Origin of the sequence: Xanthocytophaga agilis, assembly GCF_030068605.1 — a bacterium.
Lineage (GTDB): Bacteria > Bacteroidota > Bacteroidia > Cytophagales > 172606-1 > Xanthocytophaga > Xanthocytophaga agilis.
Genome location: NZ_JASJOU010000012.1, coordinates 57,672 through 115,342 on the forward strand (window position 1 = coordinate 57,672; position 57,671 = coordinate 115,342).

The 57,671-nt window shown below is 37.8% G+C and carries 42 protein-coding genes and 1 pseudogene (2 of these 43 cut by a window edge); 23 read left to right on the forward strand and 20 right to left on the reverse strand.

Annotated features, from left to right (window positions below; all coding sequences use genetic code 11):
• Together QNI22_RS27770 and QNI22_RS27775 are read right to left on the reverse strand one after the other, a co-directional pair.
• Positions 1–1,587, reverse strand: the 5' portion of a protein-coding gene (locus QNI22_RS27770; RefSeq protein WP_314515875.1) for a hypothetical protein. The gene continues 609 nt to the left of window position 1, outside the view; the window shows 1,587 of its 2,196 coding nt (coding positions 1–1,587); the start codon lies at positions 1,585–1,587; its stop codon lies off the left edge, out of view.
• A gap of 149 nt (positions 1,588–1,736) precedes the next feature.
• Positions 1,737–2,618 carry a YicC/YloC family endoribonuclease gene (locus tag QNI22_RS27775; protein WP_314515878.1) on the reverse strand — a complete coding sequence of 294 codons (882 nt, stop codon included), beginning with the start codon at positions 2,616–2,618 and terminating at the stop codon, positions 1,737–1,739.
• 610 nt (positions 2,619–3,228) lie between these two features.
• On the opposite strand from QNI22_RS27775, the gene QNI22_RS27780 reads away from it, so the two are divergent.
• Both QNI22_RS27780 and QNI22_RS27785 read left to right on the forward strand, forming a co-directional pair.
• The gene (locus QNI22_RS27780; protein WP_314515880.1) at positions 3,229–4,671 is read left to right on the forward strand and encodes a Gfo/Idh/MocA family protein; all 1,443 of its coding nucleotides are present in this window, start codon (positions 3,229–3,231) and stop codon (positions 4,669–4,671) included.
• A gap of 3 nt (positions 4,672–4,674) precedes the next feature.
• Positions 4,675–5,376, forward strand: coding sequence for a hypothetical protein (locus tag QNI22_RS27785; protein WP_314515882.1), 702 nt, complete (start codon positions 4,675–4,677; stop codon positions 5,374–5,376).
• Positions 5,377–5,432: 56 nt separating this feature from the next.
• On the opposite strand, the gene QNI22_RS27790 is transcribed toward QNI22_RS27785, so the two are convergent.
• Entirely contained in the window at positions 5,433–7,343 is a 1,911-nt protein-coding gene (locus QNI22_RS27790; RefSeq protein ID WP_314515883.1) for a M1 family metallopeptidase, read from the reverse strand.
• 163 nt (positions 7,344–7,506) lie between these two features.
• On the opposite strand from QNI22_RS27790, the gene QNI22_RS27795 reads away from it, so the two are divergent.
• The gene (locus QNI22_RS27795) at positions 7,507–8,556 is read left to right on the forward strand and encodes a hypothetical protein (RefSeq protein ID WP_314515886.1); all 1,050 of its coding nucleotides are present in this window, start codon (positions 7,507–7,509) and stop codon (positions 8,554–8,556) included.
• A 337-nt stretch (positions 8,557–8,893) separates the two neighbouring features.
• On the opposite strand, the gene QNI22_RS27800 is transcribed toward QNI22_RS27795, so the two are convergent.
• Both QNI22_RS27800 and QNI22_RS27805 read right to left on the reverse strand, forming a co-directional pair.
• Positions 8,894–10,168 (reverse strand): PorP/SprF family type IX secretion system membrane protein, encoded by a 1,275-nt coding sequence (locus tag QNI22_RS27800; RefSeq protein WP_314515888.1) that lies wholly within the window; start codon positions 10,166–10,168, stop codon positions 8,894–8,896.
• A gap of 30 nt (positions 10,169–10,198) precedes the next feature.
• Positions 10,199–10,852, reverse strand: coding sequence for a T9SS type B sorting domain-containing protein (locus QNI22_RS27805; protein WP_314515891.1), 654 nt, complete (start codon positions 10,850–10,852; stop codon positions 10,199–10,201).
• Positions 10,853–11,166: 314 nt separating this feature from the next.
• Between QNI22_RS27805 and QNI22_RS27810 the strand changes: the two genes are divergently transcribed.
• The 5 genes from QNI22_RS27810 (at position 11,167) to QNI22_RS27830 (ending at position 17,256) form a co-directional block, all read left to right on the forward strand.
• Complete coding sequence (locus tag QNI22_RS27810; protein WP_314515893.1) at positions 11,167–11,607, forward strand: GNAT family N-acetyltransferase; 441 nt, start codon at positions 11,167–11,169, stop codon at positions 11,605–11,607.
• Positions 11,608–12,026: 419 nt separating this feature from the next.
• Positions 12,027–12,968: an SPFH domain-containing protein gene (locus QNI22_RS27815; RefSeq protein ID WP_314515896.1), complete on the forward strand. Its 942-nt coding sequence runs from the start codon at positions 12,027–12,029 to the stop codon at positions 12,966–12,968.
• A gap of 154 nt (positions 12,969–13,122) precedes the next feature.
• Positions 13,123–14,511 carry an alkaline phosphatase PhoX gene (locus tag QNI22_RS27820; RefSeq protein ID WP_314515899.1) on the forward strand — a complete coding sequence of 463 codons (1,389 nt, stop codon included), beginning with the start codon at positions 13,123–13,125 and terminating at the stop codon, positions 14,509–14,511.
• Between the two features lie 331 nt (positions 14,512–14,842).
• Positions 14,843–16,180, forward strand: a complete 1,338-nt coding sequence (locus tag QNI22_RS27825; RefSeq protein WP_314515900.1) for a PhoH family protein — start codon at positions 14,843–14,845, stop codon at positions 16,178–16,180.
• Positions 16,181–16,272: 92 nt separating this feature from the next.
• Positions 16,273–17,256, forward strand: a complete 984-nt coding sequence (locus QNI22_RS27830) for a radical SAM protein (RefSeq protein ID WP_314515901.1) — start codon at positions 16,273–16,275, stop codon at positions 17,254–17,256.
• Positions 17,257–17,310: 54 nt separating this feature from the next.
• On the opposite strand, the gene QNI22_RS27835 is transcribed toward QNI22_RS27830, so the two are convergent.
• On the reverse strand, positions 17,311–20,541 hold the full coding sequence (locus QNI22_RS27835; RefSeq protein WP_314515903.1) for a hypothetical protein: 3,231 nt from the start codon (positions 20,539–20,541) through the stop codon (positions 17,311–17,313).
• Positions 20,542–20,724: 183 nt separating this feature from the next.
• Entirely contained in the window at positions 20,725–21,795 is a 1,071-nt protein-coding gene (locus QNI22_RS27840) for an NAD(P)/FAD-dependent oxidoreductase (RefSeq protein WP_313977317.1), read from the reverse strand.
• 195 nt (positions 21,796–21,990) lie between these two features.
• Between QNI22_RS27840 and QNI22_RS27845 the strand changes: the two genes are divergently transcribed.
• A complete protein-coding gene (locus QNI22_RS27845; RefSeq protein ID WP_314515905.1) occupies positions 21,991–23,211 on the forward strand; it encodes a glycosyltransferase family 61 protein in 1,221 nt (406 codons plus the stop codon).
• A gap of 46 nt (positions 23,212–23,257) precedes the next feature.
• On the opposite strand, the gene QNI22_RS27850 is transcribed toward QNI22_RS27845, so the two are convergent.
• The 4 genes from QNI22_RS27850 to QNI22_RS27865 all read right to left on the reverse strand — a co-directional run bounded on the left by QNI22_RS27850 (position 23,258) and on the right by QNI22_RS27865 (position 28,057).
• Positions 23,258–24,541 carry a DUF2851 family protein gene (locus tag QNI22_RS27850; RefSeq protein ID WP_314515907.1) on the reverse strand — a complete coding sequence of 428 codons (1,284 nt, stop codon included), beginning with the start codon at positions 24,539–24,541 and terminating at the stop codon, positions 23,258–23,260.
• Between the two features lie 127 nt (positions 24,542–24,668).
• A complete protein-coding gene (locus QNI22_RS27855) occupies positions 24,669–25,547 on the reverse strand; it encodes a glycerophosphodiester phosphodiesterase (RefSeq protein ID WP_314515909.1) in 879 nt (292 codons plus the stop codon).
• A gap of 441 nt (positions 25,548–25,988) precedes the next feature.
• Positions 25,989–26,999, reverse strand: coding sequence for an alpha/beta hydrolase (locus QNI22_RS27860; protein ID WP_314515910.1), 1,011 nt, complete (start codon positions 26,997–26,999; stop codon positions 25,989–25,991).
• Positions 27,000–27,130: 131 nt separating this feature from the next.
• Positions 27,131–28,057 (reverse strand): S1C family serine protease, encoded by a 927-nt coding sequence (locus QNI22_RS27865; protein WP_314515912.1) that lies wholly within the window; start codon positions 28,055–28,057, stop codon positions 27,131–27,133.
• A 445-nt stretch (positions 28,058–28,502) separates the two neighbouring features.
• Here QNI22_RS27865 and QNI22_RS27870 point away from each other — a divergent pair, with 445 nt between their 5' ends.
• The 4 genes from QNI22_RS27870 to QNI22_RS27885 all read left to right on the forward strand — a co-directional run bounded on the left by QNI22_RS27870 (position 28,503) and on the right by QNI22_RS27885 (position 37,001).
• The gene (locus QNI22_RS27870) at positions 28,503–30,740 is read left to right on the forward strand and encodes an autotransporter outer membrane beta-barrel domain-containing protein (protein ID WP_314515915.1); all 2,238 of its coding nucleotides are present in this window, start codon (positions 28,503–28,505) and stop codon (positions 30,738–30,740) included.
• Between the two features lie 20 nt (positions 30,741–30,760).
• Positions 30,761–31,936 (forward strand): T9SS type B sorting domain-containing protein, encoded by a 1,176-nt coding sequence (locus tag QNI22_RS27875; RefSeq protein WP_314515917.1) that lies wholly within the window; start codon positions 30,761–30,763, stop codon positions 31,934–31,936.
• Between the two features lie 69 nt (positions 31,937–32,005).
• The gene (locus QNI22_RS27880; RefSeq protein WP_314515919.1) at positions 32,006–33,058 is read left to right on the forward strand and encodes a PorP/SprF family type IX secretion system membrane protein; all 1,053 of its coding nucleotides are present in this window, start codon (positions 32,006–32,008) and stop codon (positions 33,056–33,058) included.
• A gap of 130 nt (positions 33,059–33,188) precedes the next feature.
• Positions 33,189–37,001 (forward strand): OmpA family protein, encoded by a 3,813-nt coding sequence (locus QNI22_RS27885; protein WP_314515922.1) that lies wholly within the window; start codon positions 33,189–33,191, stop codon positions 36,999–37,001.
• Positions 37,002–37,051: 50 nt separating this feature from the next.
• On the opposite strand, the gene QNI22_RS27890 is transcribed toward QNI22_RS27885, so the two are convergent.
• The gene (locus QNI22_RS27890; RefSeq protein ID WP_314515924.1) at positions 37,052–38,128 is read right to left on the reverse strand and encodes a bifunctional transcriptional activator/DNA repair enzyme AdaA; all 1,077 of its coding nucleotides are present in this window, start codon (positions 38,126–38,128) and stop codon (positions 37,052–37,054) included.
• A 167-nt stretch (positions 38,129–38,295) separates the two neighbouring features.
• Complete coding sequence (locus tag QNI22_RS27895; protein WP_313977299.1) at positions 38,296–40,473, reverse strand: glutamine synthetase III family protein; 2,178 nt, start codon at positions 40,471–40,473, stop codon at positions 38,296–38,298.
• A 306-nt stretch (positions 40,474–40,779) separates the two neighbouring features.
• Here QNI22_RS27895 and QNI22_RS27900 point away from each other — a divergent pair, with 306 nt between their 5' ends.
• Both QNI22_RS27900 and mtaB read left to right on the forward strand, forming a co-directional pair.
• Entirely contained in the window at positions 40,780–41,298 is a 519-nt protein-coding gene (locus QNI22_RS27900) for a GNAT family N-acetyltransferase (RefSeq protein WP_314515927.1), read from the forward strand.
• Positions 41,299–41,362: 64 nt separating this feature from the next.
• Entirely contained in the window at positions 41,363–42,685 is a 1,323-nt protein-coding gene (mtaB, locus tag QNI22_RS27905; protein ID WP_314515929.1) for a tRNA (N(6)-L-threonylcarbamoyladenosine(37)-C(2))-methylthiotransferase MtaB, read from the forward strand.
• 60 nt (positions 42,686–42,745) lie between these two features.
• Here the strand turns inward: mtaB and QNI22_RS27910 are convergent.
• A pseudogene (locus tag QNI22_RS27910) lies at positions 42,746–44,677 on the reverse strand (mucoidy inhibitor MuiA family protein).
• A gap of 84 nt (positions 44,678–44,761) precedes the next feature.
• On the opposite strand from QNI22_RS27910, the gene QNI22_RS27915 reads away from it, so the two are divergent.
• Complete coding sequence (locus QNI22_RS27915; RefSeq protein WP_314515931.1) at positions 44,762–46,321, forward strand: glycosyltransferase family 39 protein; 1,560 nt, start codon at positions 44,762–44,764, stop codon at positions 46,319–46,321.
• 32 nt (positions 46,322–46,353) lie between these two features.
• Here the strand turns inward: QNI22_RS27915 and QNI22_RS27920 are convergent, their stop codons facing one another.
• Positions 46,354–47,412, reverse strand: coding sequence for an N-acetyltransferase DgcN family protein (locus QNI22_RS27920; RefSeq protein WP_314515933.1), 1,059 nt, complete (start codon positions 47,410–47,412; stop codon positions 46,354–46,356).
• Between the two features lie 222 nt (positions 47,413–47,634).
• On the opposite strand from QNI22_RS27920, the gene QNI22_RS27925 reads away from it, so the two are divergent.
• The gene (locus QNI22_RS27925) at positions 47,635–48,387 is read left to right on the forward strand and encodes an SDR family NAD(P)-dependent oxidoreductase (protein WP_314515934.1); all 753 of its coding nucleotides are present in this window, start codon (positions 47,635–47,637) and stop codon (positions 48,385–48,387) included.
• 61 nt (positions 48,388–48,448) lie between these two features.
• Here QNI22_RS27925 and QNI22_RS27930 read toward each other — a convergent pair whose 3' ends face one another.
• Entirely contained in the window at positions 48,449–48,958 is a 510-nt protein-coding gene (locus tag QNI22_RS27930; protein WP_314515936.1) for a MarR family winged helix-turn-helix transcriptional regulator, read from the reverse strand.
• A 271-nt stretch (positions 48,959–49,229) separates the two neighbouring features.
• Here QNI22_RS27930 and QNI22_RS27935 point away from each other — a divergent pair, with 271 nt between their 5' ends.
• The 4 genes from QNI22_RS27935 to QNI22_RS27950 all read left to right on the forward strand — a co-directional run bounded on the left by QNI22_RS27935 (position 49,230) and on the right by QNI22_RS27950 (position 53,773).
• Positions 49,230–50,282: an HlyD family secretion protein gene (locus QNI22_RS27935; protein WP_314515938.1), complete on the forward strand. Its 1,053-nt coding sequence runs from the start codon at positions 49,230–49,232 to the stop codon at positions 50,280–50,282.
• 90 nt (positions 50,283–50,372) lie between these two features.
• Entirely contained in the window at positions 50,373–51,953 is a 1,581-nt protein-coding gene (locus tag QNI22_RS27940; RefSeq protein ID WP_314515940.1) for a DHA2 family efflux MFS transporter permease subunit, read from the forward strand.
• Between the two features lie 45 nt (positions 51,954–51,998).
• Positions 51,999–53,288, forward strand: coding sequence for a TolC family protein (locus tag QNI22_RS27945; RefSeq protein WP_314515942.1), 1,290 nt, complete (start codon positions 51,999–52,001; stop codon positions 53,286–53,288).
• Positions 53,289–53,536: 248 nt separating this feature from the next.
• Complete coding sequence (locus QNI22_RS27950; RefSeq protein ID WP_314515943.1) at positions 53,537–53,773, forward strand: acyl carrier protein; 237 nt, start codon at positions 53,537–53,539, stop codon at positions 53,771–53,773.
• A gap of 58 nt (positions 53,774–53,831) precedes the next feature.
• Here QNI22_RS27950 and QNI22_RS27955 read toward each other — a convergent pair whose 3' ends face one another.
• A complete protein-coding gene (locus tag QNI22_RS27955) occupies positions 53,832–54,356 on the reverse strand; it encodes a GNAT family N-acetyltransferase (RefSeq protein ID WP_314515947.1) in 525 nt (174 codons plus the stop codon).
• Positions 54,357–54,557: 201 nt separating this feature from the next.
• Here QNI22_RS27955 and QNI22_RS27960 point away from each other — a divergent pair, with 201 nt between their 5' ends.
• Complete coding sequence (locus QNI22_RS27960) at positions 54,558–55,526, forward strand: polyprenyl synthetase family protein (protein ID WP_314515949.1); 969 nt, start codon at positions 54,558–54,560, stop codon at positions 55,524–55,526.
• Between the two features lie 105 nt (positions 55,527–55,631).
• Here QNI22_RS27960 and QNI22_RS27965 read toward each other — a convergent pair whose 3' ends face one another.
• The 3 genes from QNI22_RS27965 to QNI22_RS27975 all read right to left on the reverse strand — a co-directional run bounded on the left by QNI22_RS27965 (position 55,632) and on the right by QNI22_RS27975 (position 57,361).
• On the reverse strand, positions 55,632–56,246 hold the full coding sequence (locus QNI22_RS27965) for a YceI family protein (protein ID WP_313977271.1): 615 nt from the start codon (positions 56,244–56,246) through the stop codon (positions 55,632–55,634).
• A gap of 254 nt (positions 56,247–56,500) precedes the next feature.
• The gene (locus QNI22_RS27970) at positions 56,501–56,896 is read right to left on the reverse strand and encodes a hypothetical protein (RefSeq protein ID WP_314515951.1); all 396 of its coding nucleotides are present in this window, start codon (positions 56,894–56,896) and stop codon (positions 56,501–56,503) included.
• Between the two features lie 87 nt (positions 56,897–56,983).
• The gene (locus QNI22_RS27975) at positions 56,984–57,361 is read right to left on the reverse strand and encodes a DUF1801 domain-containing protein (protein WP_314515954.1); all 378 of its coding nucleotides are present in this window, start codon (positions 57,359–57,361) and stop codon (positions 56,984–56,986) included.
• Between the two features lie 179 nt (positions 57,362–57,540).
• Here QNI22_RS27975 and QNI22_RS27980 point away from each other — a divergent pair, with 179 nt between their 5' ends.
• Positions 57,541–57,671 carry the start of a sodium/sugar symporter gene (locus tag QNI22_RS27980; RefSeq protein WP_314515955.1) on the forward strand. The gene runs 1,543 nt beyond the window's last position, so only the first 131 of its 1,674 coding nucleotides appear in the window; its start codon is at positions 57,541–57,543; the stop codon falls past the right edge of the window.

Here is a 57,671-nt window from a genome sequence, read left to right on the forward strand (position 1 = left end):
CAGGCTATCTTTTTCTACCAAAGTAGTTTGTAAATCATTCCAGTGATTGATCCACTGTGCCTCTGACCAGTGTTGACGATTAAATTCATAATCCATGATCATTTGGTTCTGACGGAGAGAATTGTATTCTTCTGTCTTGGGATAGTGAACAGAGAATAAAGTATTTGGGGCTAATTTCCCGGCTTTACATTGACGATAGTAGAAACTTTGTAATGCGGCAGCTTGGGCTGCTGTTTTTGCTTTGTAGTATTTTTGTACATATGTCAGGGTATCTCGTACATTCAAGTGGGTCTCGAGGCGTACAGATGCACTGCGTTGTTCATCCAGGTATTTTTCCCAGACCTTTAATACTCCAGGCTTCTGTAATTCCTGTTTGATTCGTGTCTTGGACCAGCTTTTCCATTCCGGATTAGGTGACTGTGCCAATTGCTGATAAAATAACTCCCAGTTTTCACCTGTTTGTACTGTAATTGTGGTTTTATGATCTATATATTTTCTCAGGTATCCCACAATACTATCTGCTCTTGATTGATACAACTGCTTATTCATTTTGCCAATTCCTTCAATAGACGCAAAGGCGTCAATGAGTATTCGGTCTATCTGGTAGTTTTTTAATGTATCCCGAACTACTTCCATAGATGCATGGTCTGGGCTTATGCTATTTCGAGCAAACGGTATCTGAAATGAAAAGGATTTATCCTCTGAAGAAAAATCCAACGGTGTGGTAACCAGTTGAGGTGTCAGGGGTAAAGAATCTCTTAGGCTCAAATCTCCACATATATCTGTATAGTGTACTACTCCTACAATTCGTTTCTTATGTATCAGCAGGAAATTGGCCGTGACAAATTTTGAGGAATCATTCTGAGGAATTGCTCCTGCCAACACAGAAACAGCTTCTGGTTGCCATGTCGTTGTATCAATTGCTTTCTTATTTTTTGCAGAACCTGATAAACGTGCTTTACTTGCCTGTAACTGTTTAAATTCCTGTTTCTGTTTATTTAGATCACGCAATAACTCTTTTTTATAGATAGGCTTTAATATAGTCCCGTTAATAGATGATCCTGCACGTCTTCCCAGAGTTGTATAATACTCTTTACTTCCACATGTATACGATTTCTGATTGACAAGTTCTATGGCTATTCCATCTTTGCGATTTTTGAGAACATCTAGCAACTGCAGAGGTGTACTACTCCTGACAATGATTCCCTGAGATGTATAATCTAGTTGGAGTTGTAACTGATCATTCTGAAAAACTTTCCAGAATTCACTATTTGCAGTAGTTTTTGCATTCAGAGGTCTTAATTTCCAGGGTAATTTTTGTTTTTTCCCTTTTGGTAATTCAGCCTTGTTTTTGATCTTTATTGTATCTAAGGGACTTGTTTCTTTATCCTGTTGTTTCTGATAAGCAGTAAGTGTCGTTTGTTGGCTCAAATTGTTTGTTTGAGCCTTGACCAGATACTCTGGATAGGATAAATGAATGGATGTCTGTGAAATGGGAGTGGCTGGCAATTGCCCATAGCTGCAAATGACAAGGGCAGAAAGCACCAATAGCCAAGCAAATGACTTGGCGTTTTTACAGAAATTCATAGCTGGGAGTTAGAAACTCTTTAGTAAAACTGATTGAATCGTAACTTTTCGATTTTGGTCAGTGGTATACTGTAACCTGTACCACAGGTTATCTTAAAAAATGTATAGTTTTCTATCAATAGAAAACTCAGTATTTTGGAATAAACCTTTTATAAAATATTTAATGACTGTTCTTTAATCTTTTCCAGTTCATCTTTCATCTCTACGACAAAGCGCTGAATGACTGCATCATTGGCTTTAGACCCGATTGTATTGATTTCACGACCAATTTCCTGACTGATGAAATTTAATTTTTTACCTGGTGTTTCATCTTTGGCTAATACTTCCATAAAATGATCCAAATGAAGCTTTAACCGTACCTTTTCTTCACTGATATCCAGTTTCTCAATGTAATAGATCAACTCTTGCTCAAATCGATTTGGGTCAAAATGTTCATCGCTTACTACTTCTGCAATACGTTCACGAATGCGGGTTCGGATGTTTTGTAACCGTTCCGGATCATGAGTAGCTATTGCATTCAGATTCGTACTAATTTTATGGATATACTCTGTTAATTTACCTGAGAGTTCATTCCCTTCTTTAATCCGGAATTCATCACATGCCAGTGCTGCCTGTTTAAATGTTTCCTGAATCAGTGCCCAATCCTTTGCTGCATTTTCATCTGGTGCTGTATCATATATGTATGCGTCTGGAAGCTGCATAGCCAATCTGAAGATGTCATCTTCTGGAACTGCTGCCGCTATTGCTGCCTCTCTTAGTTGCTGGCAATAGGCTCTTACCAGGGGAGTATTTACAGTTACCCGGGGTTTCACTTCACCTATCACCTGAATATCAATGGATACATTCAATTTGCCTCGCTCCAGTATCTGATTCAGCAGATTTCGGATCTCAAGTTCTTTATCTGAAAAGTTTTTAGGTAATCGTAAATTTACATCTAGTGTTTTAGAATTCAGTGAGCGGATTTCTACGCTTACACTGATGTTTGTATTGGCCGCTCTGGCCAGGCCAAAGCCGGTCATTGATTTTAGCATACTCAAATAAGGTTATAAGTTTCTTCTACTCAAATGAATGAGAAGCACACAAAGTACTATTTTTTTAGACAAATATCGAACACACTTTTTTTATCTAGGAGGAGTTCTTTACAGATTCAAGGAATTTGAACGGAAAAAGATCCTTTTTATACAGATTTACAAACATATTTGGCAAGATGTAGAGTAATCAAGTGACCTTATAAGTTTGTTCTGATACACATACTATAAAACACAATAAAAGGTGATTATGGCACTTCAAGAAGCATGTTTGTGTGGTAACTTTGTGATTGTCAGATGATTTTAGGTAAATTATATGCAACAATTTTGTACTAAATATTACCTGAGTTATTGGATCGTAAACTTGAAACAATAATTCCGGATATATAAGTGCACGAAATTATACAGAATAAATACCAGAAGTTGTGTCTGGATATTGGATCTTCAGCAATGTTATGTAAGTCCCAAAGCAAAAACTTCTGAAAATTTTTGGTGGGGTTTTTTTGTTTTCTTACCTGTCATGTTGATATTTGGTATGCGACCAGTACTATTTTATAGTTAATCAATCATAAAGTTTTTCCTCAAACCACAGAAAATATACCCTCCTTCTATTATGAAAAAGGATACCCCTGCTTCACGCCGTAAATTTATCAAACAAAGTTCGCTGGCTCTGGCTGGCTTTTCTATTGTGCCTCGTCATGTCCTGGGCAAAGGATTTGTTGCCCCTTCTGATAAATTAAATATTGCAGCTGTAGGTTGTGGAGGTAAGGCGGACTTTAATATTCAGCAGGCATTTAATAATGGAACAGATAATATTGTTGCGTTATGTGATGTAGATGACCGCCAGGCTAAAAAGTATCGGGAGAAATTTCCTAAAGCTCCTTATTACAAGGATTTTCGCCAGATGTTGGTAAAAGAAAAGAAGAATATTGATGCGGTGATTGTCTCAACACCGGATCACATGCATTATCCGGTTGCTATGGCTGCTATGCAGTTGGGTAAACATGTATATGTAGAGAAGCCTTTGACACATGATATCTGGGAGGCTCGCCAGTTAACTGAGGCTGCTCAGAAATACAAAGTAGTTACCCAGATGGGTAATCAGGGAAGTAGTGGTAAAGGTACTCGCCTTACAGAGGCTATCATTCAATCGGGTGCTATCGGAGATGTGCATACAGTTGAAGTCTGGACTAACCGTCCTGTTTGGCCACAGGGAGTAAAATCTCCAAAAGACAAAGGAGAAACGCAGTCTGTACCATCAGAGGTTGACTGGAATTTATGGCTGGGAACTGCGCCATTTCGTGAATACCATGAAGCCTATATGCCATTTCGCTGGAGAGGATACTGGGATTTTGGTACGGGGTCATTAGGTGATATGGGATGTCATTTTATGGATGTGCCTTTCCGGGCACTTAAATTGGGTTATCCAACATCCGTAGAATGTTCTGTAGGACAAATCTATAGTGATTTCTTTAAGGAAGCTTTCTTTGATGATGTATGTCCACCTTCTGCCGCTATTCACTTAAAGTTTCCAAACACAGGAAAAGGATCACATAAGGAAATAAGTGTATCCTGGTATGATGGAGGAATCAGACCACGTCTTCCTGAAGGATGTGATTATGAAAAAGTGTTTGCACGTGTAGATGGAGGTATTCTTTTTATTGGGAGTCAAGGTATTCTGGCTGCTGAGTTGTTTGGTGAAAATCCAAAGTTGTTTCCATCTGAAAAATTTGCAAATTATGTCCTTCCTGACCCTAAAAGGCCATTAGTAGAAGGTGATACCAATGGACATCAACAACAATGGGTAAAAGCATGTAAAAAGGGATATGGCACTTATACCAGTTCTGCCTTTAATGAATCTGGCCCGTTGACGGAAATGGTACTCATGGGCAATCTGGCTGTTAGATCTTTCTTATACAGAACACCAAGAGAACAAGGTGGCTTTGATTTTCCTGGGCGCAAAAAGTTGCTTTGGGATGGTGCTAATATGAAGATCACCAACTTTGATGTAGCAAACCAGTTTGTTAAGCGCCAATATCGGGAGGGTTGGTCTTAGAAGATGTCAAACAGCAAATGGTCCCCAATTATAAAGAGTGCAGGATATCTGCTTCTGTATCTTTTTATCTTATGCTGGATTGCTTTTTATTCTCCCTGGCGTTTAAGCAAACATTGGTTACAGAATACACCTGAAAAATACAAGAAGGAACTAGCTGCTATTCGAAGAGAGAGAAAAAAACTAACTCAACAAGCAAATAGCAGTAATAGTAGAACTGCTTTTGTAGAGGCCATAGACAATCACATATTTCCACATTGGTATGGAACATTTTGGTCTTTTAATGGGACTACACAGGTTCCGGGACGAGGATCTATTGCCTGTGGATATTTCGTTACTACTGTTTTGCGTGATGCAGGATTAGAAATCAATCGTAGTGCACTAGCACAGATGCCTTCTGAACAAATGATTAAGGCCCTGATAAGTGAAGAACATATCAAACGATTTAGTAACAAATCGCTGGAGGAATTTATCGCACAGATTGAGAAAACCGGAAAGGGTTTATATATAGTAGGTTTGGACAACCATACAGGTTTTCTTGTCAATGAAGGTAACGGTGTCTATTTTGTCCATGCCAGTGGAGCCTATCCATTTTGCGTGATTCGTGAAAAGGCCAGCAGTGCATCTATCTTAAGAAAATCTAAGTATAGAATTATCGGTAGAATCAGTGAAGATAAATCGGTACTTAGAAGTTGGTTGAAAGTATGATTATAGTAGAGTACAAAAAGAAAAACCCCGCGCATCATTTAGCAGGGTTTTTCTTTTTATTGTTGATTCACAGAATAAGTATTATTCTGAATGTTTATGTCTGGTATTTCCGGACTACCAAGATCAATCTTCTGGATAGACTTTGTATATTTTTTTGTAATGGCAAACTCTCTTACTCCACTTTGCCATACACGAGCTGTCTCATGATGTGTATCAGTTGTTCCATCTGTGAACGTAACAGTTAAGGTGATCGAAACAGGTAGTATACCATTGCGTCCAATGATGATTTTAGTGGTTTTTCCTGTTTCTACTTTCTTTATGCTTAGATCGCTATATCCTCTCTCAAAGAACCAAGGCTTCCAGAACCAGGTTAGATCTTCTTTGGTTGCATTATTGAATGTATAGAAAAAGTCATATGGAGAAGGGTGCTTACCATTCCAGCGATTCATATACTCATTCAATACTTGTTTAAATTTATCCTTACCTAAAAGATCCTGCAATGTTGCATATGCTACAGCTGGGCGGAAATAGGAGGCAAAGCCGTAAGAGAGTTGGTTTTCCAGAATAGTGCTAGGCATCATCATTGGCATTTCCATCTCACGTCCATTAACGCTGGAAAGATACAATGCATTGTACTGTTGTGGATAAAATGTATTGGCACCAATCTGGAAAGGAATTCCATTAGGTAAGAATTGTGCCCAACCTTCATCCATCCAGGCATATTTACGTTCATTAATACCCATATAAAATGGGAAGTAAGTATGTGCAATCTCATGTGCCACTACTTCTGCCGCTTCTTCCATTGGATAAGAGGCATCATTAACAAACATCGGGAACTCCATACCTCCTGAACCATTAAAGATTGTCAGGTTTGGATACGGATAGGGTACACCTGGCATCTGTGTAGACAAATACTCAACAGATTGTTTGGAGAACTTAGCTATTTCATAAAAATCCTTGGAGGCAGGATCATATACAGCACTAATGGCAGTCCGTCTGTTGGGTTCCGCTATTGCACTAGTAGCATCCCATAGATAGCGGTTGCTGGCTGCAAAAACAAAATCAGGTACATTTTCTGCCTTGAAGTGGTAATGAAGCTGAGCCTTATTTTGGGTAATGGATTTTTTCTGTAAATCTTCAGATGTGATAATATGCGTAATCTCATCCGATTTCTTAGAGTTAATATATCGGGTTAAGTAGGTTTGAGTCAACGATTCGTCTGGATTCTGCCATACACCAGTACCCCATACTATAAAGTTCTGAGGAACCTTTACTGTCACATCAAACGTAGAGAAATCATTGTAGAACTCTGTTTGCCCTTTATATTCAAGGCGGTCCCATCCATCTACATCGTCATATACAGCAACCTGAGGATACCAGTATGCGACCATAAATGTATTATCTCCATAAGTGCCTTCCCGGATATGAGTTTTGGCCGGAATCGTATATGTCCAGTTGATAGCTAATTTCAGGCTGGTTTTAGGATATAGAGGTTGACTGAGTTTTACAAACAAATTGGTTGTGCTATATCGTACCTGAGCACCTCTGCCTTGACCAGGCTTAGTTTCTACTGAACGATTATTTACCTGCAATGAACTGATAGTAACTCCATCTGTGACATCGCCTGGATCTACATCTTCACCTCTGGCCGCCCCTTTCTTGAATAAATTAGGATATAACCGAATCACTACCTGACTTAGGGTATCATTGCTATTATTAAAATAGGTAATGGTTTCACTACCTTTGATTTCGCGCGTTGCAGGCACAAGTTCTACCTGAATGGCGTATTCTGATTTGTTTTGCCAGTAGTTGGGCCCTGGCTTTCCATCTGTACTGCGTGTCCCCTTAGCGTAGGCGTTCTGAAATTCCAGTGGAACATACAGATCTTCTACATGCTGGGCAATACCCTGTCCTGTAAAAATAACAGACTGAAGAACTGTAAGCAGTGTAAAAAAGGATTTCTTCATGAATGGTTAAATGAAAATTAGAAGGTTTCTAGTAATAGATTTTGCTTTAATGCTTTTCTGCATCCAGAAATGTACTATAAAAACGAACAAAAGTCATGCTGGTTTGTGCAATCTCCAAATTTTTATCAAATTGATTACATAGAATCATTTTAACAGAAAGAAATTGGCCTTCATTAGCAGAAAGAAAAATATTTATCCGATCAATCAGGATTTACGAAAGTACCTTATCAAGTATGGGCGTGAAATCAAGCTACCAATTCACTATGATGACATAGCTCAGTTTGACAATGCGATAACTTTATATGATAAAGAAGGGAAAGATACCCTCTGGGAAACAGTTTTTTATCCACCTCATCGCATTGATGAAATCTATCGTGGTCTTAAAGTAATGTATGTTGAGTTGAAGATAGGAGGGGACTTATCTGTAGCCCGGCATCTCACAGTAGATCGGGTAGACCTATGTGTATATGCCAATACCCGTCCTTTTCGAGTACGGATTGTCAATACGCTAAATGATAACTTCGACTATTTTTATATAAAACGGGCAGATGCTTCACGAATTTATGGCCTTGAACTGGAACATATTTTATCTCCTAACCGCATCAGCTATATCAGCAGTGGTGATACTGTTGTAGAAGAACATATAGCAGGAGTACCTGGCAATCAGTTTATTAAGAATCATCTTAAAGATAAGCACCTGAATAGTATACGTCTGGTGAAAGAATTTGTCAAGTTTAATGAACGTTGTTTTGTTCGATTACTGGGAGATATGCACAGTAGCAATTTTGTAATCATTGCTACTCAGGATTTTGATGAGATTCATTATCGCATTCGTGCCATTGACTTTGACCAGCAAAGTTATGAAGGTAAAAAAACAGTATTTCTCCCTCAATATTTTAAGCAAAACAATCCTATTATTGAACTAGGTTATTCAAGGCTTTCACCTGAAAGTGTACATCAGTATCAATCAGAAGAAAAGTCCATGATTGCTAGTCGTTTGAATACTACAGGAAATCGCATTTTTGCTTTAACAGATGTAATGGCAGATGATGATATTGCCCCTTTTGAAAATGTAATGCATTTACGCAATCAATTAGCAAATCATTATGAAAACAGTGTTTTCTATGGATGTGAGAGCATGGGTGATATTGTAAAAGAAAGTTTGCGGTTAGTGCTGCGAGAGGTGGAGGAGTATCACCGGAATATTAGATGATACATATATCGTATATATTAAAGTTTGTTAACCTAAACTATATGCATGAATTTTTTTGCAGTTAATTCCACACAAGCAGCATGCCTGCGATTAATTCTGTTCAAAACAATTTCTTACAGTTAATTGTATGCATCAGCAAATTTGCAGTTTACCTTATGTAAAACTTTTTTGACTCAATAACTTGTAGAATCCCTTTTCAGTTTATCATAATATATGGTTTAGTTCAAGCAAACTGATACATATAAGTATGCGCATGAGAATGAATCCAGCAATGTCTTGTTTAAAAAATGCTCATCCTTTCGGATGAGCATTTTTTAAACAAGTTATAAAATTGAGATTATTCTGTAATTCTGAAGATCCAGGCGTTTTCATATCCTTTCTCTGTACGGATCTGTCGTACACGTTCTCTGACTTCTTCCAGATTATTACCCACATAGATATATACATAATGGAATTGTCTATTGGAGTTAAATCCTATCTTAGCATCATGACCTGATGCAATGACAGTGGCCATATATTTTCTGGCATTTTGTTCATAACGGAAAGCCCCTACAATCAAGTAGTTGCCTATTTCCATTTCCAGCGGATTCGGTGGCGGTGCCAACATTTTACGAACAATCTCTATACGGATAGATGTATCGATCTTAGGTGGAGTTACCCGAATAGTCCGATTGTTCAACTGTGTAAAGGCTGGTAAAGTGCGAATAGGTTGCTCCTGTTTTTTACCCAAATGGATGCCAAACTGTATTTCATGGGCAGGGTTGCCGTAGTTGCTTACATTGTTATTGGCAAGTTTGTAAGCATACCCAAAGCTAACTTTATTGAATGCCTTGAAGCCAGCCATAAAAAACATTCCATAATCCTGGCGATAAGCACCTCCTACCCAATATCCATCTTTGTAATTAACAACCGCATTGACTTCAAAAAATGGATCTTTCTGGTATTCATATTTCCGATACAATACCATCGGATGAATAACTACATCCGGTGTAGCGTTGATACGATAAGCTGCACTTAGCGTGTAATTTTCCAATGGTTTAAAGGTCCGTTGTAAACGCTGTCCATCACTTCCAACCGTTGAATAGGGGGCAAGGCGTGGCAATGAAAGACCCAGTTGAAGATTTTTATACTGGTAAATAGCACCAATTCTCACATCTGCCCGATAGGTTTTATTCATAGCTGCTAATATAGGATCTGCCAGTTCATCAGGAGTTAAATCAGCTGTATAGATCGAATTGTAGAAAAATCCGCCCGAGATCCCTACTTGTAAAAAGCTCTCCTTGCCAAAGTCCAGACGACGGGCAAACGTGATATATGCATTGGTGGTTTGTTGTACGCCTTGCCGGAAGTAGGAGATATTCGTACCAAAAGCATACTGCCGCTGACGGAAAGGTGTATGAAAAGCAAAAGAGGCGTGTGCTGGTGGTGTCTCGATATGTCCGATTTGCTGACGATGAAAGCTGAGAAAGATAACAGGATAGCCATTCATCCCAGCCGCTGCCCCATTTTCCAGATACATATTACTGAATGAATGGACATAAGGGGGCATATTTTGCGCCTGGACGGAATAACTTAATCCAAGAAAAAGAAATAAGATGTATATTTTTTTCATATAGGTTGTGGTGAGTCTGATTGTGTCGTTTTATTGAAGAAGAGAGAAACTACCTGTACGGTACTCCTTCTGATTTTCGTCCTTGATTACATAGTAATAAGCTCCATAACCAGCCCCTTGTCCATCCCAGACTTCGTCAGATGTAAAGTTTGTTTTTTCGACCAGCTTTTTACCTTTTGAATCCATAACAATCACAGTATAATTCGGACGAGTACTTATATATTGTATATCCCATGTATCATTAAATCCATCTCCATTGGGAGTAAATATTTTCTTAGGTACTAAAACATAAGCGCCTGAAGGATTAGTAGTTACCCGAACCTCTACAATAGCAGTTGCTGATTCTCCATCACTGTTTGTGCCTGTAAGAGAAAATTTATAAGTGCCTTCCTTTAGATTGGATATATGAACTGTGAGAGAATCTGCATTTTCAAGTGTTGCTTCTGAGGGACCTGAAACCTGTTCCCATTTTAGAGTTACTACATCTAAACTCACAGATCCTTTTATTTCCGTTTCTGTTTCACCTATAAGCGGTACTATCGAGTCTACAATTACTGTGGGAGCCTGAAATGTGTAACCAACTGTTTTGTAAACTTTGGTTAAGACAGGAGAACTTGCTGATAAAGGTTGTGTTTCTGCTATGCAGAAAAGTACTCCTCCCAGCACGAAAAGAAATTGATTCATAGTAAATGGATAAATAGAAAATTCAAAAATAGGTGGTATTTTGTATTTTTACCTGATATGCTCCTATCCATAAAATTGATAGGAACACAGTACAGTGTTAACAGATATATAATAAAACGATGATTATCAGATAAGTAGTCTTATACGGGTCAGTAAAATTTATGGATACATTTATTCACAACTATTTTACTGAGTCTTTATAAATTGACTACAAGTCCGTTAAATATAGAACTTGAAACCAATTACAGTGTGCAAAATCTATTCCTCTATAAGTAGCATTCATCCAATTCATTCAGATATAAAAAATACTACAGATGCTTACAGTTCGCTACATTGATAATGAGGAAGAATTATTACAAGAGGCCTTTACAATCAGAGAGACAGTATTTGTAAAAGAGCAACATGTTTCTAAAGAAGAAGAATATGACGAGTTTGAAGCAAGCTCACGCCATTTTCTGGCTTATTATGAAGGCAATCCTTGTGGAACAGCCAGATGGCGTTACACAGAGAAAGGCATAAAGCTGGAGCGATTTGCCGTATTGGCAGAGTTTCGTAGTAAAAAAGTAGGCTCTGCCTTGCTTCAGGCTCTTTTAAAAGATGTTGCTGCACAAAATGATACTGCAGGAAAGCTCATTTATCTTCATGCTCAGGTAACTGCTATGCCATTCTATACACATTTCGGATTTTCTCCGGTAGGGGAGATGTTCGAAGAATGTAACATCCAGCACTATAAAATGATTAAAACAACTATATAAATTGCATGAGGTATCATATAGAGGCGTATTACTATATGTGAGTACAACTTAACAGCTATTTTGATAGTGTATCTCTTCTATTAAAATGTTTATAGAGATTCAACCATTTGATTTTTTATTTAAAAATCAAATGGTTGAATACTTTTATAGCCTATTTTTCTTTCTTCATTCAAAGGTTTTTACTAAAGAAACGACCTTTCTTACATCTGGTTACTTTTCTATTATTTCTACATTAATTATAAAAACAGTAACTTTTCCAGCCAAAAGTGATAGATTATTTATCAGATAATCAATTGTTTATTAAAAACAGAAATAACTAACTCTCATTGCTACTACCGTTTTCTAACTAACAGAAAAACAATGGCAAAAACATAAAAAGCGAAAGCATTTGTCACTATTACTAAACTTTACACACGCTTATGGAATACATTACACTCTTTCTTCTGGTTTTTGTAGTTCTTTTTATTTTTAGTGGATTTGTTACCGTGCGACAAGGTACTGTTGCAGTTATCACCATGTTTGGAAAGTACCGTCGTATTATGCTACCTGGTCTTAACTTTAAAATTCCTTTTCTGGAAGCAGTTTTTAAGCGGATATCTATTCAGAACCGTTCAGTTGAACTAGACTTTCAAGCTGTTACTTCCGATCAGGCAAACGTTAATTTTAAGGCTATGCTTGTATATGCTGTTTTAAATCAGCAGGAAGAAACAATCAAAAATGTAGCATTCAAATTTATGGATGAACGTAGTTTCATGCAGGCATTGATACGCACTATTGAAGGTTCGATCCGTAGTTTCGTGGCAACCAAAAAGCAGGCAGAGATTCTGTCTTTGCGTACGGAGATCGTTCATCACGTAAAAGATCAGCTGGATAATACATTGGAAGACTGGGGATATCACCTGATGGACCTGCAATTGAATGATATTACTTTTGATGATGCTATTATGCGTTCCATGGCTCAGGTTGTTGCTTCAAACAACTTACGTGCTGCTGCTGAAAACGAAGGCCAGGCTTTATTGATTACTAAGACCAAAGCTGCTGAAGCAGAAGGTAATGCTATCAAAATTGCTGCAGAAGCAGAGAAGATCGCGGCTCAGCTACGTGGACAAGGTGTAGCTTTGTTCCGTGAAGAAGTAGCGAAAGGTATGGCAAGTGCAGCAAAGGAGATGCAGGAGGCTGAGCTGGATGCCTCTTTTATTCTTTTCTCTATGTGGACTGAATCTGTGAAAAACTTTGCAGAACAAGGAAAAGGCAACGTAATCTTCCTGGATGGATCAACTGAAGGTATGGAAAAGACAATGAAGCAGCTTATGGCTATCAGTAAACAATCAACAATTATTAATCCTCCTTCAGGACGATAAAAAATAAAGATATTAAGACAGTGCAACAGCCCGGTTACAGCCGGGCTGTTTTTTTAACAGAATGTTAACATTTTTGTGTATCTGAAGTAATGTGTCTGTTGTAAATTTGATTCCTTTATCTGTTAAGACCTATCTATTAAATCTCTGAGATAAAATGACTACTGCAACGACACCAATTTCCCGAAGAAATTTTCTACAAAGTACAAGTGTTGCAAGTTTAGGATTTCTGGGATTGCACAGGTATGTATCATTTGAACGTAAGATAGCTCCGCCTGTGGGATATGGAGAGTTGATGCCCGACCCCAAAGGGATTTTGAAGTTACCAAAAGGGTTTTCCTATACTATTATTTCTAAGCAAGGAGACCTTATGACTGATGGTTTGTTAGTACCAGGTAAAGGTGATGGTATGGCCACTTTCCGTATTGATAAAGATCGGACTTTACTAATCCGTAATCATGAAATCAGTCCGGGAGATGCCAATGAGGGTGCTTTTGGCAAATCATATGAATTTCTTCAAAAGGTAGTAAAAGATAAATTTTATGATTTTGGAAAAGGTGAACAGCCTTCTTTGGGGGGGACAACTACCCTAGTATATAATCATCGTACCCAAACTGTTGAAACACAATATCTAAGCCTTGCAGGTACAAACCGGAACTGTGCTGGTGGACGCACCCCCTGGAAAAGCTGGCTTACCTGTGAAGAAGATGTAACCCGGATTGGCGGAGTGGTTGAAAAAGACCATGGATATATTTTTGAAGTCCCGGCAACTACGAAGATACAACTTGCAGAGCCTGTTCCCTTAAAAGCGATGGGACGGTTTAACCATGAGGCTGTATGTATTGATCCAGAAACGGGTATTGTATATCTGACTGAGGATGATTCTGCTGGTTTGATTTACCGTTTTATCCCCAATCGTAAAGAGAAGTTGATTCATGGAGGCAAGCTGCAGGCCTTGGTAATTCGTGACCAGAGAAGTGCCGATACCCGAAACTGGCAAACATTAACAACACCAGTATTTCCCATGAGCAAACAGATTGAAGTAGAATGGATAGATCTGGATAACATAGAGTCTCCTGATAACGACCTTCGTTTGCGCGGATTTGAGAAAGGTGCTGCCCGGTTTGCCAGAGGAGAAGGTATATGGTTTGGTGATAATGAACTCTATTTTGCCTGTACCAATGGCGGAAAGATTGCCAAAGGACAAATATTTCGGTATGTACCCAGCCCATATGAAGGTACTACACGTGAAAAAGAAATGCCTGGTAAACTAGAGTTATTTGTAGAGCCCAATAATACAGATGTAATCAAAAGCTGTGATAACCTAACCATAGCTCCCTGGGGAGATCTGATTGTATGCGAGGATGATTCACATCCATTTGTTGTAGGAATAACTCCAAGAGGAGAGTTCTATAAACTGGCAGAGAACACTGGCTATCCTTCGGAATTTGCAGGGGGTGTTTTTTCGCCTGATGGAAGTACCTACTTTGTCAATATTCAGCACGTTGGCCTGACGCTGGCTATTACAGGGCCCTGGCATGTATAACTAACCTTAGTAGTTATAATAAGTTGGCCTACACGGTTGGTTATCAGAGATCTACGAAGATGTATTTTATAGGCCGAAATTCTATGTCCACCAGAGTATAAATTAATTCTTTCCTATTCTATGATTTCTCCTAACAACCTCTAACTTTAGGTTCTATACAGGCAGGAGACATCCTATTCTCAGACATTTGAATGCAGGAGTATAGGTAGATATATAATAAATGGTATACACAAAATTGTTTATTATAACGCTAGTAGTATCCTCTCTCTTATCTGATGGGTGTTTCTTCTTCTCTGCTCTCATTTCTTAAACCCACTTAACAGGTTCTCTTATGGCTAAATCAAAAAAAGAGAAGAAGATTTTTGTATTGGATACATCTGTTATCCTATATGACCATAATGCTGTGAAAAATTTTCAGGAGCATGACGTGGCCATACCTATTACAGTGCTGGAGGAATTGGATAATTTTAAAAAAGGGAATGATACCAAGAATTTTGAAGCCAGAGAGTTTATTCGTTTTATTGATAAAATCTCTGGTGAAAACAAGCTTCAGGACTGGATTCCGTTGGAAGGTACTGCCAAAGGAAAGTTTAAAGTTCAGATGAATACCCGAAGTGTATTGGATGCGGAAGTTGTCTTTGATGAGAAAAAAGCAGACCATCGCATTTTAAATGCGGCGTTGGCATTGCAGGAAGAACTGCCTGATAGTAAGGTAATAATGGTGACAAAAGACATTAACCTACGCCTGAAAGCAAAAGCACTGAATCTTCCGGCAGAAGATTATGAAACTGGAAAAATTAAAAATGTAGATAGCCTATATACAGGGAAGACAGTTCTGACAGATGTTCCTTCAGAAGTAATCACCAAACTACATGAGGAAGGCTCTTGTGAGTTGAACGAAGTTATTAAAAGAGGAAAGCCAAGAAAGAATCATTTCTTTATTTTAAAAAGTGAACGAAATTCAGTTCTTGCCTGCTATAACCCACTGGAGGAAACCATTGACAAAGTCGAAAAACGGGAGGTATATGGTATTAGACCCCGCAATGCAGAGCAAACTTTTGCTATTGATGCCATATTAAATCGGGATATCAAGCTATTGACTATTCAAGGTGTGGCTGGGACCGGTAAAACCCTTCTGGCACTGGCAAGTGCACTGGAAATGCGTAAGCACTATCGTCAGATATTTTTGGCTCGTCCTATTGTTCCATTAAGCAATAAGGATATTGGGTATTTACCAGGAGATGTTAAGTCTAAGCTGAATCCTTATATGGAACCTCTTTGGGATAATCTGAAATTTATTCAGAGTCAGTTTGAAGAAGGGGATCGTTACTGGAATCAGATTCAGGAAATGCTCCAGAAGGAAACTCTGCAAATCATGCCTTTAGCTTACATTCGTGGACGAAGTCTCTCAAATGTAATCTTTATTGTTGATGAGGCACAAAACCTGACTCCACATGAGGTAAAAACAATCATTACCCGCGCAGGCGAAAACACAAAGATTGTATTTACAGGTGATGTCTATCAGATAGATACTCCGTATCTGGATACACAAAGTAATGGCTTAAGTTATCTGATAGATCGTGTTAAGGATCATAAGTTGTATGCACACATTACTCTCGAACGGGGAGAACGATCTGAACTGGCTAATCTTGCCAATGAGTTGCTTTGATAGCAATACATTGAAGACCATAAAAAACGACCTCATCACTAAATTTGGATGGGGTTTTATTATTTTTGGGCTGGTCTATTTTGTTTATGTCTATGAGATTAGTGCATCATCCTGTATTGTGTAATTATTATCTGACCTATCGATGCAATGCTTCCTGTAGTTTTTGTGATATCTGGGAGCGTCCTTCTCCATATGCTACAACAGAAAATGTCTACAAAAATCTAAACGCATTAAAGCGTCTGGGAGTAAAAGTAATTGATTTTACAGGCGGCGAACCATTGTTACATCGTCAGTTAGATGAATTTCTCAGGATGGCAAAGGCAATGGGATTTATTACTACGGTTACCACCAATGGCTTGCTTTACCCCAAACAAGCAGAAAAGTTAAAAGGGCTAATAGACATGCTGCACTTTTCTCTGGATTCACCTATTCGTGAAGAACATGACGCATCCCGAGGCGTAAAGTGTTTTGACTTTGTGATGGAGTCTATTCAAATCGCTAAACGATTGGATCAAAAGCCAGATATTCTCTTTACTGTATTTGAACATAACATTCATCAGATTGAATCTGTCTGGAGAGACATCTGTTTGCCCAATGATCTTGTTTTGATTCTGAATCCTGTTTTTGAGTATAATAATGTAGCAACGGGACAGACTCTATCCGATCAGACATTGGCTTCTTTAAGTCATTGGGGTAAGCAAAAGAATATATACCTTAATGATGCCTTCATTCAATTGCGTAAAGATGGTGGAAATCATGTAGATAATCCGGTATGTTTAGCTGGAAGCACTACTATTGTGATTTCTCCGGAGAATCAGTTGATGTTACCTTGTTATCATCTGGGTATTGAATCTGTTCCAATAGAAAATAATCTGTATGAACTGTATCATTCTGAGAAGGTACAAAAACTCATTGCTTTAGAAGGCAGGTTGCCTGGTTGTGAGGGTTGTACAATCAATTGTTATATGCAACCATCTTTTGCTGTTGAGATCAATAAATATTGGTGGAAAGCTCTTCCAAGTACTCTTAAATACAATCGTATGAAAGGGACATGGAAAGAATTGATACGCTTCTAAAAGTAAAAGGTCTGGATGTTTTTCCAGACCTTTTACTTTTGCATAATGATTGTATTAAAAGTCATATCCTAGAGTCAGATAATAGCTGGGCTTGGGATTAGCTACAAAATTTTCAACTCCCCATGCTACATCAAATTTGATATAATAACCAAACAATAGTGTACGAGCGCCCGCTCCATACCCAATCAAAAATGGATTTTTAAAGTCGGTGACAACAACCTCAAAGCCGGTGCCTGGGATATATCGTGTGTTCAAACTATTCTGACGACTAAATGGAGAGGCTCCCGTCCATGCTGTACCAACATCTGAAAAACCAACTAACTGTAGGTTTTTAAAGAAATTGGAAGTGATAGGACCCCGATAGAAGTAACGTACAATAGGTAAACGTAACTCTGCATTCAATAAAAGGAAAGATTGACCTGAAAGCTTATTATATGGGAAACCCCGAAGATTAGTGGCAAATTCATTAAATAGAATATCGCGATTATCGGTTCCCTGTGCTATTGTCAATGGATCGTTCTCAGGTCGGGCATCTGTACTGTTAAAAGCCCAGTTATCCATTCCTCCCAACAGATATTGTTTAGGTGCTCGTCCGCCATAACGTCCATAGGCCAAACGTGTTGCTAGAATAATATCCCGATGAACTTCCTGATAATGGCGAACATCCACACTTATATTGTCAAAGCTTCTGGCACCTGGGTTGGATATAGTTCCTTTGTCTGCTATACCTCTGTTATTATCATAACGCACTCTAATTCGGGTTCCTTCTGTCATATTTAACCCATTCACTATTGTATTGTCAAATACATATTCGAATCGAATGCCTGCATATCCTGTAGTTGCAATAGGAGGAGTTACACTGGCACTATATTGTGCTTCTACAAAACGCGTAAGCATCAAAATAGGAGATACAGAGAAACGACTTGAGACACTTAATGGATAAGATGCTGTAAATTGAAGTTTGTGTAAATTATAACGTTGAGTAAAACTCACATTATTCTCGGAAGGATTAAAATAGTATGTCTTCTTATCATAGCGTATTCCAAAGTCAATACGTTTTTTTATGTATTGATACTCTCCATAGAAATTGCTGCTTGAAAGATCAAAAAATCCTGTCAATCCTCCTTTAAACTTATGATCTTCTAATACTTCATTCATCAATACATCAAATGTAATTCCTAGGTCCCGAATAGGATCAATGATAAAAGATGTTACTGTGTTATCAACAGTAAAGCGTTGCTGGTATTCATGTGGCCCATTGATCTGAAGCGCTTGTTTTTTTGTGTTGCCTTCTGTAACAGTAGCTACAATGCTGCGTGTGGGTTCTTTTGCTGATTGCTTTTTGGTGTCTGCATCAAACTCATAATTATCTGTGTCTACTTCACCAGGTTCTAATACCAGTTGATCTTTAGGAGGTGTTGGAACAGGTGTTTCAGGAGTAGGTGCTGTTTTTGTATCTCCTGTGTTTATATTTTTGTTAAGCTCTGATTTGTCTATGAGAAGTTCACTGCGTTTGGTTTGGATAACCTGCTTGGCAGAAGATAAATCAGATTGATTACTATACCCTACAAATCTACGTTGGTTGTCTAAAATGGTGTATGCTAGGCTACTGTCAGAGGGATGAATGTCATAAGAGAGAAGACTTTGCCGGAAAGAAGTGACGGGCTGAACATTACGATTGCTTATGTGATAACGGTAGAGATGATTAATTCCTGTGATATCATTCAGAAAATAAATATTGTTTCCATTAACAACAGGTTGTGTCTCATTTCCTGCTGTATTTACAATCCGTTGTAACATAGTTGTTGATTGAGCAGGATCATATATAAACAAGTCAAAGTGAGGTGTTACAGTTTGAAATGAACCTTTATCTGTTTTTAATGAATCGCTGATACGATTAGAACTAAATACAAATGCATTCGATGATTCTCCTATAAAGCGTGGGTTCAGATCATCATATAAATCCTCTGTAATTGTGGTAATAGCTCCCCTGCCAATATCATATAAGAATATATCGTTTTTACCATTGCGTACAGCACTCATTATTAATGTACGACCATCCGACGATACATCAAAGTCCTTAACCTGAGTGAAACTTTTTAGAAATTTGCGGTTAACCAGACGGTTATAAAAAGGCTTGGTCATATCATAAACACTGACTACATATTCTCCAGCTTTGGCATGTATTACAACTACCTGATTATTATTGCGCCAGCCAATGAGAGGTATCTGTTCATCAAAGCGTTGATTGATAGTGCGATATCCCCCTGCCATCAAAGTGGTGCGCTTTGAGGTTTTTACATCTTTGGCATACACTGTATAACGGCCATTATAGTTTTCTGAATAAGCAACTAATTTTCCATTAGGGCTGATCTTTACCTGATTATAGTCATACTTATTCCGACTATTTTTACGGGCACGCATATCCTCCCTTGGCATTGTGTAAGTATTGATGATAGGTACATTCATAGTAGTATAGAAATTCCTCCATTCTTTAAGGAAATTACTATAGGGATATACACCTAATGTACTTACAATGCTGCTTTCTTCATTACGGATAATACGGGTAAGATTAAGAATATTCGAAATGTTGGATTTTCCATACCGCTCTGCTATATAGTTCCAGATAGACTGACCTACCAGCATAGCATCTTCTCCGGTAAGAGTAGACGGCCTTTTGAGATTTTTATGTACAATCATATCTCGTACAAAGTCATCCATTTCTGCTCCCCAACCTTCTGCCACATATGCAGCTGCTCCTGATACAAACCATTCAGGGAGAGACAAAAGATAAGAGCTTTGTACCATATCTTTCAGACTACCGCCAAACATCATCTCTGTAATAAACATGCGGGAAATTCCCAAACTTAGTTCACGCTTGAAATTAACAGCACTTCCGGTATAGGCAATTTCAACTCTGGATTTAACAAAATTGGTTTGTCCTCCTACCAGTGTAATGTCATTATTCAGACCAACATTACTTTGCTGAAGATCTGTAATGGAGTTGTAAATAAAGATCTTTGTTTTGGAATAAGGTGTATAGCCCAACAGATCTGCAATGCGATCAAAATCCGATTCAACATGACGTGCAGCAAAATAAGCTTGTTCGTTACCTTCCTGGTAATAGTATACTTCAAAATTGGTTGTAGTAATTACCTTCCAGTTAAAGTTCTTGTATTGAATCCGGTTTTTACCAAAAACATCCAATGCAGTTTGTGAATAGGCATCAGAGAAAAAAAATACTAAAAATATTATAGTAACAAGTAGTTTGTAGACAGCCTTCATACAATACATAATTATTTACAGTCGCACATTTGCATTCATAATGTAGCATTGGGCAATCTACCTATGGGAGGAATAGTGAAAAAGGGTAAGATGTTTTGTATCAACAAATACTCTTTTCAGGCCTGAACACAGGATTCATACCTGTATGCTAATGAATGATAAATGTTGTTAGTGTACAATCCTTTATTTTTTATACAACGAAAGATAACGATTAATGTTGATTTCAGGCATGATTTCTTTTTGAAATAATAAGAAATCAATAAAATGTTGTGCCAAATACGGTATTAAAGAAACTCCTTTACTACCCATACCCCCAAAGAATGCCAATTCTGGATGTTCTGGATGTGTGCCAATAAATGGACGTCTATCTGCTGTAGCCGGACGGATTCCTGCTGAATGATCCAGGATATGTACAGGTCTTTGAACAAGTCGGGATAACTTCTCCAATAATTCTGCCTTACCTGATTCACTGGGCTGCCAGTCAAGAGTACGCCAGTTATAAGTTGCACCTACACGAAAAGTGCCATCTGGTAATGGAATAACGAATAAATGTTGGTTAATAATATAATTTGTTACAAAATCATCAATAACTACATGTAGTACCTCTCCTTTAACAGGACGAAAAGGAAGCCAGTTGAAGAATAGATTCTCAGTAGCATAAGGCCCTTCACAGAATATTATCTGTTGTGCTGTGACATCCTTATACTGAACTTTACTTCCTGAAAACTGTATTTGAGTATGATCCAGTCTATGATTGTATACAATACCAATTTTGTCAAAATACTCATGACAGGCTGATAAAAAAGATTTGACATTTAGATATCCGGCATGGTGAATAAGCATTCCACCATAGGGCGCATTGACAGCAGTTGATATAGAGTTGTCGTCTTGGCAGATTTCTGCAAAACGAGCAATATCAGGTTGGGATGTTTCTGCTATCCATGTATTTTGCTCCTCAATAGAAATAAAAGGACGATAAATAGTGGAAGGATAAAAAAAACGACTGTTAAGAATGGCTTCCTGTTCTGTATAGAAGTTCTCCAAAAACGGAAATAATGTTTCTGCCTGCCAGGTTTTGCTCATCTTTCGTCCTGTAATAGGATTGTAAAGCCCGGCAGCTACAGCAGAGGCAGGTTTCAGTTCTCTATCACTAAATAAAATTATTTTTTTTTGTTGTTTTAGTAAGGTTAGTGCCAATACAGAGGCTGCTAATCCTTGCCCAACGATCAGGTAATCTAGGTCTTTATGAGTCAATAGGTTACAATTTTTTATAAGATAAATAAGATTGGTTTGCTTGAAAAAGTAAAGAGTAATAATGACTCACAACCTGTTTTTTTTGTAAATTTCCATACTGTGCATATTTACCTTACTTCCATTTTCTCTACAAATTAAGTAATTTGCTGATGTATTGCTAAGCTATGTGTGATACTATGAACTCTTATTACTTTTATGCAAACAAAACCATTTAAGAAAAAACTTTCAAGAAAGTTAAAAAAAACCTATTACGCTTTAACTGGTAAAGTAAAGCCTAAGAGTGTGGTTGCATTATCGCTTGAAAATGCTCAAGCTGCATATGGTTCACGTTCAGATGTTTCTATTCATAGATTCTTCCTGGAGAATGAGTTTGAACTGAAAAAGCCTAAATTTCTTGCGGAAGATGCTGTTTTCAAAGGCTATAAGTCAACATTCCCCACTAAGGGTGCTAATTATGATGCTGTATTGCTGGAAATTCGCAATCCGAATTTCTCTTTTCAATATAATCACCTGGTAGATGATGAAAACCGACCTATTTATGAACCAAGAGTTCGGTTTGATGAGTTACCTATTCAACATGAATATCTGCTGGACCCTCCAAAAATAAGTGGAACGGTTGCCTATTTCTCAAATACGGTTCCTAATCAGTATGGACATTGGTTACAAACTCAATTGCCTTTGTTATTGTCTTACTGGGAAACATTTGGCAAAGAGAATATAGATTATTATTATATTGGTGAATGTCCTATTGTTGATTTCGTGGAAGAGTCTTTTGCTAAGATGGGAATTCGCAGAGAACAGATTATCAATTTCTCCTGTAGGGCAGATCGCTCCCTGATATCTATGAAGTTTCGGGATATTGACAAAATAAACTCAATGCGTACTGGTTTTGAGCTGGACAGCCATAGCGTCCAATTCTTACAAAAGAATCTGTTTAAGCCCGCAACTCCAGCATACGAAGGTCAGTTCGCAAAGAAAATATTTGTGATGAGAGGAAATGTGAAATTCCGGAAAGAGTTAAACCTGCCAGAAGTAAAAGCTGCACTGGAACCACATGGATTTACATTTGTAAGTATGGAAGGTAAGACCATGCAACAGGAAGCAGATATCTTTGGAAATGCAGACGTAATTATTGCAGTACATGGATCTGCACTTCATAATACTATCTTCTCCCGTCCAGGAACAAAAGTAGTAGAGATATTTCCATATGACTATTTCGAAGCCTCTAACTTCGTAATCAGTAATTATGGTGGTTTTGATTATTACTATATGATTGGAGAGCCTTTAGGTAGTGATACTAATCCTAATACTTACGAAGATAGAAATATAACAGATATCCGTGTAGATGCTAAAAAGCTCATTCGCCTGTGTGAAGAAGCTGATATTCTGGCTGGAGTGACATCAAGTGTTGTGTAAATACTATAAAACATAATCGGAATTTTCTTAAAACCGTGTAGGGTAACTACACGGTTTTTTGTTTTACTAATGAAACTCCAATAGGGCAGCTTAAACACCTATGCTCACAACAAGAGTGATTGTATAGTTCTATACTCGCCTGAGAATCAAATGCTGTACGAATATCCAATCCGGTTTCCGATTTCCACAATCGTGTGATTTTATTGTTTTCCGAAGGTAGTCGCTCCAATAAAAAAACTGCATGCTCAATATATTGATGCTCGTTCTTGATCTCTGCATAAGCTGAAAGAAGTGGTACAACACTATTAATCAAAAGATTGTGTTGACTATCCTTTCCCAAAGAGCCTTCGTGATTACTTTCTTTGCCAAAATGGTAATGCTTTTGCCAATAAGCGGAAGGAGTAATATCCATGAGAGTCAGGATCTCTTCTGGTTTTTGCAGAGAAAATAAGGAAGAAAAAAGTGATTTCTTCTGATAGATTAACATCGCCAACTGGGCAATGCGGAGAGTAGGAAAGTTGGCTGGTCGCAGACGCAGAAATTTCCACTGAGCGGCTGTTATTGTATTATGCAGCTGATACTTGTGCTTCAGGAATATATACTCTCGCCTTAGATCTTCTACATATGAATCGCCGCTTTGTAAGGGAATAAGTCCTGCCTGACCAAATAGGAGAGCTTCTATCTGGAGTAATGAGTTGGCATGTTTGTATAAGATCTTGAGTGGCAATGATTGAGCGAGTGAAAGCATAGGTTCACTGTTAATCTTAAAACCAAATGCATGTGCAAGAACCTGATAGGCAGTTTCATCCCAATGTTGTTGACTGTTCTGATAAAGTTCTTTGACAAAAATGGCTTTCGTATGAAGACGACTCATTAACGCCTTGTCCAATGCCTGACGTCTATGAATATTCTTAACTGCTGAAAATTGAGAGGCACAGGCTATAGGAGCCATATTTTGCAGTAAGGTCTGGTATCTGGAAAGAAGGTTTTTGTCTGTATGGGATTCTAATATAAGGACAGGGATTTCTGTACCATCCGGATGGTGAACAGATAAGTTGTGTTCCCATACTACATGCAACACCACATTTTCATATGCCTTATCCTGTTGATGACGATGCACCTGCCAGTCAGATGACCGTAGGTGCATCTCTATATTGCCTGCCCATTCGATGCCTCCAACAACAATACGTGCTTGGGTAAAATCAGGACCTGCATCAGAATTGTAAATTCCAGGTTTGATAACCTGAAGCTGTCGGCCATCTGTGGTTTGTAATCCTTGGGTACTGAAGTACTGAAACTGCCATAAAAAATGTAGAAATGACTCCTGCATAGCAACAAAAAATAGATTTATCGAATTGCTTATAAAAGAGCATCTTTATAAATGTAAAAATGCCTTTTGCTTTTATTCGATAGTTTTCAATTCTGTAACCTGTTAAAAGATCTTTTATCTAAGCAATTTATTTTACTTCTTTGATACGATTGGGATAATCTGTGATAATTCCGTCTACTCCCCAATCCTTTAATCGTTGCATGTCAGTCACTTCGTTAACCGTCCAGGGAATTACTTTCATCCCTAATGCATGTATATTTTCTACCTTGTTTTTAGTAAGAAGTAGTTTGTAATAAGGACTATAAATTTGAGGTGTAAATCCGAGATCTGCTAGGTTATTTTCAACGGACCTTGGATTAGCAACTAAAGCTGCCAAGGTTACTGTAGGATATTTTTCCTTCCAGTACTTAAGCACTCGGAAGTCAAAACATTGTAACGTAATTCGTTCAAGAGGTACATATTGCTTGATTATCTGGTAGACCAGGTTTGAAAACTCACTAACTTCGGGATGAAAAGTATTATCACCTTCTGGAGAACTCTTAATTTCGATATTATAATGAACAGGTGGTAATTTTTTCTCCTGACAGTATTTCTCTGCAAGCTGGAATACTTCACTGAGTAGAGGCTTGCTAACTTTCAATTTCTGTTGTTCCGGGAAACCTTTATTCCCTTTTGAGCCACAATCAAAGGATTGTACTTCTGTATAAGTGAATTGATAGATGTTATATTGCTTTTTGTCAGAGGATACACTTTGTCCTGTTTTATCTAGACAGATGTCTGCTGAGAAAAAAGGCTCATGAGAGACAATGACTTGTTTGTCTTTGGTAATTACTACATCCAGTTCCAATGTAGTAACTCCTATTTCCAGTGATTTTTGAAATGCTGGAAGACTATTTTCAGGCATAATGCCTCTGCCTCCACGATGGGCCTGCCAGTCAAAGGTAGATTGGCTGTATGAGGTTAGGATAGTGAAGAAAAATAGCAAATAAAGAAATGAATATTTCATAGATGAATAGGTTTTGTATGTGGATTGGCAAGATTCATCTAAAAAGTCAAAGTAGTGTCACATTCTATTTTAAGAAAGTATGAAGTTTTAACTCATTCTTCTACCTTTCATATTAGAAGAATGGTAAGTAGGTATAAAAATCCGAATAAATTTTTAATCATTTTCGAGAATATCAAAATTCTGATATTTTTCAACTCTGATCAGTATTTCGATATATTGGAAAAATGACCAGAATTCCAGTCAAACTTAAAAGTGAACAGAGTTGAGGTCAAACAGAGAAATGACCATTATTCGAATATTTTTGTGAATTGATCGGTATTCTGGTCAAAACAAAAAATGATTCAAATTATGGTCAAAAATAATTGGGATAGAAGCTTACATATAATTGATTTCAATCTTCTCATGAACAGAATTCTGGTCAAAAGGTAGTTTGAGACTTATTTACTTTGGTGAGAGATGTACTACCTCTTCAAGAAATTTAGTTGTGCCATTTTCTACACTTTTCCAGTCTTTGGAACGAATATATGATGCAATGACATGATGGCCTGTTTTAGGAAAAGCTTCTTTTCTCTTTAAAGCTGTAGAGGTTCCCAACTGATCAAACATCTCCAGCATTTTAGGAACAGATACTACCATATCCTGTTCCTTCTCATTTTTATAATAATAGGCCAGATATACCGGACATTTTATTTTAGCAAAAGTATCCTGATTGAGTGCCGCTTCCATAAAACTTTGTAAGACAATAGGCCCTTGAATAGTATATTGTGCAGACCAATATTTTTGTTCCAGTGGATTTTCTCTTTGATAGGTTATATAATCTGATCCTAACAGTGAGCGCATGATTTGCTTTCCCCAAGGCCCATTCATTAACGTCGCTTTATCATCGTAGAGGCGAATAGCTGGTGAATATACTATCAATGCGGTTATTTCCGGGTGCTCTGAAGCAAGGTAGAGAGAAAGACCAGCCCCAGCAGATGTGGAAAGAATGATAACTTTATTTCCAAGTATTTTGGCAATAGCTAGTGCTTTCTTGGCCGAAGCCAGGTAGTTTTCAGGTGTGAGGTTCTGAAAGGTATTTTTATTGCTGATACCATGATCCTGAAGACGGGCCAGATATAGATTGGCTCCGTATCGGCGAGCCAGATCTGTGTGTACTGGTGCTCCTTCTGCCTGACTGGCTCCAAAGCCGTGAATGTATACAAAGCTATAAGTAGTAGGTTGTTTATGGAGAGAATCTGCCCAGATAATACGGGCCTGATTGTCAGGTTTAAGATAAGGAGTTTTTTTTTCTGTTGTATTAATTTCTTGTTCCAGCTTACTTAAATCTGTTGTAACAGAAGGTAGTTGAGTATCCAGAATAGGATCAGAGGGTTTGGGACCTACTACATAACTAATAGTTAGTAAGAAGATAAATCCTGCTGTCCATTTAGCAATACGTTTTAACCATTTCATTTTAATGCGGCGCTTTTTCGGGTAAGATATAATTTTTCTTTAAGCTGTAATGGCACATAGAATGTTGAAAATATAAAAGGACTCCATATGTATGTATTCTATGGAGTCCTTTTATGTAACTGTAAAACTGGTCAGGCAGCCTGTGCTGTTGGATAAATACCAATATCCAGTTTCTGTGTATTGCGTAACACTTCCAGCTTAGACCATTTCTCGATGCGGTCTTTGTTTAATAACTTAAACAAGTCATGAGACGTCTGAATCGAAGTGTTTTCAAAACCAATAATAATATCTCCTTCCTGAAGCTGGGATCGTCTCGCAGGCGAATTCTTCTCAAGAGAGACCACCAATAAGCCTTTGGTCGTTTTCAGATTGTAGAAGTTAACAATACGGGGATTGATAGTAATTTCCTGCAACATAATTCCCAAATAGGCTTTGCTAACTTTACCTTCTTTGATCAGATGACCCGCAATATCTTTAGCTGTATTGATGCCAACTGCAAAGCTAAGTCCCTGGGCTTCCCGTATCACAGCTGTATTAACGCCTATAACTTCACCGGTAGCGGTCACCATAGGGCCACCTGAGTTTCCTGGGTTAAGAGCCGCATCACTTTGAATCACATTATCAACCAAACGGCCGGAATTAGTTCTCAGCGTTCGACCTAAAGCACTGACAACTCCTGTTGTAACTGTGTGCTGATAGCCATATGGATTACCAATAGCAATTACCAGTTGTCCAATACTTAAAGCCTCAGAGTCTCCGATTTTAGCTACAGAGAAGCCATTAGCATATGTCTTTATAACTGCCAGATCCGTATCCGGATCTTCACCAACCAGAAATGCTTCAGATTCAGATCCATCAAGCAGCGTAATAACAATCTTATCCGCTCCATGTACTACATGGCTGTTTGTAAAAATTAATCCGTCGGAAGAAAATACAAAACCGGAACCAGACCCGACTAGGATCATTTTTTCATGCTGTCGTTTAAATATATCTATTTTAACTACTGCATTTTTTATCTGATTCACAGCATCGACAACGATGTTAGAAAATGCATCCATTTTAAAAAGAATTTGATGAAACCAAGCTAACTGCCTCTGTTTCTTGAGGTATTTAGGTAGTAATAGTAGTTACCTGCAATTTCGTATCCAGACCATATAAAATAGCTATTCTGACAAGATTGAAATGATTTTGGGAAGAAAGGTGCCTTTTTGTCAGTTATACTATTTTGATTAGCCTCAGTATTGATCGTAATTAATAGTGCTTATAGTCAGAAGGTTACAGGAAAATCCCTTTGCTGAGTACTTCCGCTGTACATGTCTACTTATCTGACAAGCAGATGATTTCCACATTTAACTATAACCTGAATTTGCAAAGGGACAAGCATCAGTTACCTAAGCTTTTTGCAGTCTTTCTCTAAAACTTAGATATGTAGTATATCCAGAGAAAAATCTCTATTCGACAGGTTGGAAGATTGTAGATTTACATCCTTAACAGTATTTGATTATGAGACAATTACACCAAAAGGTTTGGCTTGCAATAATAACGGGGGTTTTCTCTGTTTTTATTGTGACTGCACAGACCAATTCGGTGGGTATTGGCACTCCTTTCCGGACGCAGGTACCTAATACGAATGCCGTATTACATCTGGAATCAGATGCGAACAAGCCACAGGGGTTTCTAATGCCACGTATAGATCGGACAAAATTCGTTGGACTTACTTCTGCTGAAAATGGGTTGATTATCTATGATCAGACAGATAATGTATTTTATTATTGGTTGACAAACCGATGGGTAGCTGTTGGTAATGGTGGTGGTAAAGAAGCCTGGACATCAGGAGCAGGTAATCCGGATAATAGCATAGGAAAAGAAGGTGATTTCTATTTTAATACATTGACTAATATACTATACCGAAAAGGGTCTTTAGGCATATTTGAAGAGTTATTCAAACTTGGATATACAGCTGGTGCAGGTATCTCTATCAATAATGGAATAATTAGTAACAGTGGTGATCCAAATGCAGCAGATGATATTACCAATGAAACAGAGGCAGGTGGTGATTTAACAGGTAAGTATCCTAATCCCACATTGTCATTGAAAAGTGTGACAGCTGAAAAAATTGCCCCTGCTACTGCTGGAAATATGCAGCTAGTAACCAATGGAAGCGGGGTAGTTGAATGGGTACCTACAACAACTACAGCTATAGGATTGAATGAAATAGCAATTGGCAATGGAGCAGGTGTTAACAATGTGATTGTAAGTCAGGATGCAACTTTAGCATCAGATGGTAAACTTACTGTAACCGGACTAGTAGGTAAACCGCTAAATACAGGAATTAATCCAACTGCCAATCAGGTTCTTATCTGGAATGGCAGCCAATGGACTTATGCAGATATTTCAACAATCGCTACTCTTACTGGCGATGTAAAAGGAACACTGTCTGGAACGAAGGTAACTGCTTTGCAAAACTATCCGGTCGCGAATGTTCTACCTCAATCTGGTAGTTTTCTGCAATGGAATGGATCTGAATGGATTCCATCTGAGATAGTGCTTGGAGGAGATGCAATGGGAAGCTTTGATGATGTAACAGTTTCACGTATACAAAATCGGGACATAGCTAATACAACACCTGCCAATGGACAAGTACTAACCTGGAACAGTGTGCTTAATAAATGGGAACCTGCTGCCGTCCCTACTACTGCTTTGCCTAATACGGCTAATGGCGCATTGCTGATTGGAAACGGAAGCAGTATCAACACAGCTGTTATGAGCCAGGATGTAACCTTGACTAGTACAGGAAAAGCAACAGTAGTAGGACTTCAGGGAAAAGCAATTTCTCTTACCTCTCCTGTTAGTGGACAAGTATTGATTTATAATGGATCTCAATGGAATAATAGCACACTTTCTGCTAGTGGAGATGTAACAGGATCTTTGGGTAGCACTACCGTAACCAGGCTACAAAATCGGAGCGTGGATGCTTCAACTCCTTCCTCTAATGATGTCTTAACTTGGAATGGTTCACAATGGACACCAAAACCTGTTCCTGTCTATTCATTACCCAATACAGGTAATGGCAATATTCTTATTGGCAATGGAAGTACAGTTAATAATGTCACTATGAGTCAGGACGTAATGCTGGCTAGTAATGGCAAAGCAACTGTGACAGGGTTGCAAGGTAAAATAATAGATAGTAGTGTATCTTCTCTAAGTACGGGTGATGATGGGAAGGTTTTAACATGGGATGGCACGACTAATAAATGGACTCCAAAGTCAGCATCTGCTCTTATCAAATTGGAGAATCAGAGTTATGCTACTGCTCAGACAAGATACTATAGTGTAGATCCTACCGAGTTTGTCGAAGTAAATACTTCTCCAACTAGTATTAAATTTAATGGTGTAAGAGGAGGAGAGATATCATCCGGTTCAGGATCTGATACCTATATAGTAGCACCTTTACACTTGCCACACGGAGCTACTGTGACTGAGATTACCTTTCTATGCTTTGATAATACTACCAGCCAGGATATTACCTTTTACTATACCCGTAATAGCCTGACCGGATCTACATCGGATGTGGGTTCGGTAAGTTCATATGGAAGCTCGGGTAGTCAATCGATTGTCTACTCTGCGAATGATGTGGTTGATAACCAGAATTATTCTTATAAAGTAGCAGCTGTGTTGAATGATAATGCACAGCAGGTATATGGAGTACGGATCAAGTATACAGTAACCAAGCCCGATTAATAGATTCAAAAAATTGTTCTATGTGTTTTGTATCTAAAACTTTACTGGTTGGATTGGTTGGTATGTTCTGTATCAATACATCTCCTGCTCAGATCCTGAATCAGGGGCAGGTGATTGCATTTACACAGGGCTCTGTAATGACTACAGGAGATATTACTAACCAGGGAGAGATCGATAATCAGGGTGAAATATATAGTACTGGCAACTGGAAGAATATCGGAATTTTTAAAGAACGGACAGGGGAAGTACATTTTATAGGTGCATCTGAACAAAAAATCCAACACAAAGGACAATCCTTTTATAAGCTGCTCACTGCTGGTGGTACTAAAGTGCTGGAAGATAGTTTGAAAGTAATCAATCAGCTGGTGTTTACAGATGCGATACTTCGGGTACAGCCAGGTAGTTTATTGCTAATGCGTAAAACCGCTTCCATCAATGGCGCTTCAATGAATGCTTACATTGATGGCCGACTGTATTGGGAAGGGACGCATCCGCGATTTTATCCGGTTGGTATGAATGAATTATATGCCCCTCTTTGGTTGAGTGAAGAACCTCAGTCTGAAATGGAGCCAATAGTTGGGATCAACCTCTACCAACCTGCTATAGACGGATTATTCGATAGTAGCCTGAATAAGGTCTCAGGTGTGCGTTATTGGGAGCGAACTGTATTACAGGGAAAATCTGAGAATGCCTATGCCACACTGAGTATCCTGGAAGATGAAAATATACCAGAGATAGATTCCGCAGTAGTAGCGGGGACTTCCGATTTGACCATTCCTTTTTATAATCTGGGACAGCAAGAAATAATAGGAAGTATTTATAATGGAACAGTAAAAAGTTATGAGTATGCGAATAAAAGATGGCTGGCTGTTGGACTGAATGCCTCAAATAGGTCAGGATTGGTGTATATGCCCAATGCATTTGCACCTTCATCTCCTAATGAGGAAGAGAGAGTGTGTAAAGTATACGGAGTAAATCTGGCCAGGGAAGGGATGACACTCACCATTTATAATCGATGGGGCAATGTTGTGTTTCAGAGCCAGTCTTTTGAACAGATTACAAAGTTTGGATGGAATGGTATGAATCAAAATACTCACACAGAAGAAGTCGGTGGTACATACACTTATACATTACAGGGAAGATTTGTTACAGGAAAAGGATTTCAAAGGCAGGGGACTATTACACTGATTCGTTGATAAAGCAAACTATCAAACTAAAACTATTTTTCATTTCGCTGCTCAAAACAAATATTTTAACTCATCTCTATGAGATTTCGGATGTTGGTTTTCTGGATTACTTCAATGTGGCTGGTAGAAACGATACAGGCACAAGATCCGAACTTTTCACAGTTTTATGCAGCCCCTTTGTATCTTAATCCTGCCTTGGCAGGAGTAGAGAAAGATGTTACATTCTCTGCCAATTTCCGTTCGCAATGGAGAAGCCTTGGCTTTCCTCAACAAATAGGGCAGTTCTCAGGAATATTTCCTTTACATAATCGGCGTTATCCAGTTATACAATCCGGAGGGATTGGTTTTTCTATTTACAATGATCTTTCTGGAGAGGGAAATAATTTCAGGACCACAGGTATTCAGGCAGGAGCAGCCTATAATCTCGTCTTGTCAAGAGATTATGCACACATAGTAAGCTTTGGCATGCAAATAGGAATGATCCAGAAAGCTATCGATTTTACAGATCTTCGCTGGGGATCACAATACAATGCAGCAGCTCCGTTTTTTGGATTTGATTACACAGTAGCTCCAAGCATTACTACAAACCTAATGCGGGATAAAGCATTATATCCGGTAGTTCATTCTGGTGTAGTCTGGCATTTTAATCCAGACCGTGTTCACTATAGTAGGCCATTCAGTAGCTTTATCGGTTTTTCTGTATCTAATCTGAATCGCCCGGATGAATCACTTATACGAGGAGAATCAAGCCAACTACCTCTATTATTCCGCATGCAGGGAGGTTTTAATTATGAACTATCTCCATCCTTTAAGATAATGCCAAATATACTCTGGATGAGGCAAAACGGTAATAATCAGATTAATGCAGGGACTTACTTCTCCTATGAAATGACTTCATCTGAAACACAAAGTCCGGCACAGATTATGGCTGGAGCGTGGTATCGGATTCAGGATTCATTCATACTCTCTGCTGCAATTAGCAATTCAAAATATACACTAGGATTTAGTTATGATATTAATACCTCCTCACTTCGCTATACAAGCAGGGGAAGAGGTGCATGGGAGTTGTCATTAACTTACAGAATTATAAAAAACAAAGCAGCCAGAAGGTTTTCGACACCTTTATTATAGATAAGAGATAAAAGTAAAAACATAGAAGGATAGAAAAGAAGAATTTCTATTAAAAAAAGTAAAGTAAAAATACAGATAGCGTTTGAAGCATTTTTGTACATATCTATATCTTGTTTTTATATACCTAACCTTGTTTGGGGGTGCTTGCTGGCAACCGGCAAAAGCGCAACAAACAGAGGCTAGGAAAGTACGTGCTTCACTTCCTGAATCTGAGCAGAAGAATGTTGATTTACCAAAGCAATATCAAAAGCTTTTGGTGCTAAGTGATACGTATTTTCAGTATGGGCAATATGATCAGGCGCTAAAATATTATGGACAGATTGCAGCTGTTTATCCTGACAATCTGTATATATCCTATCAGTTAGCAGAGTGTCAACGGCAATTATTTAATTACGCAGAGGCTGAATCATTATTTAAAAAAGTATATCAGGCAGACAGCGTAAAATATCCTGAAGCGTTCTTCTATTACGGGTTAGCACAAAAGATCAATGGAAAGTATACAGACGCAATTCGTACTTTTAGTGCTTTTCAAAAATATGTAAATGATCAGCAGATCTCCGCAAAACAACAATGGCTCGACAGAGCCAGGTTGGAACAAGCCGGTTGCCAGTATGCCTTGACAAGAGCCAATGCTATACAGGGTAATTTCCAGTTTAAGTTACTGCCAGGATATGTGAACACCTCAGGACATGACTATGCGCCTGTACTCATGGGACAAAATGATCTGGTTGCTATTACTTCCACACGAATCGAAAAAAATGCAGGTAGTTATGCTCCTGTAGGTAGTACTTTTAGTGATATCTATATATATACCCGACAGAAAGATTCTACCTATCATGCCTTTGCCCATCCTTTAGATGATATAAATACTTTCTGGAGTGAAGGTTCCGGTTTTTTGACAGAAGATGGAAAGAAATTTTACTTTACACGATGCCCAGTAGATGGTGATTGTAGTATTTACGTGACAGAACGAAAAGGTGATAAGTGGACAAAGCCTGTCAGGCTTACAAACTTAATTAATCAACCCAAAACTGATTCACGACATCCGGCTCTAACAACCAGTGGAGATACCCTATACTTTGTATCTAATCGGAAAGATGGATATGGTATGAATGACATCTGGATGAGTATACAAACTGAAAAAGGAAAGTGGCAAGCACCTGTTAATCTTGGCAATAAAGTTAATACACCTTATAACGATATTTCTCCTTTTTATTACGCTTCGGAAAATCAACTCTTTTTTGCATCAGAGGGTCATGTTGGCTTTGGTGGACTGGATCTATATTATGTAAATGCCTCACCTGATCATACAAAGGATACAATTGTCAATCTCGGTGCTCCTTTTAATTCGAGTAGAGATGATGCCTTTCTGGTGCTTGGTAAAGAAACTGGGTATATGGCATCAAATAGAGAGGGAGGTTTTGGGAACTTTGATATTTATTCGTTTCTGGCCCGAAATCAGCAAAGTGAGCTTATTACAGTTTTGCCTGGCAAAGATAGTGTGTTAAAAGCATTGCCATTACTGATAGGCATATCCGATGCTCAAAAACAAGTGCTAGATAGAATTATAGGAAAGAAAGAGGCTGAGAAATTATACAAAACTAATCTGCCACTATCTGAAGAAGAAAAGAAGTTTTATGAAACCTTGTCTCCTGAGCAAAAAGATCAGATAGAGAATACCGCTGGTGTATTTCTGAATAGAGAGAGTACCTCCCAAAGAATGGCAAAAGATGCGTTTGTATACGAAAAACTTGCCGCTCAGGACGATAGTGCCAGAGTAAAACGCATTATTGAAGCATATCGCAAAGCTCAGCATGATAATTCGACTCTGGTATTGAGCGAAGAAGACAAAGCCTACTATGAATCGAAAGGGAGTGAAGAGAGGAATGAATTATATCGCCACATTGCGGGTGTTCTATCAAATCAGCTTACTGATGAAACAGTGAAGAAGCTTCAAGAGGATGACTATGAATACGAAAAATTACCTGCAGAAGAAAAAGATCGGATTAACCGGATGGCCGCTGCACGATATGCAGCGCAGCTTAATAACTACGATGAAAAGTTCAGAGAAGAAGATAAGTTCTTTTATGAAAAGTTATCATCCGAATCAAAAGATCGACTGGAGCGATTAATTACTGCCCGTATAGGTCAGTTACGAGACTCCCAAGATGCATCATTGCTTACCGATGAAGATAAGGCATATTACGAAAAACTATCACCTGAAGAAAAACAGCGAATCAATCGGATGGCAGCAGTCCGATATGATGCTCTAGTAAATGAAAGGGAAGAAAAATATCAGGATAAGGATAATTACCACTATGAGAAGCTGTCCTCAGAAGAGAAAGATCGTATGAACCGACTTCTGGCTGCTCGCAATCCCGCTAATTCTCAGAAACTGGATCTGACTGACCAATCTGTTGATAAATCAGTTGAATTTGAGTATGAAAAGCTTACTCCAGAAGAGAAAAACCGCATCAATCGTATGGCCGCTGCACGATATGCCTCCAAAATGAATGGTACAGACGAAGAGCTTAAGGAAGAAGATGGTTTCTTCTATGAGAAATTATCTCCAGAGGAAAAGAATAGAATAGATCGTTTAGTCACTACCCGTATGGGCGTTGGAAAAGAAGTGCTGGATGCTTCTGTTCTTACAGAGGAAGATAAGTCTTACTATGCAAAACTGTCACCAGAAGAGAAACGGCGAATTGATAGAATGGCAGCTACAAAGCTTACCGCTTCACCGGATACAAGTGATAGAAAACTTACAAAAGAGGATGCCTTCTTTTATGAAAAGCTAAATCCAGAAGAAAAGAATCGTATTGACCGATTAATGGTTGCCCGCAATAATGCCAATCACCAGTTGGTAGATGAATCTTTATTAGAGAGTGGAGATCTAAAGACTTATCAGGAAATGCCTTCCGAAGAGAAAGACCGGATCAATCGGATGACTGCCGCCAGATATGCCGCCCGAATGAATGGCAAAACAGAAAAGTTTACAGACGAAGATACCTATTTTTATGAGAAGCTATCGCCAGAGGAAAAAGAACGTATGGATAGGATTATGTCGGCCCGTGCTGCCCGAAAAGGTATATTTCAGGACCAGTCAGCATTGAATGGAGATGAGTTTGCATTTAAGCGGCTACCCGCTGAATCAACTAACAAACGCTTCTCCAAACCTGGTCTTGCTTCCAATACTTCATTAATTGCAGACAATTCTGTACTGAGCCCTATTCTGTTTTCTGATGCTCTTGTTAGTCTGAATACCTCCTATCTGGATGGAAAATATACAAAGATGACACTATCCGGACAATTAATGGAAGTAAAGACCAAGCAGCCTATTGCAACATCAACTATGTTATTGACAGATGAAAAAGGAAAAGTTCTTCAAACATTAGTGCCAAATGTGGATGGAACATTTCAATTTCAAAATATTACAGTACAAGGTGTGTTAACTGTTCGTCTGGAAATGTCTTCCAAGTCCTCTGAAGAAGGAAAAGTAATATATACCAGAGACCTTAAATTAATTGCAAATGAAGAAACTCCAAAGCTTGAAGTATTCGGTGTCGCCTACTTTGATTTTAATAGCTATACATTGGCACCAAAGACAATTCAACTATTAGAGTCTCTACTAAAATACTATAAGCAGAACCCTGCTATTCGAATTGAATTTAATATTTTCGCGGATGAAGCAGGTTCCTATGAGTATAATCTGGCACTCACCAGAAAACGGGGTGTAGCTATTCAGGATTACTTACAAGCCAGAGGTGTTTCGCCCAAGAATATGGCTGTGTATGCTCGTGGTGAACAAGAAAGAAACCTAAATAAACCGCCACAAGATATAGAAGCTCGTAAAGTAATTATCTCTATAGAAAGACCAAAAGCAATTACTGGAAGGCCTCAAGATAATTTCTTTATTTTGCAAACACCTGTATATCTGAAATAGCTGAAGTCAAAATAATGAGAGCTTTAGATAACATATTAGCATAACCTTATCTATAAGGTTCTTGTATTCTCTTTTTCCAGATTCAACAACCATTGTTTTCGCCAAATCCCACCGCCAAATCCTGTTAATGTGCCATCACTACCCACGACTCGATGGCAGGGAATAAGGATTGAGATCCGATTCATACCATTCGCATTGGCAACCGCACGGACTGATTCTGGCTTTTTTAGCGAAATGGCTTGTTCTTTATATGAACGAGTTGTTCCATAAGGAATGGTTTGCAACTCTTGCCAAACTGCTTGTTGAAAATCTGTTCCAGGAGAATACAAGGATACAGAGAATACTTTACGATGACCGGAAAAATATTCATCTAGTTGTTGCTTCAATATATCAAAATGTTTGTTTGGGCCCTGAATAATAGTTGCATTAAGTAATTTGGTCAACGTTTTAAATTCTGTTTCCAGCATTTTTCTGTCAGTAAACTCCAGCAGACATATACCTTGTTCTACTGCGCAGGCAAACATAGTTCCTAATGGCGTTTCAATTCGGGTGATATCAATAACAGTTTGAACTTTACCTTGCCTTGGAGAAACTCCGAAAACAGATTTAAAAGTATCCGTAAATCCACTGAGAGATTCATAGCCTGAATCATAAGCAGTTGTTGTAACAGATTCTCCATTCTGTATTTTTTTGACTGCAATATTAAGACGAAATAGTCGTTGATAGGCATGAAATGTGATCCCATGGTTTTTTAAAAACCAGCGACGTATGGTATGAGGTTTAATATCTCTCTGAACCAAGTCCCAGTCAGTAATTCGCAAAGATGGGTTTTGAGTTAGTTCATCCAATAAAACTTTTATGTAAGGAGGTGTTTCATTCATTTGCTCCAGTGGATGGCATACTTTACACGGGCGATACCCGTGTAGGATAGCTTCTTTCGTTGTTCTGTAAAATTCTACATTCTCTATTTTAGGTTTGCGGGCTGTGCAGGTCGGGCGACAAAAAATTCCTGTTGTTTTTACAGCAGTAAAAAAGCTTCCTTCAAATGAGGTGTCTTTGTCCAGAATTGCCTGATACATTACTTCTTTGGTAAGATGCAAAGGATTATTAAGCAGATTTATTGACATATTGTTTACTGATCTTAAAAAGTATAGTGTAAAAATAGTCTAAGCTGAAGGAGACAGCAACCGAAAAATTGACAAGTATTTTATTGAATGTGTTTTAGAAGAGAGTATCTGAAAATAAAAAGCCCTGCAATTGTTGCAGGGCTTTCAGATGCATGATATGTATTTGATTATTTAATTAACAACAATTCACGGTATTTAACCAAAGGCCAATCTTCATCATCTACCAGCAATTCCAGTTTATCAACTGCATACCGGATTTTGTCGAAGAATCCTTTTACTTCTTTGTTATATAGGATGGCTCTCTCGCGAACATCTTCTGTATTGTTTGCTTTCTTACGAGCTTCTGTCATTTCTTCAACATCAGCTAACAAGCCATCTACATATTCAGCAATTTTCTCAATAGTAGCAACAGTGTTTTCTGTATACTTTCCTTTGATACCTACTGATTTCAGACCTTGTACGTTACCAACCAATACATTCTGATATTTTACCGCGGTTGGAACAATGTGGTTCAATACCAGGTCACCCATAACGCGAGATTCAATCTGGATTTTCTTGATATAGTTTTCCAGCATGATTTCATGACGTGCGTGGATTTCACGTTCGTTCATTACGTTATTTTTCTCAAATACCTGGATTGCTTTCTTCTCAACATAGAAATCCAATGCTTCAGGCGTAGAAGCTACGTTTTTCAGACCGCGTTTTTCAGCTTCTTTTTTCCATTCGTCAGAGTAACCGTTTCCTTCAAACAGGATTGTCTTAGAAGCTTTGATATATTTACGCAATACATTTACGATAGCAACTTCTTTCTTCTCACCTTTAGTGATCAGAGCATCTACTTCCTTCTTGAATTGAATCAGTGTTTCTGCCATGATAGTGTTCAATACAGTCATTGCATTTGCACAGTTTGCAGAACCACCTACAGCACGGAACTCAAATTTGTTACCAGTGAAAGCAAAAGGAGACGTACGGTTACGATCTGTGTTATCCAACAAAATTGGAGGAATTTTGTCGATACCCAGTTTCATATACATGTTTTCGCCTTTATCCAGCTTCACATTACCTTTCTTATCCAGCTCATCCAGAACAGATGCCATTTGAGAACCGATGAAGATAGATACAATAGCAGGAGGTGCTTCGTTTGCTCCCAGACGGTGTTCGTTTCCTGAAGAACCGATAGATGCACGCAACAAGTCTGAATAATCATAAACCGCTTTCACAACGTTTACGAAGAAAGTCAGGAAGCGTAAGTTTTCTTTTGGACGGCTGCTAGGTCCTAACAGGTTAACGCCTGTATTTGTACCCAGAGACCAGTTATTATGTTTACCACTACCATTGATACCTGCAAATGGTTTTTCATGGAATAATACTTTAAAGTTGTGTTTGTCTGCAACTTTGTCCATGATATCCATTACCAACAGGTTATGGTCAACGGCTAGGTTTACTTCTTCAAATGTAGGAGCGCACTCAAACTGGCCAGGAGCTACCTCATTGTGACGGGTACGAACAGGGATACCCAGTTTGTAACACTCAATTTCGAAGTCACGCATATAAGCTTCTACCCGTTGAGGAATAGTTCCGAAGTAGTGATCTTCCAATTGCTGACCCTTTGCAGGAGAGTGTCCAAATACAGTACGGCCAGTCATAATCAGGTCAGGACGGTTCATGTACAATGCACGATCAACCAGGAAATATTCTTGCTCAGGTCCTAATGTTGCAACAACACGTGTCACATCACGATCAAAATACTGACAAACATCTACCGCAGCTTTGTCCACTGCAGCTAATGCTTTCAACAATGGTGCTTTATAATCAAGTGCTTCACCTGTATACGATACAAACACAGTAGGGATACACAGTGTTTGATCTACAATAAATGCAGGAGAGGTTGGATCCCATGCAGTGTAACCACGTGCTTCGAATGTACTGCGGATACCACCATTAGGGAATGAAGAAGCATCAGGCTCTTGCTGAACCAGTGCACTTCCTTTGAATTTTTCAAGAACAGATCCATCACTTTGAACATCAAAGAATGCATCGTGTTTTTCTGCTGTTGATCCTGTTAGAGGCTGGAACCAGTGAGTATAGTGAGTTACACCTTTGCTCATTGCCCATGTTTTCATAGCAGAAGCTACTACATCGGCCAGATCCTCGTCAATTTTGCTACCTGTTTTAATAGCATACGATACTTTTTTGAATGCCTCTGCGCTTAGGTGCTGACGCATGGCATCCATACCAAAAACATTACAACCATAATAGTCAGAAACTTTGACTGAAGGAGCGGTTACCTCCGGCGTAATACGACTTTGAGCTTGATCAACTGCTTTGAAACGTAAGTTTGCCATTGTCTATTAGAGTGTTAAAGAAAGGTTAGGGTTAATGGGTTAAGAATCGGAGGCTAAAGTCTTAAAAATATTGATAAAATTCTAACAAATGGTTGTTTTTTTTACTCAAATATGAAAAAAAACTATAGATCTGGCACTTTTTTGAATAAAAATCATCCGAAAACTGAAAAAATATAGCTTTTTTTCCTGATTTTCTGTGGAAAATGGGTGTAATATTTATTTTTTATGATCTGAAACAGAAACCATTATCGTTAAAGTAGATATACTCAGTGTATATGCGTGAAATTCTTTATTTTTGTACAATCTATGTCACAAATTCAGCTTGAACCCTTTACATCTACCGACTTTAATCAATTTATAGGGTGGATTACTTCAGAAAAGGCACTTATACAGTTTGCTGGATCTACCTTTCAGTACCCTGTAACTAGAGAACAGCTTGAGAAACATATTGTATCAGAGAGCAGAGAAATTTTTCGGGTAAGACATATTACTCACAATAGTATTGTCGGACATGCAGAAATGGTTGTAAATCAGAGTAACGAAGGTGCTCGATTAGCCCTTATCCTAATAGGTGATCCTTCCATGAGAGGAAAAGGATTAGGAAAAGAGCTAATCAGAGAGTTGTTATCCTTGGGTTTTAACAAAATGAATCTGCATCGGATTGAGTTAAATGTGTATGATTTCAATCATTTAGCCATTACTTGTTACCAACAAGCCGGTTTCCGGATAGAGGGTATATTAAGGGAAAATCAGAGAGTTGGAAACCAATTCTGGTCGACAATTGTCATGAGTATATTGAAAAATGAATGGGAATGCCAATTATAAGTAGGAGAGTACAAAAATTGTAACTATAATATTGACTTAAAGAATATACAGATTATATATACTAATGAAAAAGGTTGCTTTTTATACGCTTGGCTGTAAACTGAATTTTTCAGAGACATCTACTTTAGCCCGGCTTTTTGAACAGAGGGGATATCAGCGGGTAGAATTTACAGATACTCCGGACATTTTTGTTATAAATACTTGTTCGGTTACAGAAAACGCTGATAAAAAGTGTAAAAAGGTAGTAAAAGAAGCAAAAAAGGTATCTCCCGATTCTTATGTCACCATTGTAGGTTGTTATGCGCAGCTAAAACCTAAGGAGATTTCTGAAATTACTGGTGTAGATGCTGTATTGGGTGCTGCAGAAAAATTCCGGTTATTGGATTTATTGGATGGATTTGAAAAAAAATCGGAAGCTGTCATTCATCACTCGCCTATTAGTGCGGCTACAGATTATTATTGTTCCTTTTCTCAGAATGATCGCACTCGCACTTTCCTAAAGGTGCAGGATGGTTGTAATTATTCCTGTACTTTCTGTACTATTCCGTTGGCACGTGGAGATAGTCGTAGTGATAGTATAGAAAATATTGTAAGAACAGCCCGACAGATTGCACAAACCGATGTGAAAGAGGTTGTATTGACAGGAGTCAATATTGGAGATTTTGGACTACAGAATGGGATTCGTACTGAACGTTTTCTGGATCTGATTAAAGCATTGGATGAAGTAGATGGTATAGAAAGGTTTCGGATTTCTTCTATTGAACCTAATCTTCTAACAGACGAAGTAATCGAATTTGTAGCGGTCTCTAAAAAGTTTGTTCCACATTTTCATATCCCATTACAGTCAGGCAATAATAAAATATTGCGGCTGATGCGTCGACGCTATAAGCGAGAACTGTATGCAGAAAGAGTAGCAAAGATTAAATCCTTGATGCCAGATTGTTGTATAGGGGTAGATGTAATTATCGGTTTTCCGGGTGAGACAGAAGAAGATTTTCTGGAAACGTATCAGTTTCTGAATGATCTGGATATCTCTTATTTACATGTATTTACTTATTCAGAACGACCCAATACGCATGCCATTACCTTACCTGGAGTAGTGAGTATGGCAGATCGGAATAAACGATCACAAATGCTGCATATATTGTCAGAAAAGAAACGTCGTTATTTCTACGAGCAACAACTAGGTAAGGTCAGCACAGTATTGTTTGAGGATGATGCTGAAGATGGACAAATTCATGGATTTACAGAAAACTATGTACGGGTTACGGCCAAGTTTGATCCTGTACTGGTAAATGAACTCAAGCCTTTACGTTTGACAAGTATTAATGAGAAAGGTACAGTGGAGGTAAAAGAAGTGGAGCAGGAGGTATTGGTTCATTCGTAACGCCATTGATACGGTCTATATAGTAAGATATATAGACCGTGGCTTTATAAAATAGAAGGCTTATTCCAGTACTAGCCGTTGATTTTTAGGATACTTGACTTCGTATTTGACTTCCAACTTTTTGCTTTGGGCAGATGCCAGTTCGAACTTCCAACGTATTTTACCTGTTGATTCTTCAACTTCTGCACCTTTTGTTTCTGTGTGCACTACTTCTACTTCTTTTGTTGTTGGAACAGGAAACTGATCTTCTATCACAAGGTTTACAGACTGGGATTTTTTGTTTCGTATGGTAATTTCCTACGTACGGGTATCTTTAGTATTGGCACCCAGAAATTGTTTGCTGCTAAAATCTTTGCCTTTGATGCGTGTTACAGTAATGTTTTTGTCCCGTCCTAAAGACAATGTAAGTGTATCATTTGTATTCTGGACATCCAAGAGAGATTTCCCTAAAAACATTCCCTCAAAAAACAGATTCGCTTCTCCTTCCAGTAAGTTGTATTCCTCCCAATTGGTTATACGGGCAGTAAGAAAAGCATCATTATCAAGTTTAGGTGCACAATAGTACTCATAATAGGCTGGTGCAGAATATTCCTGCATATCTACCGCATATTGTTTTCCATCTGCCGGAATGGTATAAGGAATATCAATTTTGAATTCTATATTGGTTTGTTTTGCTTGCTGTGTAGCTACAATAGGAGTAATCTGAGCCTTATCTTTTTTCTTGGAATCACTGGTAACCCCTGCTGCTTTTCCTGCAAGAGATTTGCTAACTTTCTCTGTTCCATAACCTGTCACCACAATTTCACTGAGTGCAGCTATATCGGGTGTCATAGTTATATTCATTAAATCATTCTGGATAGGTAGTTCCTGGACTTGGTAACCAATAAAAGAAATTGAAAGCATAGATGCTCCTGAGGGGAGTAAAAGATTGTAATTTCCATTTTGATCTGTTGTAGTGCCAATTGTAGTGCCTTTTACTACCACATTTACACCTGGAAGGGCTTCACCTTCCGGATCAAGAATGCGACCTTTTACAGATGATACTTGCTTGACATTAGGTTGATTATAACCAAGATACCATGTGTTTAATACTGGCTTGGCACCACTTTGTGAAGGATTACCTGTAGAGATAGTTAGTTTTACATTTTTCCATTCTTCTCCTGTATTTTGAAATACGTTTGCTTTATAGGTAATCGATACAGGCTGGCTGATATCTTTTACCCGAACATCATAAGATGGAAGCCAGCCCGCATCATTAACAAGATAGCTCAATAGTAAGCGACCACTGATAGCAACCTTAGAGGAAACTGTTACCATAATCTCACTGGACGGTTGATCTTTAGAGGTTTTGAGTGCTGTAAGTTGTGCATTTATTCTAGTCTGTTGTTCCTGCAACTTTCGGATAGATTGAGTAACCTCCCATTGTTTCTTTTTAATCTCTAAAAGCCGACTGCGAAAGAAATCTGCTGCCTCTTTTAGATCAGTCATCTTTATAGCTTGTTGTTCGCTTCCCAGTTTTTTGTTTTCAAGTAATAGTATTTCTTCGTTTTGATAAACAGCAAGAGTATTATTTTCAATTTCAATCTGAGCGCTTATATTCTTTTGCTGGTCTTCCAGTTCTATTACTTCCTTACGTTTTTGCTGCTGATCAAAATAGTTGAGACTATGTGAAACCGATAATACTGTAAAATTGCCCTCACCACGCACCTGAATACTTTGCACATTGATATTGACAGGAATTTCTTTAAAGATCAAGTTTGTAACTCCATTCGAAAGAGTAACAGAAGCACTACGAGTAATCTGAGCGCCTTCAAGAAATACAGTAACTTCTTCTATTTTTGAAGAAACAGGTTTTGGATCGTTAGCTGCTTTTATATGTTTAACACAAAGTATTACACATACAAGGGATAAAAGTATACGCATAGGATGAATAAATAGTAAGTGAATAGGGACTGCTTTTACATAGTGGTGCGTCAGAGGCACAAATTCCATAAAAGAAAAACCTATACTAGCACTGACTGCGTATAAATAAGTTTTCTAATTTTGGCAGTTCTGTATCTACTTTAATTTTTTGCTGTGAATATCAATCAAGATTATACATCTCGAGTGTTTAGAATTTCCTGTGTGGGGTTTATCGTTTATGGAATTTTTATTCGGCTGTTTCATTTCATTAGTAACCGATCTTTATATACAGATGAGGCCTATTTGGGATATAATTTGTTAGCTCGTGATTTTAGAGACCTTGCAGAGCCTCTTGACGCTAATCAACATGCTCCTCTTTTCTTTCTGTGGATTGAGAAACTAAATATGTATTTATTTGGAACAAGTGAATATGCTTTGCGGCTCTTTCCTCTTATCATAGGTATTTTAAGTATATTCTTATTTTATTATTTGTGTAAGCAATTAGAGTTTAATCAAGTTACTACTTTAACCGGAATGGTTGTTTTTACAACAGCATTTCCATTGGTGTATTATTCCTCTGAAACAAAACAATACATTGTAGAATTAGCTGCAACTCTATGTTCATATCTTCTGTATTATCACTTTAAATCAGAGAAACGCTTTTCTGCATTGTCGTTCTATGCTCTAAGCGGAGCTTTACTTGTTTGGTTTTCTTATACAGTCATTTTTGTATTGGTAAGTATCTCCTTTGTCCATCTATTGATAGTCACAGTACAAAAGAAATGGTCAACTTTCTTTGTAATGGGTATTGTTTATGCAATCTGGGGAATAAGCTTTTTAGTGAATTTTGCTGTGATAATTCTGCCAAATAGCTTAAAAACAAATACCATAGTGGATATGTGGACAACTGAGTTTGCACCATTCCCTCTACATTCAATTAATGATGTAAAGTGGTATGGTATTATGATTTTTAAGCTATTTCATGAACCTCTTAATCTTAACTGGACTTTTCTGGAATCATGGTTGCTATATCCTCTATTATTTTCCTTCTTAGGGTTAGGATTTACTATTTGGGGCAGTCTGCAATACTTTCGGAAGGATAAAGAAAAATTAAGCTTATTCATGCTTCCTGTTTTAATCACTTTACTAGCATCTGGAGTACACAAGTATCCATTTACAGAACGTTTTTTAGTATTTCTCGTCCCCAATTTTCTTATTCTAATCTGTTGTGGTGTAGAGCAATTTTATAATAAATTCTTTTCCTATTCCAGAATTCTTGTTGTTGCTGTCATTATTTGGTTGGTAATTCCTCCAGTATTTACTTCAGTGAAAGATATGATACAGGAAGAACAATTTGGTGGTTGGAAAAGAAGAGAAGTCAAGAAGGGAATTAGGTATTTATCTGAACATAAAAAAAATGACGAGTTTATCTTTATCAATGGAGTTGCCTATTCTTTTCAATATTATAACAAAGTATACCAACTGAACTGGCCCTATGAAATGATATGGAATGGTGATGATCTAAATACTCAGACAACGCAAAAGGTAATGTTAGAGGATATACATACAAAGTCATCTGGAAAGAGATTTTGGGTGATTGTGGCAGGGGATCTTAATGAAGGAGTTGGAACCAATCACAAAGAGCAATTCCTGCATTTTTTTAAAGAAAACTTTAATCAAATCCAATATTATAAGGCAAAAGGTATTTATGTTGGGCAGTTTAGTAGTAAATAAAAGTGAGGGTGGTTCCTGAGCCACCCTCACTTTTATTTTTTGACTATATTTTCAAGAAGCTTTACTATATGGCTTACTCCATCTTCAAGAGGTAAGATAACAGGAAGCCCAAGTTCGTCCGCATATTGTTGCTGATAGGATCGGGATTGTTCAGGTGTTAAGCCTTGTGTATTAAGGGTAACTGCTAAGACTGTAGCTCCATAAAACTTCTGGATTAACTCAATTTCTGAACTAACAGGAGGAATAGGAGAGGCTATTACTTCATTATCATCAAAATATTTGCGGGCTGGAGCATGTTGTAAGACTACATAACGAGCTTCTCCAGATAATAAAAATTCAGATCCACAAGGTCCACTAGGATTACGCAATGCAGATTGACCCTCGATAAACATCACATCCGGATTCTCCTGCTCAAAACAACTTACAATGGCATGTTCTACTTCTCCTGATACAAAGTCGTTGGGTGTACTATCAAAAACAAATCCATATTTACCTCCCTGCATCCAGCCAGTTTGCCCTGTATATATCATTTCTGCTTTCCAACCTGCTTCTCTACAGGCTTCTGTAAGGAATCGGGCTGTGGTGCGTTTACCCATATTACAATCTGTTCCTAATACAGCTACACGGGGACAAGTAACTGTACGAATCTGACCTGTCCAGAAATGTAATTCATGACGAGGTTTGGGGCGGCGTACATCTATCAGTTGCGCATTATTTTCTTTAGCCAGTTGTACCATGTCCGGCATATCATTCAGAAATTCATGCAAGCCATTTACTACAGAAATACCATGTTGCAAAACATTTGTTACTATAGATTTGATTTCAGATGGTAATACGCCTCCTTTGGTTGCAACCCCAATCAGGCAATAATTTATAGCAGGTAGTTGTGTGATAGCGTCATTTAAGGATGCGAACACTGGTATATTTCTATTCTGTCCATCTACAACCTCGCCTGCATCTTTACCTGCAGAATTTTCATCTATAACGCCAATAATCTTATAGCGGGAAGTTCCTCGAATTAACCCATGAGCTGTTTTTGCTCGTGCTTGTCCGAGCTGCCCATTTGTAAGTACAATTGCATTTATATCCATTTACGGTAATATAATTTGTATAAGTATGAATAGTAAGCTATGTTCTGAAGGAAAAAGAATGCTTTACGATCTGATTTCAGAATAGTACATTTCTGAGGCTATTGCCAAAATAATACTTTTTAAGGGGAGGAAACCAACCTTTTACAAATATCTTTGCAGGAACCGAAAAACAAAATTTTTGGTCAATAATCTTTGAATCACCTTTAACTGCTAATTAGATCGATGAATAAAATAGCATTAATTACAGGCGCTACCTCTGGTATTGGACGAGCTGTTGCCATTCGTCTGGCTCAGGATGGTATTAATCTGATTCTATGTGGAAGACGAACAGAACGTCTGGAAGAACTAAAGACACTGTTGGACAAACAAGTGGAGATACATACTCTTTCATTTGATGTAAGTGAGCAGAAAGCTGTAGAAAGTGCATTAAATTCATTACCCGAAGAGTGGCAAGCAATTGATTATCTGATTAATAATGCGGGAAATGCTCATGGATTGTCTCCTATTCAGGATGGAAATATCAAAGATTGGGATGCTATGATGGATATTAATGTGAAAGGTCTGCTGTATGTTTCCAGAAATATACTGCCTGCTATGATTGCACGTCAGAGGGGACATGTGATTAATATAGGGTCAATTGCAGGGAAAGAAACATATCCTAATGGGAACGTATATTGTGCCTCTAAAGCTGCAGTGCAAGCTATTACAGATGGTATGCGGATGGATTTGAATCCTTATGGAATTAAAGTAACAGGTATTCATCCAGGCTTGGTTGAAACAGAGTTTTCTGTTGTACGCTTTAAAGGAGATGAGGAAAGAGCTAAAAATGTATATAAAGGTATAGATCCTTTGACCGCTGATGACATTGCAGATACTATTGCGTTTGTATTATCCCGTCCATCGCATGTAGTATTGGCCGACATAGTAATATTACCTACAGCTCAAGCCTCAGCTACTATTGTAAATCGTAAATAATAATGAATGTTGCGATCATATTATACCAATGCGAGTTTTAGACTTACATTGGTATAATATATTATTGCAGGAATAATTGATCATTGTCTATTCTACACATATTCCCTTCATAATGTTCTGTAATTTCTCCCAGAATATCCTTCAACTGCTCCAATCTCTTACTACCTACAATATCCTTAAATATATTATCGATATGATCTGTGCAGCGCTGCCAGGCTAACATAAAATGAGCTCCTTTTTCACTTAAGCGAATTAAAGATGCACGTGCATCTGTTGGATGTTTTTCAGCATAAACATACCCTTCTTCCAGAAGCTCTTTGATTATTTTGCTGATTGCTTGTTTCGTAACACCTATCTGCTGAGCTATGGCGTTGATCATTAAACCTTCCTCTACATCAATATGTATCAGTATTATAACATGAGCTACCTTAAAATTAGCATAACCTTCCTTTTTTAAAAACTCACTTGCCAGAGCAGTTATATATCTATATGACTTATTGAGTAGCCTGCCCAAGATACGATTACGCTTACTCTTGAATTCCAGTATTGAACTAATCAGATTTGGGTCCATAAAATTATCCTTATTAATTTCTACAAAGTTAGTAATGTAAGGCTATATAGTCAATAATTTTTTCAATAAAGTCAATTTTGTTGACTTTTATATTTTTTCATTAAGTGTAAGTATCTAATTTTTAGTTATTTATATAATTTTAATCTCTTTTTAATGTTAAAATTTAGTAAACTTTATTGACTTTTTAGTCAACATGGTTTACTTTTGTTGCGTTCAATATGTAACTCTTTTATAATCAAAACATACATACTTATTATCAGATTTTTTAATTATGGAAACTCAAACAAAAACCCCTAATCCTGCTAAAAAACTTATTATCCGGGCTGTACTAATTACTGCCGCGGGAATAGGTATTTGGTATGGAATATCTTCTTTCAATTATGCAAGGCATCATGAAAGTACTGATAATGCTCAGATTGAAACAAATATGGTTACTGTATTACCACGCTTAGCAGGCTATGTCAAGAGTGTGGCTGTAAAGGACTATGACCTTGTTAAAAAAGGACAATTACTTGTTGAAATTGACGAAGCGGAATATCAGTTAGCATTGGATGAAATGCAGGCTATTTATGTCCAGGCAGAAGCTGATATTGCCAATGCGAAGGCAAATGTTGTAAATGCACAACTATCATTGAAATCTGCTGTGACCAATGGCGAGTTGGTAAAAATTAAACGGGATAAAGCCAAACAGGATCTGGATCGGGATACACGTTTATATAATGATAAAGCCATTACTCAGAAACAATATGATGATACACGTACTAACTATGCAACACTCGAAACACAATATGTTGCTGCTCTTAACGAGGTAGCAGTAGCAAAATCCCGTATAGATATTTTAAAATCAACTTTACAGAAAGCCGATGCACAGCTAAATGTTCAAAAATCCCGTATCGAACAACAAAAGCTGAAACTAAGCTATGCTAAGGTATATGCTCCGGAAACAGGTAGAATCGGAAAGAAAAACATTCAGTCTGGACAGTTTATTCAGCCAGGGCAGCCATTGTTTACTATTGTTAGTGATAGCACATTCTGGATTGTGGCAAACTTTAAAGAGAGTCAGATAGAAAATATCAAAGAGGGTGATGATGTTGAGATTGTTCTGGATGGTTATCCCAATACACCTATGAAGGGGAAAATCGCTTCTTTATCTGAAGCGACAGGCGCTAAGTTTTCATTATTACCTCCTGATAATGCCTCTGGAAACTTTGTAAAAGTGACTCAGCGTGTTCCTGTAAAAATAGAAATTCTGGATGCTGCCCAATATCGTTCCATATTAAAAGCTGGATTGAGTGCAGATGTGGCTGTAACTATAAAGAAATAACGATTAGACGAGACTATACAAGCAAGTATAGGGATTCTACAAATCAATGAGGACAAATAGATTCTAATGAAAGGCTAATCGTTAAAATGTATGGCAGCTAAAGGCTTTAACAGAATTATTATTATTATTACTACCATATCCGCAGCAATTATGGAACTGTTGGATACTACTATTGTCAATGTGGCATTGAACCAGATGGCTGGATCTCTGGGTGCAACTATTGAAGATGTAGCATGGGTAGTAACTTCGTATGCCATTGCCAACGTAATTATCATTCCGATGACAGGCTTTCTGGCTGAATATTTTGGAAGAAAGACGTATTACCTGGCATCCATGATCATTTTTACTGTCGCTTCTTATTTCTGTGGAGCCTCAGAAGGATTATGGGAGTTGGTATTCTGGCGATTTATTCAAGGAGTGGGAGGAGGAGCCCTGCTTTCTACTTCACAAAGTATATTATTTGATGCTTTCGAACCTAAAGACAGACCTATTGCTTCCGGATTGTTTGGGATGGGTATTGTGCTTGGGCCTACTTTAGGACCAACTTTGGGTGGTTTGATTGTCGATAACCTTACCTGGTCAGATATATTTTATGTCAATTTGCCTATTGGTGTATTGGCGTCCATACTGACTATTCTCTTTATTGAGAAGAAAGAGGGTGAAGGAACACGAAAAAAACAGATTCAGATAGATTATCTGGGAATTTTTCTTCTTACAGCAGGAATTGGCTCATTACAGTTTATTCTTGAGAAGGGTGAATCAGAAGACTGGTTTGATTCTCATCTGATTATTCTATTTACTGCTGTGGCTATTGTCGGATTAATTAGCTTCGTTGTCTGGGAGCTGTATACGAAACATCCTGTTGTAAATCTCAAAGTACTGAAGCATCGTACCCTGGCTCTGACATTGATATTTACTTTCGTATCAGGTATTGGTTTATTTACTTCTGTGTTTGTATACCCAGTATTGGTTCAGCGTATCAATGGATTTACCTCAACCATGACTGGACTTTCTCTGATGTTTCCAACCTTAATTGCTATTCCAATGTTTCCAATTATCGGAAAGCAGATGGCAAAAGGTGCTCGTCCAGTGCCATTTATTGTGGTAGGATTCCTTTTATTTATTGCTTTTGGGATATGGGCTGGAACATTGAGTGGAGATGCCAATATGTGGGACTTCTTTCCTGCACATTTGCTGCGTGTATTAGGGATTTCAATGTTACAATTGCCTTTGATTAATCAGGCTGTTGCGGGATTACAACCACAAGAATATCCTACTGGTATTTCGCTAAACAACATGGTGCGTCAGTTGGGTGGAGCAACAGGTATTGCTATTGCCAATAATTATGTCACTAACAGAGTAGCTCAACATCGGTCAGACTTAATGTCAAATATGACGTCTGAGAACCCGCTGTTTATGGAAAGACTAAATGGTATTACCAATACGATGGCTTCCCGTACAGGTGAGTTTTTCAGTGCTACTCAGATGGCCTATCGTCAGATGGAAGGAATGGTCATGAAACAGGCCTATTTACTGGCTTACCTAGATACATTTCGGATAGTATCACTCTTCTTTATCGTTATTTTCCCTTTAATCTTTTTGCTTCGTACACCTAAAAAATCTCAGGAAGAAGCTCAAAAGGCAGCCTTGGCTGCAGCAGATAGCCATTGAGCTGTTATTGAGTTAAATCACGAATTATTGACCATAGAAAATACTATGAATAAAATTATAAAAAACCTGACCTTTCTGCTGACAGTAATCAGTTCAACTGGGTTTGCTCAGAACCAAAAGGCTCCAGAAACACTTACCTCATTGGTAAAACAATCTTTGGATTTTTATCCAAAAATAAAAGAACAGCAACAAGCAGTTGAGATTAGTTCCTATAAAACGAAAATGGCAGAGAGCCATCATTTGCCAACAGTAGACTTTAGTGCCAGTTACACTCGCATTGATCCTGTTGGAACAATCGTAATCCCTTTACCAGATAATCCTATAAGTGCTAAGTTTTTTCCCAATAATAACTATAACACAGCTCTTAATGTAAGGCAAACAATCTGGGACTTTGGTAAAACTACAGCTAGTGTAGATAAATCCAGATCAGAAGAAGCATTAAGTAAGGATGGAGTGGAAAGCTTGAAAACAACTCTGGCTTATCAGGTAGCTAATTTCTATTACGCTATTATTTATCTCCAGAAAGCTATTGTAGTACAACAATCTCAAATCAATTTATTGAGAGAGAATGAGAAGATCATTGCAGACCGTATAAAAAACGGAGATGAAATAGACTATAACCTAATCGCTACACAGGTACGATACAAAAATGCAGAAACCCGCCTGGTTGATTTACAAACCCAATTGGATAAACAATATATCTTATTAAGTACTGTAACCGGTAAAGATGTAAAGAATAGTATTTCTGCTGATGCCGATTTTTCCTGGACGCAGACCGAATCAGAAAATAACAACTGGGATCTGAAAATTGCCAAAGATCGGGAGCAGATTGCTTTACAAGATCTTTCTATTGCTTCCAATAATGCCAAGCCAACTTTAGCATTTCAGGGATCTGCTGGATTTAAAAATGGAATTGTCCCTGAGATACAGCGTTTTCGATTTAACACTGTAGCAGGAATTAATCTCTCTATACCTATTTATGAAGGCCACCGGATTAAACAACAGCAAAACATCGCAAAGTTAAGTTATAAGATGTCTCAATACTCAACAGAGACACAGCAGCTGACTGTTAAAAGTGATGTGGAACAGGCGTTGAATGACATAAAAGCTGCTCGGTTGAAACTAGAAATGTATGGACAACAAGTAGAACAGGCTCAATATGCTATGAAGCTGGCTAATAGTCGTTACCAAAATGGTGTTATTACTAACCTGGATTTGTTAAGTGCACAAACAGCATTGGAAGAAGCTCAGCTAGGTGAACTACAATACAAATATCAATTAGTGTTGGCTCAACTGCAGTTAAGTCGTTTAAATGGTGCTCAGTTCTGGCAATAGTATTTTCGGTTTTATAAAATATAAAGTCCGTTTATACAATTTTTAAAGTAACTAATCGTGTTATAGTACAAATACATTGGAATGAATTCAGGTATTTTGTTATCAGCGTAATTGTTTAATATGTAAATTTGACGGTTAATTCTTTAAATAAATATATCAACGGGAGGTCATGGAATGTTAAAAACGGTAAAAGTGCAACCTTTTTACTGTTTTTAATGTCTAGAAAGTAAATATCAATCCATACAGTTATGAGTCAAATTCTGCAGCAGTTAAGAGAAATATTAAAAGAGCATTTTCTGATTCAGTCATCAGTTGTGCAACCATCTAAGACATTTGGAAGTGATCTGGGAATGAGTTCATTGGAATTTACAGAGTTAGTAGTTTACCTGGAGGATACATATAATATTCAGCTTTCTGATATGGATCTTTCCAGAGTACGCAATGTCCGTGATCTGGTTTGGTGTGTAGAGCAAACAGTTAAATAAGGCCACTCTTTTATTGTAAGAGTTCAAACCCGTTTGAGAATTAGTCTCATACGGGTTTTTATTTTGTCGAGTTATGTAGACTCCATGCCCATACTAATCCTTCATCTGGATCATGGACAGGTCCCACAGAATGGAATCCAGCTTTTTGCAGAACATGTGCAGATGCATTTGCTAATTCAAATGTGTGTGCTTTTACCATTTTTACTCCAGCTTCAAGTGCAATCTTTACAAGTGCACATGCAGCCTCAGTCGCCAATCCCTTATTTTGAAAGTTAGGATGGATTTCATATCCTATCTCAACACAATTCTTTGTGTCAGGTTTACCCTTAAAGCCACAGTTGCCAGCTAGTTGGTTTTCATATTTTATAAAGAAAGATCCCCATCGCCAGTCGCCATTCAGATCCAGAAAAAATTGATATAAAATAGGCAAAGCTTCTTTCGCGTCATCGTACTCTGTCCAGCTCTCAGGCGGTTCGCATCCTAATAATTTCCCCAGCTTGTGATTATCATTTACAAATATTGCCTGATAGTGCTCTTCTGAAAATGGAATTAGTTCTAGTCGCTCTGTTTTAATACTAGTCATTTTGGCTTTTACGATAAGAATGGTTCTCAAGCCTATTTAGGCTCTACTATTTATAAACAAAAGAACCTATTATAGGTTTTAAAAAGAAGTAATTGATTGGGTTTTGTAAGGGCAGGAAAATAAATGCACTTTATCTGTTTGATAATTCACCCTCAAATCAGTTATTTCACTGCCTTAATAACTAGTGGAAGATTTTTATTTATGACTCAAATTATTCTTGATACACTTAACCAGGAAATATCCCAGCTTCAATATGGTCAATACCCGCCTGAATTGTATGAGCCGATCGGATACATTATGTCATTAGGTGGTAAGCGTTTACGTCCGGTTTTGACATTGCTGAGTAGTTCTTTATTTGATGACAACTGGCAACAGTTTGTTAAACCTGCTATCGCAATTGAGGTATTCCATAATTTTACCTTAATGCATGACGATATTATGGATGCGGCTCCATTGCGTAGAGGAAAACCAACTGTCCATCACAAATGGAATAACAATGTAGCTATTTTGTCCGGAGACGTAATGTTGGTTTGTGCGTATGAATTATTGTTACATGTAAAGCCTGAAAAGCTTCCATTGGCTTTGAAGAAATTTAATCGATGTGCTGCACAAGTATGTGAAGGGCAACAGCTGGATATGAATTTTGAACAGTTGCCAACAGTTTCAGAGGATGAATATATCAACATGATTCAACTAAAAACGGCTGTATTGCTTGGACTAAGTCTTGAACTGGGAGGGATTTTGGCAAACGCACCTTTGCAACAGACAGATTTGTTGTATCAGATGGGAGTAGCCATAGGTACAGGCTTTCAGTTAAAGGATGATTTGCTGGATGTATATGGAGATCAAGCTAAATTTGGAAAGCAAGTGGGTGGGGATATTATTGCGAATAAAAAGACTTTCCTGTTAATCAAAGCATTGGAGTTAGCAGAAGGAAATAGTAAGGTTACTCTACAAAGCTGGTTAAATGCTACCTCCTTTAAAGCAGAAGAAAAAGTGAAGGAAGTGACAGATATATACAATACATTGCATATTCGATCTTTAACAGAAGTCAAAATGAACGAGTTCTTTGCTGAAGGGTTGCATTGTCTGGATTTACTTGCTGTATCAGAAGAGCGAAAACAACCTTTGCGGGACTTCATTGAACGGTTGATTCATAGAGAAAATTAAATCTATAAAAACAAAAACCCTTCACGTGTGCGAAGGGTTTTTTGTTTGTTGTGAAGTAAAGCGCAATCTGGATAGCAGGTTACTTTTTACTATAAAACTCAATTATTATTTTGTAGCAACCAATTTGAAATCAACTGTGAAGTCATCATTGATAGCTTTGTCTCCGATGCTTGCAAAGAAAGATTTTGAACCGTATTTGATATCATATTTAGTACGGTCGATAGTGATTTTACCACTAGCTTCAGCTTGGTTAGCAGAAACTTTCACTACTGCAGGGAATGTAACTGGTTTTGTAATTCCTTTTACAGTTAAATCACCAGTGATATCATAGTTCTCTCCACCTTTAGCTGTCACTTTAGTGATTTTAAAAGTAGAAGTTGGATGTTTAGCAACATCAAAGAAGTCTTCTGCTTTCAGGTGACCGATCAGTTTACCATTGTATTCAGCATCAGTAATATCAGTACAAGTAATGCTGTTCATATCAATAGTGAAAGTACCACCAGTTAATTTAGTACCGTTTACATCCAGACTTCCGTTTGAAAGTTTGATAGTTCCACTGTGCTCTCCTGTTACTTTTTTACCGTTCCAGTTTAGAGAACTCTTAGCAACATCAGCTTTTAAAGTAGCTTTTGCTGCTTTACCATTACCATTGTCAGCTACGGCGATGTTTGCAATTGCTAACAAAGCAACCAGAGCAAACAAAAAGTTTAACTTTTTCATGATTGGGAAAAAATTTGTTTAGATAAGGATTAAGTAATTACGTGTCTCGTTTATGTTTTAATTACAATGCAAATATATGTATATACATTTAATGTTGCAACAATTAATGCAAAAAAATATTTTACTACTCTAATAGACATCAAAGTTATATAAATATATGTTTGTAAGTGATTGGTAATCTGTTGTTTTAGTCTCAACGGTAGTCAAGCTGCGCAAATACAGGCTAACAATTTCAGTATGCAGCAAAAACAATGCTAAAGTCCTTTGCGGGAGATCCAGTCCTGTGCTTCCTCGAGCCATGCAAAGTAGCGGATAACCAGAAGACCATCATTGATAAAAGGATAAAAATAATAATTGGAAGAAGGTAATTGTGATTCATTAACTACTATAGCAAATTTTTGGAGATCAGTTTGCATTAGTGCTGGGAACCACATATCGGCAGTCCAAGAGTCTTCAACCCAGTATTCATACTTTGCTGCCTGAACATTAAGTATTAAATTTCGTGCACCGGTTTTGCTTATCAGATCAAGGCAATGACTCATTGCCCGACGATATTCTTCTTCAAGAAAATAGCCTTTCCAGGTATGAATAGTACAATTCAATACCTGATTATAATAAATCTGCAGATTGGGCTGATCTATATATAGCATAACCTTTATATCGGCTGCAATTTACAAAGTATCTCTCAAAGATTAGTCATCTAAATAGGACTATAGAACTCTATTGTCTGCTTATTTTTAGGAATGCTTCTGTCGCTTTTTTCTCTTTTTAGCCTCTTCGTGTAATTCGTTAACTAATAGGGCTTCCTGCAAAATTTCCCGGATACTTGTTGCTGGAATAGTTTGCAGGGATTTCACAACAATATGTTTGATTTGTTTTCCATTTCCGGTGAGTATGCCTTGTTCATTAGAAAGGTCTTTTCCCTGGCACATCCCTAAGGTAACATGAGTTTTGGTAATATTCAAGTAGCAAAATAACCTATAATAAGTATAATAAGGTACCCCATCAAAATGTTCCTGTACTTGGGGAGAAGAATTGAGTATTAAATGCCTTAATGTCAGCAATATGGGTTGTAGTCCTTTAGGCTGTTCATATATATAATCCAATACTGTCATCTTAATAAATAGCTTTTTACAAAACCAAAATAAACGTGCTTTATCGGATAGAGAACTTTATTTGTCGATTTTTTTTACAATTTACAGTATTTATTGGATTTATTTAACTTCAAATGTTTATCTTTCGTGCCTGAAAATTTATAATTGTATACTTAACACTTAATTATCTTTTAACACCAATGCCACAACAACTCACCTCGTTAGATTACATTGTCTTTCTGATTTATTTCTTTGTTGTAGCTGGATATGGCTACTGGATTTATCAACGCAAAAAAAGCACAGAGGCCAGTTCCACTGATTTTTTTCTAGC

Coding starts and splice junctions, on each gene's coding strand:
- QNI22_RS27775 (WP_314515878.1), bottom strand. CDS start 2,618: ATGCTAAAATCAATGACCGGCTTTGGCCTGGCCAGAGCGGCCAATACA.
- QNI22_RS27780 (WP_314515880.1), top strand. CDS start 3,229: ATGAAAAAGGATACCCCTGCTTCACGCCGTAAATTTATCAAACAAAGT.
- QNI22_RS27785 (WP_314515882.1), top strand. CDS start 4,675: ATGTCAAACAGCAAATGGTCCCCAATTATAAAGAGTGCAGGATATCTG.
- QNI22_RS27790 (WP_314515883.1), bottom strand. CDS start 7,343: ATGAAGAAATCCTTTTTTACACTGCTTACAGTTCTTCAGTCTGTTATT.
- QNI22_RS27800 (WP_314515888.1), bottom strand. CDS start 10,168: ATGAAAAAAATATACATCTTATTTCTTTTTCTTGGATTAAGTTATTCC.
- QNI22_RS27805 (WP_314515891.1), bottom strand. CDS start 10,852: ATGAATCAATTTCTTTTCGTGCTGGGAGGAGTACTTTTCTGCATAGCA.
- QNI22_RS27810 (WP_314515893.1), top strand. CDS start 11,167: ATGCTTACAGTTCGCTACATTGATAATGAGGAAGAATTATTACAAGAG.
- QNI22_RS27815 (WP_314515896.1), top strand. CDS start 12,027: ATGGAATACATTACACTCTTTCTTCTGGTTTTTGTAGTTCTTTTTATT.
- QNI22_RS27820 (WP_314515899.1), top strand. CDS start 13,123: ATGACTACTGCAACGACACCAATTTCCCGAAGAAATTTTCTACAAAGT.
- QNI22_RS27825 (WP_314515900.1), top strand. CDS start 14,843: ATGGCTAAATCAAAAAAAGAGAAGAAGATTTTTGTATTGGATACATCT.
- QNI22_RS27830 (WP_314515901.1), top strand. CDS start 16,273: ATGAGATTAGTGCATCATCCTGTATTGTGTAATTATTATCTGACCTAT.
- QNI22_RS27835 (WP_314515903.1), bottom strand. CDS start 20,541: ATGAAGGCTGTCTACAAACTACTTGTTACTATAATATTTTTAGTATTT.
- QNI22_RS27845 (WP_314515905.1), top strand. CDS start 21,991: ATGCAAACAAAACCATTTAAGAAAAAACTTTCAAGAAAGTTAAAAAAA.
- QNI22_RS27850 (WP_314515907.1), bottom strand. CDS start 24,541: ATGCAGGAGTCATTTCTACATTTTTTATGGCAGTTTCAGTACTTCAGT.
- QNI22_RS27855 (WP_314515909.1), bottom strand. CDS start 25,547: ATGAAATATTCATTTCTTTATTTGCTATTTTTCTTCACTATCCTAACC.
- QNI22_RS27860 (WP_314515910.1), bottom strand. CDS start 26,999: ATGAAATGGTTAAAACGTATTGCTAAATGGACAGCAGGATTTATCTTC.
- QNI22_RS27865 (WP_314515912.1), bottom strand. CDS start 28,057: ATGGATGCATTTTCTAACATCGTTGTCGATGCTGTGAATCAGATAAAA.
- QNI22_RS27870 (WP_314515915.1), top strand. CDS start 28,503: ATGAGACAATTACACCAAAAGGTTTGGCTTGCAATAATAACGGGGGTT.
- QNI22_RS27875 (WP_314515917.1), top strand. CDS start 30,761: ATGTGTTTTGTATCTAAAACTTTACTGGTTGGATTGGTTGGTATGTTC.
- QNI22_RS27880 (WP_314515919.1), top strand. CDS start 32,006: ATGAGATTTCGGATGTTGGTTTTCTGGATTACTTCAATGTGGCTGGTA.
- QNI22_RS27890 (WP_314515924.1), bottom strand. CDS start 38,128: ATGTCAATAAATCTGCTTAATAATCCTTTGCATCTTACCAAAGAAGTA.
- QNI22_RS27895 (WP_313977299.1), bottom strand. CDS start 40,473: ATGGCAAACTTACGTTTCAAAGCAGTTGATCAAGCTCAAAGTCGTATT.
- QNI22_RS27900 (WP_314515927.1), top strand. CDS start 40,780: ATGTCACAAATTCAGCTTGAACCCTTTACATCTACCGACTTTAATCAA.
- mtaB (WP_314515929.1), top strand. CDS start 41,363: ATGAAAAAGGTTGCTTTTTATACGCTTGGCTGTAAACTGAATTTTTCA.
- QNI22_RS27920 (WP_314515933.1), bottom strand. CDS start 47,412: ATGGATATAAATGCAATTGTACTTACAAATGGGCAGCTCGGACAAGCA.
- QNI22_RS27925 (WP_314515934.1), top strand. CDS start 47,635: ATGAATAAAATAGCATTAATTACAGGCGCTACCTCTGGTATTGGACGA.
- QNI22_RS27930 (WP_314515936.1), bottom strand. CDS start 48,958: ATGGACCCAAATCTGATTAGTTCAATACTGGAATTCAAGAGTAAGCGT.
- QNI22_RS27935 (WP_314515938.1), top strand. CDS start 49,230: ATGGAAACTCAAACAAAAACCCCTAATCCTGCTAAAAAACTTATTATC.
- QNI22_RS27940 (WP_314515940.1), top strand. CDS start 50,373: ATGGCAGCTAAAGGCTTTAACAGAATTATTATTATTATTACTACCATA.
- QNI22_RS27945 (WP_314515942.1), top strand. CDS start 51,999: ATGAATAAAATTATAAAAAACCTGACCTTTCTGCTGACAGTAATCAGT.
- QNI22_RS27950 (WP_314515943.1), top strand. CDS start 53,537: ATGAGTCAAATTCTGCAGCAGTTAAGAGAAATATTAAAAGAGCATTTT.
- QNI22_RS27955 (WP_314515947.1), bottom strand. CDS start 54,356: ATGACTAGTATTAAAACAGAGCGACTAGAACTAATTCCATTTTCAGAA.
- QNI22_RS27960 (WP_314515949.1), top strand. CDS start 54,558: ATGACTCAAATTATTCTTGATACACTTAACCAGGAAATATCCCAGCTT.
- QNI22_RS27965 (WP_313977271.1), bottom strand. CDS start 56,246: ATGAAAAAGTTAAACTTTTTGTTTGCTCTGGTTGCTTTGTTAGCAATT.
- QNI22_RS27970 (WP_314515951.1), bottom strand. CDS start 56,896: ATGCTATATATAGATCAGCCCAATCTGCAGATTTATTATAATCAGGTA.
- QNI22_RS27975 (WP_314515954.1), bottom strand. CDS start 57,361: ATGACAGTATTGGATTATATATATGAACAGCCTAAAGGACTACAACCC.